The organism is Sphingomonas sp. AC449, assembly GCF_979253475.1.
In genome coordinates this window covers 1-57371 of sequence record NZ_CEEDCZ010000012.1, presented here as the reverse complement: position 1 = coordinate 57371, position 57371 = coordinate 1, and the positions used below count along the sequence as shown (strand labels likewise).

53 protein-coding genes and 1 tRNA gene (1 of these 54 running past the window's edge) are annotated in these 57371 nt (G+C 68.9%); 27 read left to right on the top strand and 27 right to left on the bottom strand.

Annotation, left to right across the window (positions count from 1 at the left end):
* Positions 1-1941 carry the 5' portion of an efflux RND transporter permease subunit gene (locus AC0CH3_RS15995; RefSeq protein ID WP_354303617.1) on the bottom strand. Its footprint begins 1284 nt before the window's first position, so the window shows 1941 of its 3225 coding nt (coding positions 1-1941); it begins with the start codon at positions 1939-1941; its stop codon lies beyond the left edge, outside the window.
* Between the two features lie 5 nt (positions 1942-1946).
* Positions 1947-3122, bottom strand: coding sequence for an efflux RND transporter periplasmic adaptor subunit (locus tag AC0CH3_RS15990; RefSeq protein WP_354303615.1), 1176 nt, complete (start codon positions 3120-3122; stop codon positions 1947-1949).
* A 216-nt stretch (positions 3123-3338) separates the two neighbouring features.
* Between AC0CH3_RS15990 and AC0CH3_RS15985 the strand changes: the two genes are divergently transcribed.
* A complete protein-coding gene (locus AC0CH3_RS15985) occupies positions 3339-4073 on the top strand; it encodes an SIMPL domain-containing protein (protein WP_333995178.1) in 735 nt (244 codons plus the stop codon).
* Positions 4074-4169: 96 nt separating this feature from the next.
* On the opposite strand, the gene AC0CH3_RS15980 is transcribed toward AC0CH3_RS15985, so the two are convergent.
* The 3 genes from AC0CH3_RS15980 to AC0CH3_RS15970 all read right to left on the bottom strand — a co-directional run bounded on the left by AC0CH3_RS15980 (position 4170) and on the right by AC0CH3_RS15970 (position 5143).
* Positions 4170-4427, bottom strand: coding sequence for a GlsB/YeaQ/YmgE family stress response membrane protein (locus tag AC0CH3_RS15980; protein WP_056017316.1), 258 nt, complete (start codon positions 4425-4427; stop codon positions 4170-4172).
* 91 nt (positions 4428-4518) lie between these two features.
* Entirely contained in the window at positions 4519-4818 is a 300-nt protein-coding gene (gene sciP, locus AC0CH3_RS15975; protein WP_056017319.1) for a CtrA inhibitor SciP, read from the bottom strand.
* A 103-nt stretch (positions 4819-4921) separates the two neighbouring features.
* Positions 4922-5143, bottom strand: coding sequence for a hypothetical protein (locus tag AC0CH3_RS15970; protein ID WP_465238056.1), 222 nt, complete (start codon positions 5141-5143; stop codon positions 4922-4924).
* Positions 5144-5284: 141 nt separating this feature from the next.
* Here AC0CH3_RS15970 and mnmA point away from each other — a divergent pair, with 141 nt between their 5' ends.
* Positions 5285-6403 carry a tRNA 2-thiouridine(34) synthase MnmA gene (mnmA, locus tag AC0CH3_RS15965; protein WP_056017325.1) on the top strand — a complete coding sequence of 373 codons (1119 nt, stop codon included), beginning with the start codon at positions 5285-5287 and terminating at the stop codon, positions 6401-6403.
* Positions 6404-6418: 15 nt separating this feature from the next.
* Positions 6419-6667 carry a UvrB/UvrC motif-containing protein gene (locus AC0CH3_RS15960; RefSeq protein ID WP_354303610.1) on the top strand — a complete coding sequence of 83 codons (249 nt, stop codon included), beginning with the start codon at positions 6419-6421 and terminating at the stop codon, positions 6665-6667.
* Between the two features lie 69 nt (positions 6668-6736).
* Here AC0CH3_RS15960 and AC0CH3_RS15955 read toward each other — a convergent pair whose 3' ends face one another.
* Genes AC0CH3_RS15955 through pdxH form a run of 3 tightly spaced genes read right to left on the bottom strand, consistent with a single transcriptional unit; the run spans position 6737 to position 9076 of the window.
* Positions 6737-7528, bottom strand: coding sequence for a PhzF family phenazine biosynthesis protein (locus tag AC0CH3_RS15955; protein WP_056017331.1), 792 nt, complete (start codon positions 7526-7528; stop codon positions 6737-6739).
* Between the two features lie 25 nt (positions 7529-7553).
* Complete coding sequence (locus tag AC0CH3_RS15950) at positions 7554-8501, bottom strand: cation diffusion facilitator family transporter (RefSeq protein ID WP_333995190.1); 948 nt, start codon at positions 8499-8501, stop codon at positions 7554-7556.
* Complete coding sequence (gene pdxH, locus AC0CH3_RS15945) at positions 8498-9076, bottom strand: pyridoxamine 5'-phosphate oxidase (protein WP_354303608.1); 579 nt, start codon at positions 9074-9076, stop codon at positions 8498-8500. The genes AC0CH3_RS15950 and pdxH overlap by 4 nt, the downstream gene beginning before the upstream one ends.
* 96 nt (positions 9077-9172) lie before the next feature.
* On the opposite strand from pdxH, the gene ku reads away from it, so the two are divergent.
* The 10 genes from ku (at position 9173) to AC0CH3_RS15895 (ending at position 21092) form a co-directional block, all read left to right on the top strand.
* Positions 9173-10039, top strand: a complete 867-nt coding sequence (ku, locus tag AC0CH3_RS15940) for a non-homologous end joining protein Ku (RefSeq protein ID WP_465238055.1) — start codon at positions 9173-9175, stop codon at positions 10037-10039.
* A 107-nt stretch (positions 10040-10146) separates the two neighbouring features.
* A complete protein-coding gene (ligD, locus tag AC0CH3_RS15935) occupies positions 10147-12690 on the top strand; it encodes a DNA ligase D (protein WP_354303606.1) in 2544 nt (847 codons plus the stop codon).
* Positions 12691-12873: 183 nt separating this feature from the next.
* On the top strand, positions 12874-15357 hold the full coding sequence (locus AC0CH3_RS15930; protein ID WP_354304091.1) for a circularly permuted type 2 ATP-grasp protein: 2484 nt from the start codon (positions 12874-12876) through the stop codon (positions 15355-15357).
* Between the two features lie 43 nt (positions 15358-15400).
* Positions 15401-16294 carry a transglutaminase family protein gene (locus AC0CH3_RS15925; RefSeq protein WP_354303604.1) on the top strand — a complete coding sequence of 298 codons (894 nt, stop codon included), beginning with the start codon at positions 15401-15403 and terminating at the stop codon, positions 16292-16294.
* A gap of 89 nt (positions 16295-16383) precedes the next feature.
* Entirely contained in the window at positions 16384-17313 is a 930-nt protein-coding gene (locus AC0CH3_RS15920) for a DnaJ C-terminal domain-containing protein (protein ID WP_354303603.1), read from the top strand.
* 7 nt (positions 17314-17320) lie between these two features.
* Positions 17321-18286: a YihY/virulence factor BrkB family protein gene (locus AC0CH3_RS15915; RefSeq protein ID WP_235532235.1), complete on the top strand. Its 966-nt coding sequence runs from the start codon at positions 17321-17323 to the stop codon at positions 18284-18286.
* Positions 18283-19086, top strand: coding sequence for an enoyl-ACP reductase FabI (fabI, locus tag AC0CH3_RS15910; RefSeq protein WP_107930438.1), 804 nt, complete (start codon positions 18283-18285; stop codon positions 19084-19086). Before AC0CH3_RS15915 ends, fabI begins: the two co-directional genes overlap by 4 nt.
* A gap of 78 nt (positions 19087-19164) precedes the next feature.
* On the top strand, positions 19165-19581 hold the full coding sequence (locus AC0CH3_RS15905; protein WP_354303601.1) for an endonuclease domain-containing protein: 417 nt from the start codon (positions 19165-19167) through the stop codon (positions 19579-19581).
* Positions 19578-20645, top strand: coding sequence for a chorismate synthase (aroC, locus tag AC0CH3_RS15900; RefSeq protein WP_354303600.1), 1068 nt, complete (start codon positions 19578-19580; stop codon positions 20643-20645). The genes AC0CH3_RS15905 and aroC overlap by 4 nt, the downstream gene beginning before the upstream one ends.
* A 60-nt stretch (positions 20646-20705) precedes the next feature.
* Positions 20706-21092: a hypothetical protein gene (locus tag AC0CH3_RS15895; protein ID WP_354303598.1), complete on the top strand. Its 387-nt coding sequence runs from the start codon at positions 20706-20708 to the stop codon at positions 21090-21092.
* Positions 21093-21183: 91 nt separating this feature from the next.
* Here the strand turns inward: AC0CH3_RS15895 and AC0CH3_RS15890 are convergent, their stop codons facing one another.
* The 5 genes from AC0CH3_RS15890 to AC0CH3_RS15870 all read right to left on the bottom strand — a co-directional run bounded on the left by AC0CH3_RS15890 (position 21184) and on the right by AC0CH3_RS15870 (position 27063).
* Positions 21184-22473 (bottom strand): adenylosuccinate synthase, encoded by a 1290-nt coding sequence (locus AC0CH3_RS15890; RefSeq protein ID WP_056017358.1) that lies wholly within the window; start codon positions 22471-22473, stop codon positions 21184-21186.
* A gap of 30 nt (positions 22474-22503) precedes the next feature.
* Positions 22504-23604, bottom strand: coding sequence for an ATP phosphoribosyltransferase regulatory subunit (locus AC0CH3_RS15885; RefSeq protein ID WP_354303596.1), 1101 nt, complete (start codon positions 23602-23604; stop codon positions 22504-22506).
* The gene (locus AC0CH3_RS15880; protein ID WP_354303594.1) at positions 23601-23957 is read right to left on the bottom strand and encodes an endonuclease domain-containing protein; all 357 of its coding nucleotides are present in this window, start codon (positions 23955-23957) and stop codon (positions 23601-23603) included. The genes AC0CH3_RS15885 and AC0CH3_RS15880 overlap by 4 nt, the downstream gene beginning before the upstream one ends.
* A 247-nt stretch (positions 23958-24204) precedes the next feature.
* Positions 24205-25782, bottom strand: coding sequence for a phosphoglycerate dehydrogenase (gene serA / locus AC0CH3_RS15875; protein ID WP_354303592.1), 1578 nt, complete (start codon positions 25780-25782; stop codon positions 24205-24207).
* A gap of 126 nt (positions 25783-25908) precedes the next feature.
* Positions 25909-27063 (bottom strand): phosphoserine transaminase, encoded by a 1155-nt coding sequence (locus AC0CH3_RS15870; RefSeq protein WP_465238054.1) that lies wholly within the window; start codon positions 27061-27063, stop codon positions 25909-25911.
* A gap of 233 nt (positions 27064-27296) precedes the next feature.
* Here AC0CH3_RS15870 and AC0CH3_RS15865 point away from each other — a divergent pair, with 233 nt between their 5' ends.
* Positions 27297-27950: an extensin family protein gene (locus AC0CH3_RS15865; protein ID WP_354301268.1), complete on the top strand. Its 654-nt coding sequence runs from the start codon at positions 27297-27299 to the stop codon at positions 27948-27950.
* Between the two features lie 46 nt (positions 27951-27996).
* Positions 27997-28881, top strand: a complete 885-nt coding sequence (locus AC0CH3_RS15860) for an LOG family protein (RefSeq protein WP_056017374.1) — start codon at positions 27997-27999, stop codon at positions 28879-28881.
* 121 nt (positions 28882-29002) lie between these two features.
* On the opposite strand, the gene AC0CH3_RS15855 is transcribed toward AC0CH3_RS15860, so the two are convergent.
* Positions 29003-29707: a c-type cytochrome gene (locus AC0CH3_RS15855; RefSeq protein ID WP_056017376.1), complete on the bottom strand. Its 705-nt coding sequence runs from the start codon at positions 29705-29707 to the stop codon at positions 29003-29005.
* A 128-nt stretch (positions 29708-29835) separates the two neighbouring features.
* Between AC0CH3_RS15855 and AC0CH3_RS15850 the strand changes: the two genes are divergently transcribed.
* Entirely contained in the window at positions 29836-30738 is a 903-nt protein-coding gene (locus AC0CH3_RS15850; RefSeq protein ID WP_354301266.1) for a prephenate dehydratase, read from the top strand.
* A 44-nt stretch (positions 30739-30782) separates the two neighbouring features.
* On the opposite strand, the gene nudC is transcribed toward AC0CH3_RS15850, so the two are convergent.
* Genes nudC through AC0CH3_RS15835 form a run of 3 tightly spaced genes read right to left on the bottom strand, consistent with a single transcriptional unit; the run spans position 30783 to position 34146 of the window.
* A complete protein-coding gene (gene nudC / locus AC0CH3_RS15845; protein WP_354301264.1) occupies positions 30783-31676 on the bottom strand; it encodes an NAD(+) diphosphatase in 894 nt (297 codons plus the stop codon).
* Positions 31673-33103 carry a serine hydrolase domain-containing protein gene (locus AC0CH3_RS15840; RefSeq protein WP_465238053.1) on the bottom strand — a complete coding sequence of 477 codons (1431 nt, stop codon included), beginning with the start codon at positions 33101-33103 and terminating at the stop codon, positions 31673-31675. The genes nudC and AC0CH3_RS15840 overlap by 4 nt, the downstream gene beginning before the upstream one ends.
* A gap of 11 nt (positions 33104-33114) precedes the next feature.
* Positions 33115-34146, bottom strand: a complete 1032-nt coding sequence (locus AC0CH3_RS15835) for an A/G-specific adenine glycosylase (RefSeq protein ID WP_457325096.1) — start codon at positions 34144-34146, stop codon at positions 33115-33117.
* 26 nt (positions 34147-34172) lie between these two features.
* On the opposite strand from AC0CH3_RS15835, the gene AC0CH3_RS15830 reads away from it, so the two are divergent.
* The 7 genes from AC0CH3_RS15830 to AC0CH3_RS15800 all read left to right on the top strand — a co-directional run bounded on the left by AC0CH3_RS15830 (position 34173) and on the right by AC0CH3_RS15800 (position 42245).
* Positions 34173-34763, top strand: coding sequence for a DUF721 domain-containing protein (locus AC0CH3_RS15830; RefSeq protein WP_056018983.1), 591 nt, complete (start codon positions 34173-34175; stop codon positions 34761-34763).
* Positions 34764-35426, top strand: coding sequence for a DsbA family protein (locus AC0CH3_RS15825; RefSeq protein WP_465238052.1), 663 nt, complete (start codon positions 34764-34766; stop codon positions 35424-35426). It begins immediately after the preceding gene.
* Positions 35427-35446: 20 nt separating this feature from the next.
* Positions 35447-36181 carry a thioredoxin domain-containing protein gene (locus tag AC0CH3_RS15820; RefSeq protein ID WP_056017388.1) on the top strand — a complete coding sequence of 245 codons (735 nt, stop codon included), beginning with the start codon at positions 35447-35449 and terminating at the stop codon, positions 36179-36181.
* A 223-nt stretch (positions 36182-36404) separates the two neighbouring features.
* Positions 36405-39803: a chromosome segregation SMC family protein gene (locus AC0CH3_RS15815; protein WP_465238051.1), complete on the top strand. Its 3399-nt coding sequence runs from the start codon at positions 36405-36407 to the stop codon at positions 39801-39803.
* A gap of 55 nt (positions 39804-39858) precedes the next feature.
* Positions 39859-40044: a hypothetical protein gene (locus tag AC0CH3_RS15810; protein ID WP_056017394.1), complete on the top strand. Its 186-nt coding sequence runs from the start codon at positions 39859-39861 to the stop codon at positions 40042-40044.
* A gap of 59 nt (positions 40045-40103) precedes the next feature.
* Positions 40104-41348, top strand: a complete 1245-nt coding sequence (locus AC0CH3_RS15805) for a putative DNA modification/repair radical SAM protein (RefSeq protein WP_056017397.1) — start codon at positions 40104-40106, stop codon at positions 41346-41348.
* Positions 41349-41384: 36 nt separating this feature from the next.
* Positions 41385-42245 (top strand): type 1 glutamine amidotransferase, encoded by an 861-nt coding sequence (locus AC0CH3_RS15800; RefSeq protein ID WP_465238050.1) that lies wholly within the window; start codon positions 41385-41387, stop codon positions 42243-42245.
* On the opposite strand, the gene AC0CH3_RS15795 is transcribed toward AC0CH3_RS15800, so the two are convergent.
* The 3 genes from AC0CH3_RS15795 to AC0CH3_RS15785 all read right to left on the bottom strand — a co-directional run bounded on the left by AC0CH3_RS15795 (position 42242) and on the right by AC0CH3_RS15785 (position 44538).
* The gene (locus tag AC0CH3_RS15795; protein WP_465238049.1) at positions 42242-42592 is read right to left on the bottom strand and encodes a response regulator; all 351 of its coding nucleotides are present in this window, start codon (positions 42590-42592) and stop codon (positions 42242-42244) included. The genes AC0CH3_RS15800 and AC0CH3_RS15795 overlap by 4 nt on opposite strands.
* A 110-nt stretch (positions 42593-42702) precedes the next feature.
* Positions 42703-43050: a hypothetical protein gene (locus AC0CH3_RS15790; protein ID WP_354301255.1), complete on the bottom strand. Its 348-nt coding sequence runs from the start codon at positions 43048-43050 to the stop codon at positions 42703-42705.
* Positions 43051-44538: a PAS domain S-box protein gene (locus tag AC0CH3_RS15785; protein ID WP_354301253.1), complete on the bottom strand. Its 1488-nt coding sequence runs from the start codon at positions 44536-44538 to the stop codon at positions 43051-43053. It abuts the gene before it with no gap.
* A gap of 179 nt (positions 44539-44717) precedes the next feature.
* Between AC0CH3_RS15785 and AC0CH3_RS15780 the strand changes: the two genes are divergently transcribed.
* Positions 44718-46370: a L,D-transpeptidase family protein gene (locus AC0CH3_RS15780; RefSeq protein ID WP_354301251.1), complete on the top strand. Its 1653-nt coding sequence runs from the start codon at positions 44718-44720 to the stop codon at positions 46368-46370.
* A gap of 27 nt (positions 46371-46397) precedes the next feature.
* On the opposite strand, the gene uxuA is transcribed toward AC0CH3_RS15780, so the two are convergent.
* Both uxuA and AC0CH3_RS15770 read right to left on the bottom strand, forming a co-directional pair.
* Entirely contained in the window at positions 46398-47552 is a 1155-nt protein-coding gene (uxuA, locus tag AC0CH3_RS15775) for a mannonate dehydratase (RefSeq protein WP_354301249.1), read from the bottom strand.
* Between the two features lie 222 nt (positions 47553-47774).
* The gene (locus AC0CH3_RS15770) at positions 47775-50939 is read right to left on the bottom strand and encodes a TonB-dependent receptor (protein WP_354301247.1); all 3165 of its coding nucleotides are present in this window, start codon (positions 50937-50939) and stop codon (positions 47775-47777) included.
* 526 nt (positions 50940-51465) lie between these two features.
* On the opposite strand from AC0CH3_RS15770, the gene AC0CH3_RS15765 reads away from it, so the two are divergent.
* Entirely contained in the window at positions 51466-53445 is a 1980-nt protein-coding gene (locus AC0CH3_RS15765) for a beta-L-arabinofuranosidase domain-containing protein (protein ID WP_354301245.1), read from the top strand.
* Positions 53446-53484: 39 nt separating this feature from the next.
* Entirely contained in the window at positions 53485-54177 is a 693-nt protein-coding gene (gene bluB / locus AC0CH3_RS15760) for a 5,6-dimethylbenzimidazole synthase (protein WP_354301243.1), read from the top strand.
* 44 nt (positions 54178-54221) lie between these two features.
* On the opposite strand, the gene AC0CH3_RS15755 is transcribed toward bluB, so the two are convergent.
* The 5 genes from AC0CH3_RS15755 to AC0CH3_RS15735 form a co-directional block, all read right to left on the bottom strand.
* Positions 54222-54872, bottom strand: coding sequence for an SOS response-associated peptidase family protein (locus AC0CH3_RS15755; protein ID WP_354301241.1), 651 nt, complete (start codon positions 54870-54872; stop codon positions 54222-54224).
* A gap of 3 nt (positions 54873-54875) precedes the next feature.
* On the bottom strand, positions 54876-55223 hold the full coding sequence (locus AC0CH3_RS15750) for a hypothetical protein (RefSeq protein WP_354301239.1): 348 nt from the start codon (positions 55221-55223) through the stop codon (positions 54876-54878).
* Between the two features lie 36 nt (positions 55224-55259).
* Positions 55260-55754, bottom strand: a complete 495-nt coding sequence (locus AC0CH3_RS15745) for a GAF domain-containing protein (protein WP_333995238.1) — start codon at positions 55752-55754, stop codon at positions 55260-55262.
* A gap of 110 nt (positions 55755-55864) precedes the next feature.
* On the bottom strand, positions 55865-56035 hold the full coding sequence (locus tag AC0CH3_RS15740; RefSeq protein WP_200916162.1) for a hypothetical protein: 171 nt from the start codon (positions 56033-56035) through the stop codon (positions 55865-55867).
* Between the two features lie 202 nt (positions 56036-56237).
* Positions 56238-56330: transfer RNA gene (locus tag AC0CH3_RS15735), tRNA-Ser, on the bottom strand.
* Positions 56331-56488: 158 nt separating this feature from the next.
* Here AC0CH3_RS15735 and AC0CH3_RS15730 point away from each other — a divergent pair.
* Complete coding sequence (locus tag AC0CH3_RS15730; protein WP_354301217.1) at positions 56489-57238, top strand: DUF1134 domain-containing protein; 750 nt, start codon at positions 56489-56491, stop codon at positions 57236-57238.
* Positions 57239-57371 lie beyond the last annotated feature (133 nt).

Here is a 57371-nt window from a genome sequence, read left to right as displayed (position 1 = left end):
GATCGCGGTCAGCTGCGGCGCGAGGCGACGCTCGAAATCGACCGACTTCTCCTTGCGATCCTTGCTCAGGTTCGCGGTCACGTTGCCGCTGCCGACGCGCGTCCGCGCATAGACGGTCGTCACTTCGGGCTGCTGGCGCAGGATCTCGCTGACGCGCGCGACGACCGCATCGGTCTGCGCGAGCGTGGTGCCGGGCACCATCTCGATCTGCGCGTTCGCATCATCCTCGTCGCGCGTTGGCTGGAACTGCGACGGCAGCACGGTAAACATGAACAGCGTCAGCGCGAACGACACCGCCCCCGCCCCGATCGCCCACATCCGGTGGTCGAGCACGCGGTTGAAGACCTTGCGCAGCCCGCCGCGGGCCCGCCATGCGGCGGCCTTGCGGCTGTCGAGCGTCCAGTGGAGCGTGCGGACATACCAGTCCATCACGCGGCCCTCGCCATGCGTCGCATGACCGAAGGACTTGAGGAAATACGCCGCGATCATCGGCGTCACGAGCCGCGCGACCGCAAGGCTCATCAGCACCGCGGCGACGACGGTCAGCCCGAAATTCTTGAAGAACTGCCCCGCGATACCCGGCATCAGCGCGACCGGCAGGAACACCGCGACGATCGCCATCGTCGTCGCCAGCACGGCAAGGCCGATCTCGTCGGCGGCATCGATCGACGCCTGATAGGCGGATTTGCCCATTCGCATGTGCCGGACGATGTTCTCGATCTCGACGATCGCGTCATCGACGAGCACACCCGCCACCAGGCTGAGCGCGAGCAGCGTCATTCCGTTGAGGTCGAACCCGAGCAGGTCCATGAACCAGAAGGCGGGGATCGCCGACAGCGGGATCGCGAGCGCGGAGATCGCGGTCGCACGCCAGTCGCGCAGGAACAGGAACACGACGATGACCGCGAGCACCGCGCCCTCGATCATCGCATGGATCGCGCTCTCATATTGCGATTCGGTATACTCGGTGCTGGTATAGCGCTGGACGAACTTGACCGACGGATTGCGCTTTTCGAGCTCGCGCAGCTTTTCGACAGCCGCATGATAGATGGTGACGTCCGACGCCCCCTTGGCGCGCTGGAAGTCGAAGGTGATCGCTTGGCGACCGTCGACCGTCGCCCGGCTGCGCTGCTCGGCATACAGGTCGCGGACCTGCGCGATGTCAGCGAGCCGCACGGTGCGGCCATTGCCGACGCTGATCTGCGTCTGTGCGAGATCGGCCGCGTTGCGTGCGTTGCCCAGCACGCGGATCGATTGCTCGGACCCCGCGATTTCCGCGCGGCCGCCCGCGGCGTTCAGGTTCACCAGCCGCAACTGCGCGTTGACCTGGCTCGCGGTCAGCCCCTGGCTCTGCAGCTTGAGCGGGTCGAGGATCACGCGGATCTCGCGGCTGACGCCGCCGTTGCGGCTGATCGTCGCCATCCCGGGAATCGACAGCAGCTCCTTGGTCACCGTGTCGTCGATGTACCAGGACAGCTGCTCGACCGTCATGCTCGTGGTGATCGCGGCAAAGCTCGCAATGTCGTTGCCGCTGGTGTTCGCGCGGTAGACCTGCGGCTCGAGGATGCCGTCGGGCAAATCGCTGCGGATCTGCGCGATCGCGTCGCGGACGTCGTTCACCGCGCGATCGATCGGCGTACCGATCGTCAGCTGGATGATCGTCTCCGAATTGCCCTCGGTGACGGTCGAATTGATCTCGTCGATACCCTGGAGCGATCGCACCGCCGCCTCGACGCGCTGCGTGACCTGCGTCTCCATCTCGGTCGGTGCCGCACCCGGCTGGTTGACGACGACGATCGCGATCGGGAAGTCGATGTCGGGATCGCGGTTGACGTCCATCCGCATGAAGCTGACGACGCCTGCAAGCATCAGGGCCAAGAAGAGCACGATCGGCGGAACCGGATTGCGGATCGACCAGGCCGAGATGTTGCGGAAGTTCATGGCTGTCAGCTCGCCTTCTTCGTGATCGGCTTCACCGTCTGTCCGGGCGTCAGGAACCCGCCCGCAGACTGTACCACGCGCTCGGTGCCGTCGAGTCCGCCGATGATCGTCACGCCCGCATCGGACACCTGCCCGATCTTGACGTCGCGCCGGACCACCTTGTTCTGCGCATCGGCGATATAGACGTAATTGCCCTTCTCGTCGCTCTGCAGCGCGGAGTCGGGAAGCAGCGGCGCCTGCGTCGCGCCGCCCACGATCGTCGCCGCGGCGAACCCGCCGGGGCGCAGGCCCGGGTCATATTTGACCGCGATCCGCGCGATCCCCTGACGCGTCTGCGAATCGATCACCGGCGCGACCTGCCACACCTCGCCGGGATAGCGCTGCGTCGTGCCGACCGGGACCACCGTGGCGCGTGCGCCGACGTGGAGCCCGGCGAGATCCGCTTCGCTCAGCTGCGCGCGCATCTCCATCTGCCCCCCCATCGCCATCCGGAACAGCACGCCCGCCGACGGCCCGACGATCTGCCCGGGCTCGACGCCGCGGGTCAGCACCAGCCCCGCCGCGGGCGCGCGGATGTCGAGCCGCCCGTTGCGCGCACGCGCCTCGCCGAGCGAGGCCTGCGCCACCTTGACGCGCGCCGCCGCGGCATCGCGCGTCGCCGCCTTGCGCTGCAGGTCGGCCTTCGAGATGAAGCCGCGATCGACGAGCTGCCGCGCCCGATCGAGTTCCGCCTGCGCGATCGTCTCGTCGGAGCGCGCGACCGATACCGACGCAGCGAGCGAGGCCGCGGCCTCGGTCTGGACCGAGCGATCGACCGTCGCGAGTACCTGCCCCGCGGCGACCCACTGGCCGGGCTCGACCAGCACGCGCGTGATCATCCCGCCCTCGCCCGCGACGCCGACCGGCATCTCGCGCCGCGCCGCGAGCGTTCCCGTTGCCGAGATCACGCGGTCGACGGTCTTGCGGCCCGGCACGACGACCGTCACCGAGGGCAGCTGCGGCGCCGCTGCAGCGGTCGCGGCGCCCTTCTTGCCCGGTCCGAACGCGAACCAAGCGCCGGCGATCGCCGCGAGGATGACGATCAGCGCGATGATGACGTTGCGACGCGTGTGCGACGGTGTCGTATAGTCCGGCAACATCGGTTGCGGGTCGTCACCGATCACCTTGGTCTCGTAATTCATGCGCGCACAATCCCCGTCCCGACCCGATCCGTTAGGACCGAACATCCGCTGTATTATCTGAATAGGTCACCACGCTCAACCCCCGCCAAGCATGCCGCGATTCGGACGCAGGCATGCCCAGAAACCAACCTGTCCGCAAGCTGCACGCGGCGTTCAGCCTGCGTTGACCGATCCGGCCCCATGCGGGCAATGCGTGTTGCTTCAGGGAGATACCGAATGATCAAGATTGCCATGCTCGCCGCGGCTTCGCTCGCTGCGACCGCTGCCGGCGCGACGGCGGCCAACGCGCAGACGCCGGTGACCGTCGAGCCGATGATCCCGGCGGCGGGTACGGTGCTCGATGTCAGTGCCGAGGGGCGAACGACTCGCGTTCCCGACGTCGCGACGATTCGCGCCGGCGTCGTGTCGCAGGCGGCCACCGCCGCCGCCGCGCTGTCGGACAATGCGCAGCGCATGAACCGCGTGCTCGCGGCGCTCAAGAAGGCCGGCGTCGCCCCGCGCGACATCGCCACCGCGAGCGTCGGCCTGTCGCCGCAATATCGCTATGCCGAGAACCAGCCGCCCGTGATCACCGGCTATCAGGCGACCAACAGCGTATCGGTCCGCTTCCGCGACGTGGCGAAGTCGGGCGTCATCCTCGATGCGCTGGTCGGCGAGGGAGCAAACCAGATCGACGGCCCCAATCTCTCGATCGATCAGCCCGATGCCGCGCTCGACGAGGCGCGTGCCGACGCGGTCAAGCGCGCGCGTGCGCGTGCCGAGCTCTATGCGCGCGCCGCTGGCATGCGCGTCACGCGGATCGTCTCGATCACCGAGAATGGCGAGAATGCCGGGTCGCCCAACCCGCCGATGCTGATGGCACGCGCGTCGATGGCCAAGGACAGCACGCAGATCGTCGCGGGCGAGAAGGACGTCACCGTCAACGTCTCGGTCCGCTTCCTGCTCAACTGAGCCGTCAGGCGGACCCCGCGATCGACGTCCCATGCAAAAGGGCCGCCCGGTTTCCCGGACGGCCCTTTCTTTTCGCGTGACGAATGCGAAGGTGTTTTAGCGAACGCTGCCGCGGCGAACGAGGTTCACGATCGCGAGCAGGACGATGGCACCCAGCAGCGACACGATGAACGAGGTCAGCGTGAGCGGTGCGTTGTTGATCGAACCACCCGAGAGGATCAGCCCGCCGATAAAGGCACCCACGATGCCAACGACGATGTTCAGGAAAATACCCTGCTGCGCGTCAGTGCGCATGATCATGCTGGCGATCCAGCCGATGACGCCGCCGATGATCAGCCAAAGAATAAGACCCATTTTAACTTCCTCCGTTGATCCCGTAGCCGGGCGATGGCGGAAAGACGTGCGAAGACCGATATTTGTTCCGCTCGCGTTTTGAGTTTAGGTCTCAGTATTTCTGCTGGCGCTCGTACAGCGTTTTATAGTGCTGAATCCGCGTGACGCGCAGCCCCGGCATCCCCGACCGGTCGATCGCGCGCTGCCAGCCGGCGAATTCCTCGACCGTCAGGCCATAGCGGTCGCAGACCTCGTCGACCGACAACAGGCCGCCGTTCACCGCGGCGACGACCTCGGCCTTGCGCCGCACGACCCACCGCGTCGTGCTCGGCGGCGGCAGCGAGTCGATCGTCAACTGCTCGCCGAGCGGCCCGATGACCTTGGCAGGACGGATCTTCTGGTTCTCGATCATTTGCAACCTCTGATCGGGGCGTCGGGCCCCTTCTCAACATTCGTAGACGGCGTGTAAGCGCAGGGCTTGAAGAACGATTGAAGCGCCACGGTAAACGACCCCTTCATTCACGTTTCCAGTTGGCGAGCGCGTTTGCCATCGGCCCGTTGAACGCGCCGTGGACGGGCGCGAACAGCTTGGGATCGACCGCGACGCGGGCAAAGCCGGCCTGCGCCACCGCCGTCGGGCTCGCCGCCTGCCGCGCGGCAACCCCCACGATCAGGAGCGCGAGATCGCCCGGTAATACGGTGACCTCTGTCTCTCGATCAAAACGGGGGAAGCTCAAATCCAACGCAAAACTCGCATAACCATCCGGTAGAGACTGGGGTTTAGCGCAGAGGGGTGAAATCTAAGTAAAGCTCGCGCGGCCGTTCGGTCGTCCGTCGTATTTTTTGCAACGGCTCGCCGCAAAGCCTATGATCGGCCGATGGAACAGTCGGATTTTCAATTGGGTGGCACCGCGCCCGGGTCGCTGCGCGGGCGTCGGATCGTCGTCGCGATGTCGGGCGGTGTCGACAGCTCGGTGGTCGCGGCACTCGCGCACGAGACGGGCGCCGAGACCATCGGCGTCACGCTCCAGCTCTATGATCACGGCGAGGCGATCGGCCGCGCGGGCTCATGCTGCGCGGGCCGCGACATTCGCGACGCGCGCGCGGTCTGCGACCGGCTGGGCATCGCGCATTATGTCTTCGACCATGAAACCAGCTTCCGCGAACAGGTCGTCGACCGGTTCGCGGACGAATATCTCGCGGGCCGCACGCCGATTCCCTGCGTCCAGTGCAACATGGGGCCGAAATTCACCGACCTGCTGAAGCTCGCGCGCGATCTCGGCGCGGATTGCCTCGCCACCGGGCATTATGTCCGCCGGGTCGAGGGTGCGGATGGCGCCGAACTTCACCGCGGCGCGGATCCCGCGCGCGACCAGAGCTATTTCCTGTTCGCGACGACGCAGGCGCAGCTCGACTATCTGCGCTTCCCGCTTGGCGGCCTGCCCAAGGCCCGCGTCCGCGAGATCGCCGCGGAGCTCGGTCTCGGCGTCGCGGCCAAGCCCGACAGCCAGGATATCTGCTTCGTCCCCGATGGCGATTACGCGAGTCTGGTGAAGAAGCTGCGCCCCGAGGCGGATACCGCGGGCGACATCGTCGACCTGCGCGGCGCCAAGCTTGGCGAGCATCGCGGGCTGATCCACTTCACCGTCGGCCAGCGTCGCGGGCTCGAGATCGGCGGCAGCCCCGAACCGCTCTACGTCGTGCGCGTCGAACCGGAGACCCGGCGCGTGATCGTCGGTCCGCGCCGCGCGCTCGCGGTCGAGGCGGCACGGCTGACCGACATCAACTGGCTCGGCGGCGATTTCACCGGGCCGCTGACCGCCAAGGTCCGATCGATGGCCAAGCCGGTGCCCGCGCGGCTCGTCGACGACCGGATCGTGTTCGACGCCCCCGAATACGGCGTCGCGCCGGGCCAGGCGGCGGTGCTCTATGCGGGCGAGCGCGTGCTCGGCGGCGGCTGGATCGCGCAGACCGAGGCGGCACTCGCAGCCGCCTGACGCGTTGGGGGCGGCATGGATATCGAAGCCCTCCGCCGCCAGATGGAAGCCGCCGCCGCCGCGATGGACTTCGAGACCGCCGGGCGTCTGCGCGACCAGATCAGCGTGTTGCGCGGCGGCGGCGAGGTAGCCGACACGACGGGCCTGACGCGCCAGCAGCCCGGCGCGATGGGACTCGGCACCAGCCAGCAGCGCATGACCCCGCCCCCCGGCTGGGTGAAGCCGAAAAAGCCCGATCCGATGACCAAGGGGCGCAAGCGCTAGTCTTAATCCCGCCCTGTTTCTTCCGTCACCCTGACGAAAGTCAGGATGACGGGGTGTTTTGGTGGGCAATCACGGCAGCAGAAACGTGCCCTCGATCACCGTCACGCATGCGCCGCCAAGCACCACCCGCTCGTCGACGAGCCGGCACGACAGCTTCCCGCCGCGCGCGCTCGCCTGGAAGGCCGAGAACCGGTCGCCGAGCGTCTCCGCCCAATAGGGCACCATGACCGCATGCGCGGATCCCGTCACCGGATCCTCGTCGATCGCATAATAGGGCGTGAAGACGCGGCTGACGATATCGGTCGCACGACCGCGTGCCGCGACGATCGCGACGATCGGGAATGCCGACAGCGCGACGAAGTCGGGGGTGAGGTCGCGGACGATGTCCTCGTCGCCAACGACGACCAGCGCATAGCCCTTTTCATGCCAGAGCGTCTCGACCGGATCGGTGATGCGCAGCGCGGCGACGATCTCGGGCATGTCCTTCGGGGTCGGCTTCCACGCGGGCAGTTCGAGCGTATAGCCGCGATCGGCGCACGCAACCTCGAGCACCCCGGCCTGCCGCGTCCGGAACCGGACGCGGTCGCGCGCGGTATCCGACGACAACACGAAATGCCCGCTCGCCAGCGTCGCATGGCCGCACAGCGCGACCTCGGCCGCCGGCGTGAACCAGCGCAGGTCGAAATCGACCTCGCCATCGTCCGACGCGACGATGAACGCGGTCTCGCTCAGATTGTTCTCCTGCGCGATCTTGAGCAGCACGTCGTCGGGCAGCCACGCCGACAACGGCATCACCCCCGCCGGGTTGCCGCCGAACGGCGTGTCGGTGAACGCATCGATCTGCGCAAAGGGTATTCTCATGACGGGATCCTCGTGCGGGTGGCGTTCAGACGCGCTTGCCGAACCAGTGCGGCGTGACATCCGCCTCGACCAGCGGATTGTCGGTATCGACATGCCCCTCGGGATCGAGATGGATCAGCACCTCGACCTTCGGGAAGGCGGTGCGCAGGTTGCGCTCGACCGCCTCGACGATGTCGTGCGCATGCGCCACCGTCAGGTCGCGCGCGACCTCCATGTGGAACTGCGCGAAGTCATGGCTGCCCGACCGCCGCGTGCGGAAATCGTGGATCCCGCGGATGCCGGGCTGGCGTGCGGCGACGTCGAGGAACTGCGCGCGCAGATCCTCGGGCCATTCCTTGTCCATCAGCTGGTCGATCGCGTTCGACGATGCCTGGAACGCACCCCAGGCGAGCCACAACGCGATGACGATCCCGAAGATCGGATCCGCGCCGCTCCACCCGACATATTGGTCGAGCACCAGCGCGACGATCACCGATCCGTTGAGCAGCACGTCCGACTGGTAATGGACGTTGTCCGCCAGGATCGCCACCGAGCCCGTCTGGCGGATGATCTTGCGCTGATAGGCGAGCAGGAACACCGTCGCGACGATCGCGATGACCGAGACGCCGATCCCGAAATCGGCGCCCGTGGTCGGCTGCGGATCGCTGAACGCCAGGATCGCGCGCCACGCGATGCCCGCCGCCGACGCGGTGATCAGCATGACCTGGAACAGCGCCGCGAGCGCCTCCGCCTTGCCGTGACCGAAGCGGTGGTCATGATCCGCCGGCGTCGCCGCGAGCCGCACGCCGTACAGCGTCACCAGCGACGCGAGCAGGTCGAGCGCGGTATCGGCAAGCGAGCCGAGCATCGCCACCGACCCCGTCGTCCAGGCGGCAAACGCTTTGAGCAGCAGCAGGAAACACGCCATCGCCACGCTGGCGAGCGCAGCGCGTGTCGCGAGCGGTATCACCCGGCGACGTTCGTCCTGAGTCATGGGAACAGCAGTCCTTCGTTCCAGCTATCCTTGTCGCGCACGAAAAGCCGGCGCTCGTGCAGGCGGTGCGCGCGATCCTGCCAGAATTCGATCCGGCTTGGCACGACGCGGTATCCGCCCCAATGCGGCGGGCGCGGCACGTCGCCGCCCTCGAACCGCGCCGCCACGTCGGCAAAGCGCGCCTCGAACGTCTCGCGGCTGTCGAGCGGGCGCGACTGGTCCGAGGCCCAGGCGCCCAGCTGCGAATCGCGCCCGCGCGACGCGAAATAGGCGTCCGACTCGGCATCGCTCGCCAGCATCACCGCCCCCTCGATCCGCACCTGACGGCGCAGCGACTTCCAGTGGAACAGCAGCGCGGCCTGCGGATTGGCGGCAAGATCGCCCGCCTTGCGGCTTTCGCGGTTCGAATAGATCACGAATCCGTCGGGTCCGTGCCCTTTCAGAAGCACCATCCGCACCGACGGTCGCCCGTCGGAATCCGCGGTCGCGAGCGCGACGGCATTGGGGTCGTTCGGTTCCGACTCCCTGGCCTGTGCATACCAGGTGTCGAACAGCATGAAGGGATCGTCAGACATGCCCGCGCCATAGCGGGGTTTGACGGCCAGCGAAACTTTGGAACGACTCGCGCGCGTCGATGTTTGAATCGGTTCCGGAACGAAGGAACAGACACCGTGGCAGCGCGCGCATACTGGCAGGGACAGATCCGGCTCGCGCTGGTCTCGATCCCCGTCGAGATCTACTCCGCCACCAAGTCGGGCGCGGCGGTATCGTTCAAGCAGATCCATGAGCCGTCGGGGCAGCCGATCCACTATGACAAGGTCGTCACCGGCGTCGGCCCGGTCGATGCCGACGAGATCATGAAGGGCTATGAGGTCTCGAAGGGCGAATATGTCCTGCTCGAGCAGGACGAGATCGACGCGGTGAAGCTCGAGTCGAAGAAGACGCTCGAACTCACGCAGTTCGTCGACGCGAGCGAGATCGACGTGCTCTATTACGAGAAGCCCTATTTCGTCGTCCCCGCCGACGACCTCGCCGAGGAGGCCTTCATCGTCCTGCGCGAAGCGCTGCGCCGGACGAAGAAGGTCGGGCTCGGCCAGCTCGCGATGCGCGGCCGCGAATATGTCGTCAGCCTCAAGCCGTGCGGGCGCGGCCTGGTGCTCGAGACGCTGCGCTACGCCGACGAGGTGCACAAGGCGCAGGGCTATTTCCGCGACATCTCCGACGACAAGCCCTCCGAGGAGCTGCTCGAACTCGCCGAGGCGCTGATCGTCAAGCGCAGCGGCGACTTCCACCCGCAGGAATTCCACGACCGCTATGTCGACGCGCTGAAGGACCTGATCGAACGCAAGCGCAAGGCGAACGGCAAGACGATCATCGAGGACAAGGACACCGGCGAGCGCAAGGGCTCGAACGTCGTCAACCTGATGGCCGCGCTGAAGAAATCGATGGCGGCGAAGGAACCGGCGAAGGCTGAAGAGAAGAAGGCCCCGGCCAAGAAGACGCCCGCCAAGCGCGCCCCGGCGAAAAAACGTGCCTGAACACCGCATCGTCATCCCAGCGAACGCTGGGATCTCCCCGTTACCGCCCACCCCCCTGCCGCACGCGATCCCAGCGTTCGCTGGGATGACGGTATCGGCGGCACGTTGTGACTGACACCCCCGACCCACTCGCCCGCTACAACGCCAAGCGGGACTTCGCGAAGACCGCCGAACCCGCGGGCACGCTGGCGCCGGGCAACGGCAACAGCTTCATGGTGCAGAAGCACGACGCCACCCGGCTGCACTGGGACCTCCGCCTCGAGATCGACGGCGTGCTCAAGAGCTGGGCGGTCACGCGCGGCCCCAGCCTCGACCCGAACGAAAAGCGCCTCGCGGTGCGCACCGAGGATCATCCGCTGAGCTACGCGACGTTCGAGGGGACGATTCCGGCGGGCGAATATGGCGGCGGCACGGTGATGCTGTGGGACCTCGGCAGCTGGTCGCCGATCAAGGGCAAGTCCGCCAGCGATCTCGACAAGGGCCATCTCCACTTCGTCCTCGACGGCGAACGGATGAAGGGCGAATGGCTGCTCATCCGCCTCAAGCCCCGCGCGAAGGAAAAGCGCGAGAACTGGCTGTTGCGCAAGATCGACGACGCTGCCGCAGGCGGCACCGACACGCTGGTCGACGAGGCGCTCACCAGCGTCTCCACCGGCCGCACGATGGCGGAGATCGCGGAAGGGAAGCGCGTCACCAAATCAAAACGCCCCCCTCCCCCGTCATCCCAGCGAAAGCTGGGATCTCTCGCGGCCAGCACGCGACACGAGCCGCGAAAGACCCCAGCTTCCGCTGGGGTGACGAAGGCGGCAAAATCGGCGGCGACGAAATCCAGGACCGCCGCGCTCCCCGATTTCCGCGACCCCCAGCTCTGCACGCTCGTCGACGCCGTCCCGACCGGCTCGGCCTGGCTGCACGAGGTCAAATATGACGGCTACCGCGCGCTCGTCGCGGTCGCGAACGGCACGGCCAGGGTGTTCACGCGCACCGGGCTCGACTGGACCGACAAGTTCGCCGGAATCGCCGCCGCCGCCGCGACGCTGCCCGTCCGGTCCGCGCTGATCGACGGCGAGATCGTCGCGTACAAGAACGGCCATCCCGACTTCTCGACGCTGAAGGACGCGATCTCGAGCGGCGGCGACATGACATTGTTCGCGTTCGACCTGCTCGAGCTCGACGGCGAGGACCTGACCGACCTGTCCAATCTCGACCGCAAGGCTCGGCTCGAACCGCTGATCCCGGGCGACGACGACCGGCTGCGCTATTCGGACCATGTCGTCGGCGCGGGCGAGCAGTTGTTCGAAACCATGTGCCGCGAGAGGCTTGAGGGCATCGTCTCGAAACGCGCCGACGCGCCCTATGCGGGCAAGCGGACCAAGGCGTGGCTCAAGGTCAAGTGCACGCACCAGCAGGAATTCGTGATCGTCGGCTGGCTGCCCTCCGACAAGAAACGCGGGTTCAAGTCGCTGCTGCTCGGCGTGCGCGACGGCAAGGGCTATCGCTATGCGGGCAAGGTCGGCACGGGCTTCGACCAGGCGCTGATGACCGAGCTGCGCGACCGGCTGGACGCGCTCGACCGCAAGACGCCGACGGTCGACGCTCCGAAGGCCGCGGTCCGCGGCGCGCACTGGGTTACGCCCAGACTCGTCGCGGAGATCGCGTTCGCCGAGACCACCCCCGACGGCGTGCTGCGCCATTCGAGCTTCATCGGCTTGCGCGAGGACAAGGCGGCGAGGGACGTCGTCGCCGAGACGCCGGCGCCGGTCCCGGATGCCCCCGACACGGTCCCCGCGACGCGGATCACCGTCACCAGCCGCGACCGCATCCTGTTCGACGAGTCGGACGTCACCAAGGGCGATCTCGCCGATTATTATGCCGCGGTATCGGGCATCATGCTGCCCTTCGCGGGCCGCCGCCCGATCAGCCTCGTCCGCTGCCCGCAAGGCCGGTCGCGCGCCTGCTTCTTCCAGAAGCACGACGCGGGCAGCTTCGGCGATGCGGTCCACCAGGTGCCGATCCGCGAGAAGGACGGATCGACCGAAGACTATCTGTATGTCGACGACGCCGACGGTCTTGTCGCGTGCGTCCAGATGGGAACGATCGAGTTTCATGGCTGGGGATCCTCGGTCGCGGCGCTGGAAAAGCCCGACCGGCTGGTCTTCGACCTCGACCCCGACGAGGGACTCGCGTTTTCGGATACGAAAGCGGCGGCGGAGCATCTCAAGACGCAGCTTGCCGAGCTCGGCCTCGTCAGCTTTCCGCTGCTGTCGGGTGGCAAGGGGGTCCATGTCGTCGTACCGCTCACGCCCGACGCCGAATGGCCCGCGGTCAAGGACTTCGCCGACCGGTTCGCGCGCGCGCTCGCCGGCGCCGAGCCCGACCGCTTCGTCGCGACGATGGCCAAGGCCAGGCGCAAGGGCCGGATCTTCATCGACTGGCTGCGCAACCAGCGCGGCGCCACCGCGGTGATGCCCTATTCCGCACGGGCGAGGGCCGGCGCACCCGTCGCGGCGCCCGTGTCGTGGACCGAACTGCGCGACATCGACACCGCCGCGCGCTGGGGCGTGCGCGACGTCGACGAGCTCATCGCGCGGGTCAATTCGCGCGCGCTCAAGGGATGGGGCGTCGCGGACCAGGTGCTGCCCGATCTTTGAAACCACCGCCCCTCCCTTGAGCGTGCGGCTATCTCCCCGGCCGGACCGCTGGCGGTGCAATGCGTGGCGCGCCGCCGCTCGCGGTTTCGGTACGACGCGGGGCGGACGGGACAATTTATGTTGCACCGCCGCGTCGAAAGGTGAAACACCGCCGCCACTGATCGGGGACTTGAGGCATTGGAAATAGCGACGCAATCCGCGCCCCTGTTCGACGCGATGGTCCATGCCGACCGCTGGATCACCGACTATTGCGCGCGCAGCACCAGCGCCGACGTGCTGTGTCCCGACGCCGATGGCAGCATCGACCCCGCCTGGCCGGCGATGTTCGCCGAACTCGCCGCGGTCGCGTCGGATGATCTCGGCCATGTCCGCGAACGCGTCCAGCGGCATGCCGCCGACATCGGCACGGGGTTTCGCATCGCCGACGAACCCGACGAGCGCCCCTGGCCGGTGTCGCCCGTCCCGCTGCTGATCGAGGCGGGGGAATGGGCGGGCATCGCGCGCGGCGTCGTCCAGCGCGCGACGCTGATGGAACACGTCATCGCCGACCTCTACGGCGAAGGCCGGATCGTCGCGGACGGCCATATTCCCGCCGCGCTCGTCACCGGCAGCCCGTTCTTCCTGCGTCCGATGGTCGGGCTGCCGCCGCCCGGCGGACGGCATCTCGATTTCATCGCGATCGATCTCGGTCGCGGCCCGACGGGCGAATGGCGCGTGCTCGCCGACCACCTGCGCGCACCCGCGGGGGCGGGCTATGCGCTGGAGAACCGCCTCGCGGTCAGCCGGACGCTCGGCGGGTTGCAGGCGCGTCTGAACGTGCAGCGTCATGCGCCGTTCTTCGCTGCGTTCCGTGCCGGCCTCGCGGCGATGTGCAAGCGCACCGACCCGCGGATCGGGCTGCTCACGCCGGGCCGCTTCAACCCGAGCTATCCCGAACAGGCGCATCTCGCGCGCTATCTCGGGCTGCTGCTCGTCGAGGGCGCCGATCTCGCCGCGCTCGAGGACAAGGTCTATGTCCGCACGATCGGTGGCCTCAAGCGGATCGACGCGCTGTGGCGACGGCTCGATCCGCGGCTGCTCGATCCGCTCGCGTTCGACACGCATTCGCAGATCGGCGTCCCCGGGCTGATCGACGCCTATGCCGCGGGCAATGTCGTGCTGTCGAACGCCCCCGGGTCCGCGGTGCTCGAGGCGCCGGCCTTCGCCGCGTTCCTGCCGCAGCTCGCGCGGTCGCTGCTCGGCGAAGACCTGCTGCTCCCCAACATCGCGACCTGGTGGTGCGGGCAGGACGGTGCACGCAACCGGGTCGAGGCGGATCTCGACGCGCTGCTGATCGGCCCCGCCTTCCACGCGCCCCCGCTCGGTCTGCCCGATGGCCCGACCGCGGGCGCCGACATCACCGGCGATGCGCGCACCGCGCTGCTCGCGGACATCGCGCGCCGGCCGCAGGATTATGTCGGGCAGGAGATCGTCCGGCTGTCGACGATGCCCGTCGTCGTCGGCGATGCGCTCGTCCCGCGCCCGTTCACGCTGCGCGTCTTTGCGGCCCGCGGCGGCGATGGCGAATGGACCGTCCTGCCCGGCGGCTTCGCGCGGATCGGCGAGCATCCCGACGCCCGCGCCGCCGTGATGGGCGAAGGCATCTGGTCCGCCGACGTCTGCGTCTATGGCGCCGATCCGGTCGCCCCCGACTCGCTGTTGACCGCACCCGACTCGCTCCACGTCCGCCGCAACCCGGGGACGTTGCCAAGCCGCGTCGCGGACAATTTCTACTGGCTGGGTCGCTATCTCGAGCGCGGCGAGGCGCTGCTCGGCGCGATCCGCGTGATGCTGGGCAACTCGATCGACGTCGATGGCGGCGCGGTGCTCTCGCCGCAGACCGTCGGCAAGCTCGTCGGGCTCGTCGTCGGCAGCGGTGCCGCGCCGCATCCCCCGTCGCTGCGCCGCGCCGACCTGACGCAGTTCGCGCGGACCGCGATGGAGGATGACGCATGGCAGTCGATCGCGACGATCAACCGCCATGCGCGCGACATCGGCGAGGGGTCGCGCGACCGGCTGTCCGCGGACATGGTCCGCCTGCTCGAGGCGCCCTTCCCGTCGCATCGCGGGATGCTCGACCGCGCCGGGTCGCTTCAGCGCCGCTACGCCGCGATCGCCGGGCTGTCGGCCGAGCATATGGGTCGCACCGCGGCGTGGCGGTTCCACGATCTCGGTCGCCGCATCGAGCGCGCGATGGCGATGGCGCGCGCGATCCGGCTGTTCGGGATGCCCGGCGCCTCGCCCGACGACCTGTCCGTGCTGCTCGACCTCGCCGACAGCCAGATCACCTATCGTCAGCGTTACCCGACCGGCATCGCCCGCGTCCCCGTCATCGACCTCGTCGCGCTCGATCCGGGCAATCCGCGCAGCCTCGCCTTCTCCGCCGAACGCATCGCCGCGCGCCTCGCCGAGCTGCCGGTGCTGAGCGACGACGAAATGGCCGAGCCGCAACAGGCGCAGGCGATCGCGCTCCAGGCGATCGTCGTCACCGCGGCCGCGGCCGATCTCGATGCCGACACGCTGGGCGACATCGAACGCCGTCTGGGCGGCGTGTCGGACGCGCTCGCCCGCCGCTATTTCCTGCAGGGCGCCGAGCCGTTGCGCACCAGCGGGCTGACGCTGGCATGAGCCGGCGCGGCGGGCTGACCCGCTCCCCCGGACCTGGCACCCGATGATCTACGATATCCGTCACGTCACGACGTTCGACTATGGCGCGAGCGTCAAGTTCGCGCGCTGCAACCTGCGTCTCAAGCCGATCGACTGGCCCGGCCAGACGCTCGAGACCTACACGCTGTCGGTGCATCCCGGCGGCCGCACGAGCGCGGCGCGCGCCGAGGCGGGGCTCGCCAACGTCACGCGGCTCGTCGTGGACAGCCCCGTCCGGCATCTCACGATCGAGAGCCGGTCGCGCATGACCGTCGACCGGCTCGTCCCCATGCCCGGCGCGGACGATCCGACGCTTGCCGACATCGCCGCGATGGCGCGCGCGAGCACCGATCTGTCCGCCGCCAGCCCGGCCAATTATATCTACCCCTCGCCGCTCATCCCGCTCGACCAGTCGATCGCCGACTATTGCGCCGCCGATCTCGACCCCGCGCGCGGCGCGCTGGACGCAGGGATCGCGCTCGCGCGGCGGATCCAGCGCGAATTTGTCTTCGATGCCGACGCAACGCTGGTCGACACACCCCCGCACGAGGCGTTCCGGCACCGCAAGGGCGTCTGCCAGGATTTCGCGCAGATCATGATCACCGGCCTGCGCGCCGCGGGCCTGCCCGCGGCCTATGCGTCGGGCTATATCCGCACGATTCCCCCCGCGGGCCAGCCGCGTCTGGTCGGCGCCGACGCGACGCATGCCTGGGTCCTGCTCTGGTGCGGACCGCGGCATGGCTGGATCGGCCTCGATCCGACCAACGGCATCTGGATGGCGAGCGATCACATCGTCATGGCGGTCGGCCGCGACTATGCCGAGATCGCGCCCGTCGACGGCGTCGTGCTCGGATCGGGCGCGCAGAACATGGACGTCAGCGTCGACGTCGCCCCGCTCGACGAGACGGCGCGGCGCTGACGCGGTCTTTGCTGCCAAACCGGCGGGCGGGAATTGCGCTGGAGGCCGCATCGCCCCACATAGATGCGCAAGTAAGACTGGGGACGTAAGTGGCCGATCCGTACAAGACCTTGGGCGTTGCCCGCGATGCAACCGAAGCCGACATCAAGAAGGCGTATCGCAAGCTTGCCAAGGAACTGCATCCCGACCGCAACAAGGACAATCCCAAGGCGTCCGAACGCTTCAGCCAGGTCACCAACGCCTATGACCTGCTGAACGACAAGGACAAGCGCGCGCGCTTCGATCGCGGCGAGATCGACGGCGACGGCAACCCGGCCGCGCCGTTCGGCTTTGGCGGCGGCGGCGGTGGCCGTGCGCAGCCCGGCGGCGGCTTCCGCAGCGAGGGGTATGAAACCGGCGGCCCCGACATGAGCGATATTTTCGAGGGGCTGTTCGGCGGCGCGCAGCGGGGCGGCGGCGGCTTTTCGAGCGGTTTTGGCCGGCGGGCACAGCCCAAGGGCGAGAACGTCGCCTATCGCCTGCAGGTCCCGTTCGTCGAGGCAGCGACGCTCGAGCCGCAGCGCGTGACGCTCGCCGACGGCAAGACGCTCGATCTCAAGCTTCCCGCCGGCGTCGAGACCGGCACGCAGATGAAGCTGGGCGGCAAGGGTGAACCCGGTCCGGGCGGCGCGGGCGACGCGATCCTGACGATCGACGTCCAGCCGCACCGGTTCTTCACGCGCGACGGCGACGATGTCCGCATCGACCTGCCGATCAGCCTCGCCGAGGCGGTACTGGGCGGATCGATCAAGGCGCCGACCGTCGACAAGCCCGTCATGCTGACGATCCCCAAGGGGACGACGTCGGGCAAGACGTTGCGCCTCAAGGGCAAGGGCTTTCACAAGAAGGGCGGCGGGCGCGGCGATCAGCTCGTCACGCTGATGATCGACATTCCGGCGAACGATGCGGCGCTCGCGACGTTCGTCGAAGGATGGAAGGATCACGGCGCGGGGAACCCACGGGGGGCCATGGGCGTCTGAACGCCTTGTGAATGATAGCAATCTTACGCCCGAAGCGCGCGCCCACGATCACCGGGGTGCGCGCACCAGGCTTACGCGCGGCATAGCGAAGGTCCGTCCGGGCAGCACGGCGTTCGAAGTCGTCAAGCGCGCCGCGGTGGGCGTCTTCAACGACGGCTTCATCCATGCCGGCAACCTCGCCTATCTCGCGCTGATGACGGTATTCCCGTTCTTCATCGTGGCCGCCGCGATCCTGTCGCTGTTCGGGCAGAGCGTCGAGACGATCCGCGCGGTCGAATCCTTCCTCAACGTCCTGCCGCCCAACGTGTCCGATCTGTTGCGCAAGCCGATCGCCGACGTGCTCGCGGCGCGCACCGGATCGCTGCTCTGGCTCGGCGCGCTGGTCGGGCTGTGGACCGTCGGCAGCTTCGTCGAGACGATCCGAGACATCTTCCACCGCGCCTACGGAATCAAGGCGACCGCGCCGTTCTGGAAATCGCGGCTCGGCTCGTCCGCGGTGATCGTCGGATCGGTGATCATGGCGCTGCTTTCGTTCCTCGTGCAGGGCATCCTCACCGCCGCCGAGCAGTTCATCTACCGCCTCGTCCCCTTTGCGCAGGACGCCGCGGGCTGGGTCGGGCTGTCGCGGCTGATCCCCGCGCTGCTGATGTTCGGCGCGCTGTATCTGCTGTTCTATTCGGTCACGCCGTCGCGCTACCGTTACTCCAAATGCCGCAAATGGCCCGGCGCGGCGTTTACTGCGGCATGGTGGATCAGCGCGACCGCGTTGCTGCCGATCGTGCTGTCGAGTCTGGGCGGCTACGACCTGACCTATGGCAGCCTTGCGGGTGTCGTCATCATGCTGCTGTTCTTCTACGTGATCGGGCTAGGGCTGGTGTTCGGCGCACATTTGAACGCAGCACTGGCGGAACCACCCGAAACCACGCTAGAGCAGCCGGCTAAGACGGTGCAGGTGGAGGCGACGACGGCGTGAACGGTTTGATGGCGGGCAAGCGTGGATTGATCATGGGCTTGGCGAACGACAAGTCGCTGGCCTGGGGGATCGCCAAGAAGCTGTCCGAAGCGGGCGCCGAACTCGCGTTCAGCTATCAGGGCGAGACGATGGAGAAGCGCGTCCGCCCGCTTGCCGAGCAACTCGGCGTCGCGCGGTTGTTCGACTGCGACGTGTCCGACATGGGCGCGCTCGACGCCACCTTCGCCAAGCTGGCCGAGGAATGGCCGACGATCGATTTCGTCGTCCACGCGATCGGCTTTTCGGACAAGAACGAGCTGCGCGGGCGGTTCGTCGACACCAGCCTCGACAATTTCCTGATGACGATGAACATCAGCGTCTATTCGTTCGTCGCGGTCGCGCAGCGTGCGGCCAAGATGATGAACCCCGGCGGGTCGATGCTGACGCTCAGCTATTACGGCGCCGAGAAGGTCATCCCGCATTACAACGTCATGGGCGTGGCCAAGGCCGCGCTCGAGACGAGCGTGCAGTATCTCGCGGTCGACCTCGGCCGCGACAATATCCGCGTCAACGCGATCTCGGCCGGCCCGATCAAGACGCTCGCCGCGAGCGGGATCGGCGACTTCCGCCTGATCCTGAAATGGAACGAGCTGAACTCGCCGCTGAAGCGCAACGTGACGATCGACGATGTCGGCGGCGCGGGGCTGTACCTGCTCAGCGACCTGGCATCGGGCGTCACGGGCGAAACGCACCATGTCGACGCCGGCTACAACGTGATCGGCATGAAAGCCGAAGACGCCCCCGACATCGCCTTGGTCTAAATCGAAGGCAGCATCGACCACCCCCTCTCCCTTCAGGGGAGAGGGAGGGGCCCGTGCGAAGCATGGGAGGGTGAGGGGATGAAACGGCCACCCGGCATCGCCGCGCGAGACCGTCTACGCGATGCCCGCAAAGCGCCCACCGAACCCGAGCATCGCCTCTGGCAGATTCTCCGCAACCGCCAGCTGGCCGGTCTGAAATTCCGTCGCCAGGTCTGGCTCGGCCCCTATATCGTCGATTTCCTCTGCGCCCAGACCGCGCTCGTCGTCGAAATCGACGGCGACACACACGCCGCGCCAGATGCGCAGGCCTATGACAAACGCCGAACCACGTTATTAGAAGCCGAAGGCTATCGGATATGCCGGTTCGGGAATGACGACGTAATGACGAATATCGATGGTGTGGCAGCGGCGATCGTCGCTTGCGCCAACGCCCCCTCACCCTCCCACCGCGTTGCGGCGGGCCCCTCCCTCTCCCCCAGGGGGAGAGGGCTTTGAGCGTCAACACCTTCGGGCGGATGTTCCGCTTCACCACCTGGGGCGAATCGCACGGCCCGGCACTCGGCGCGGTCGTCGACGGCTGCCCCCCCGGCATCCCCCTCACCGAAGCCGACATCCAGCCCTGGCTCGACAAGCGCCGCCCCGGCACCTCGCGCTTCACCACGCAGCGGCGCGAGCCCGATACCGTCCGGATCCTCTCGGGCGTGTTCGACGGCCGCACCACGGGCACGCCGATCAGCCTGATGATCGAGAATGTCGACCAGCGCTCGAAGGACTATTCGGACGTCGCCAAGGCCTATCGCCCCGGCCATGCCGACTATGCCTATGACGCCAAATACGGGTTTCGCGATTATCGTGGCGGCGGCCGGTCGTCGGCGCGCGAGACCGCGGCGCGCGTCGCCGCCGGCGCGATCGCGCGGCTCGTCGTGCCGCAGGTCCGCATCCGCGCCTGGGTCGAGGCGATCGGCGGCGACGCGATCGACACCGCCAATTTCGACGACGCGCAGATCGACCAGAACCCGTTCTTCTGCCCCGATGCCGAGGCCGCGCTGCGTTGGGAAGCGCTGGTCGACGCCGCGCGCAAATCCGGCTCGTCGCTCGGCGCGGTGATCGCGTGCGAGGCGACCGGCGTTCCCGCGGGCTGGGGCGCGCCGCTCTATGCCAAGCTCGATTCCGAACTCGCCGCGGCCTGCATGAGCATCAACGCGGTCAAGGGGATCGAGATCGGCGACGGGTTCGCCGCCGCCGCGCTGTCGGGCGAGGCGAATGCCGATCCGATGCGCCCCGGCGTCGACGGCCCCGAATTCCTCGCCAACCACGCCGGCGGGATCGCGGGCGGGATCGCCACCGGCCAGCCGATCCGGTTGCGCGTCGCGTTCAAGCCGACCAGCTCGATCCTCACCCCCGTCGAGACAATCAGCCCGACCGGCGAGGCCGCCACGATCGCCACCAAGGGCCGCCACGACCCCTGCGTCGGTATCCGCGGGGTGCCGGTCGTCGAGGCGATGGTCGCGCTTGTAATAGCGGACCAGGCGTTGCTCCACCGGGGTCAGTGCGGCTAGACGACGGAACGTGTTGCTCTCGTCACCCGTTATAAAGGTACAAGATCTAGGAGAGACACGATGCGTATTCTGATGACGGCAACCGCCGCTGCCCTGCTGATCACCGGCGCGGCGACCGCACAGACGACCGCGCCCGGCCAGTCGGGCACCATGGGTGGCCAGTCGGGCACGATGGGCGGCCAAGCGATGCCCGGTCAGCCGATGCCAGGCCAGCCCATGCCGGGTCAGTCGATGCCGGGCGACTCGACGGTCCAGACCGACTCGATGGATCCGTCGACGACCGCACCGGCCAACCCGAACGATCGCCAGAAGAAGGCCCGTCGCGGCGGCGCACAGTCGACGATGCCCGGTTCGAGCACGACCGGCCCGACGATGCCGAACGCGCCCTCGTCGCCCGCAGCAGGCGGCATGGCGCCAGCACCCGGAATGACGCCGACCCCGAACTGATCGGTTCGTCGTCAGCTAAATAAGAAACGGGCGGGGATTTCCCCGCCCGTTTTTTTGTGCCCGCCGTCGTCGGCAGGCCGTCAGCGACGGATCAGTCCGAGAACGGATCGCGGACGAGGATCGTGTCCGCCCGCTCCGGGCTGGTCGAGACCAGCGCGACCGGGCAGCGGATCAGCTCTTCGATCCGCCGGATATACTTGATCGCCTGCGCCGGCAGATCGGCCCAGCTGCGCGCACCCGCCGTCGTTTCCTGCCAGCCTTCCATCGTCTCGTAGACCGGCTCGACCAGCGCCTGGTCGGCCGCATGCGCCGGGAAGTAATCGAGAGTCTCGCCGCGCAGACGATAGCCGGTGCAGATCGACACCGTCTCGAACCCGTCGAGCACGTCGATCTTGGTCAGCGCGATCCCGGTGATGCCGCCGACCGCCGCCGACTGGCGCACCAGCACCGCATCGAACCAGCCGCACCGACGCTTGCGCCCCGTGACCGTCCCGAACTCATGCCCGCGCACGCCGAGCCGCTCGCCCGTCTCGTTCTCGAGCTCGGTCGGGAACGGCCCCGATCCGACGCGCGTCGTATACGCCTTGGCGATCCCCAGCACGAAACCGACTGCGCTTGGCCCCAGGCCCGAACCGCCCGCCGCAGCGCCCGCGATCGTGTTCGACGAGGTCACGAACGGATAGGTGCCGTGATCGACGTCGAGCAGCACGCCCTGCGCGCCCTCGAACAGGATCCGCTTGCCCGCCGACCGTGCGGCGTTGAGATCGCGCCACACGGGCTTTGCGAACGGCAGCACGAAGCCGGCGATCTCGCGCAGCTCGGCGATCAGCGCCGCGCGGTCGATCGGCGGCTCGCCGAAGCCTGCACGCAGCGCGTCGTGATGCGCGGTCAGACGGTCGAGCTGCGGCCCCAGATCGTCGAGATGCGCCAGATCGCACACGCGGATCGCACGGCGACCGACCTTGTCCTCGTATGCCGGGCCGATGCCGCGACGCGTCGTGCCGATCTTGCCCGCGCCGCTCGCATCCTCGCGCAGACCGTCGAGATCGCGGTGGAACGGCAGGATCAGCGCGCAGGTATCGGCGATGCGCAGCGTCTCGGGCGTCGCGACGACGCCCTGCGCGCCGAGCCGCGCGATCTCGTCCTTGAGCGCCCAGGGATCGAGCACCACGCCATTGCCGATGAACGACGGCGTGCCGCGCACGATGCCCGACGGCAGCAGCGACAGCTTGTACACGTTCTCGCCGACGACCAAGGTGTGGCCGGCGTTATGGCCGCCCTGGAACCGCACGACCATGTCGGCGCGCTCGGCGAGCCAGTCGACGATCTTGCCCTTGCCTTCGTCGCCCCATTGCGCGCCGATGACTGCTACGTTGGCCAAACTCTATCTCCTGAGGATTACCCGCAGCGCCTACAGCGCGCGGGGGCCGCCCGCTACCCATAGATGCGTGCAGACCTGTGCTTCGGGGGTATCGCCCGCCTCGAGCGCGGCGACGGTGACCCAGCCCTGCGCGCGCATCGCCGCGCCTTCGCTGGCGGGCGTGCCGAACGGCAGGAACAGCCGGCGGCGATCGACGCTCGCGGTGCGCCCGACCAGCGCATCGGCATAGAGCGAGAAGCCGGTCGCGGCCTCCTCCGCGCCCGTCTCGTGGACGATCGTGTACGTCCCGCCCCGCCCGACTTCGCGCGTGCTGCCATCGGCGAACAGCGAGAAGCCGAGCCAGCTCTGATATTCGAACCCGTGCCGCTCGGTCGGATCGAGCGTCAGCGCGACGCGCCCGTCGATCGCCTCGGCGATTCGCGACAAGGCGTCGAGCCGCGAGGCGAGCGCGCCGCTCGTGTCGAACGCACGCAACCGCTCCATCGCCTGCGCGAACGGCCCGGCGGCCTCGATCAGCGGGAGATAGGCGGGCGCGAGCGCGGCAACCGCACCGGCATCCTTCGCATCGAGCCGGTCGCGCAGCGTCGCGACCTGCTCGGGCGTGACCGGCAGCGGCCCGGCGGCGAGCGTCGGCACCAGATCGGGCAGCGTGAAGTCGATCGACGCGCCGCTGACATCCGCCGCCGCGATCATGTCGACCGCGACCGCGACGAGTTCCTGCGCCGCGGCGACCGAATCGAGCCCGATCAGCTCGCAGCCGATCTGCCGCGTCTCGCGCGCCGGCGCGAGCTGCGACGCGCGCAGTTTGAGCACCGATCCGGCATAGCTGAGCCGCACCGGCCGCGGGTGATGCCCCATGCGGGTGGCAGCGATCCGCGCGACCTGCGCGGTGATGTCGGGGCGGATCGCGAGCGTGCGCTGCGACACCGGATCGACGAACCGCACCGCGTCGTGCAGCCCGCCGGCCTTCAGCCGCATCTCGAGCCCGTCGGCGAATTCGGCAAGCGGCGGATCGACGCGCTCGTATCCGTGGAGGCGCGCAGCCTCGAGTACACGGGCTTCCAGTGCCGCCGCCGAATCGGCAAACGGGGGGAGGCGATCTCGGAAACCTTCGGGGAGGAGTGCGGTCACTGCGCGGACTCCCTGCCAAGCGCTGCCGAAATGACCCGCCACACCCCGTCCATCCCGGACATGATGTCGGCATTGCTGAACCGTATCACGCGATATCCCTGTCGTTCGAGCCAATCCGTTCGGCTGTCGTCGCGCGCTTGGTCACTATGCGTATCGCCGTCAACCTCGATGACGAGTTTCGCCTCGCGCGCGGCGAAGTCGGCGATGTAGGGGCCGATGACGAACTGACGGGTGAATTTAACGCCGCCGATCTGCCGCCCGCGAAGATGCCGCCACAACATTGCCTCGGCCGGCGTAGGCTCACACCGCATCCGCTTCGCACGATCCAGCAGAACGTCGTCGATCCTGGCCACCGCTCCCTCTCCCCCTCGGGGAGAGGGCCGGGGTGAGGGGCGCCGCGAGCGCTACCCTCCCCAACGACCCCTCACCCAACCCTCTCCCCGGAGGGGAGAGGGCTAGAAGGTACCACGACTAACCGCCCCGGTCAGCCACTGCTCCCTCTCCCCCTCGGGGAGAGGGCCGGGGTGAGGGGCGCCGCAAGCGCTGCCCTTCCCGACGGCCCCTCACCCAACCCTCTCCCCAAGGGGAGAGGGAGTCTGGTTAGAAGTTCAGACCCATCGCGGTCTTCACCCCCGGCAGCGCGCGGACCTTGGTCAGCAGTTCCGGCGTCACCGCCTCGTCGACCGACAGCAGCAGCACCGCCTCGCCGCCCGCCTGGCGGCGGCCGAGATGGAACGTGCCGATATTGACCCCCGCCTCGCCGAGCGCCGTCCCGAGACGCCCGATGAACCCCGGCGCATCCTCGTTGACGACATAGAGCATCGGCCCCGCCAGATCCGCCTCGATCTTGATCCCGAGCAGCTCGACCAGACGCGGCGCCGAATCGCCGAACAGCGTGCCCGCGACCGAGCGCTCGCCATCCTCGGTCTTGACCGACACGCGCAGCAGCGTGTGGTAATCCGCCTCGCGCTCGGTCCGCACCTCGCGCACCTCGAGCCCGCGCTCGCGCGCCAGCACGGGGGCGTTGACCATGTTGACGGTCGCGGTCTGCGTCTGGAGATACCCCGCCAGCACCGCGCTGACGATCGGCTTGGCGTTCAGATCCGCCGCCGCGCCCTCGGTGTGCACCGAGATCCGCGACACCGCGCCGTGCGTCAGCTGGCCGACGAGCGAGCCGAGCTTCTCCGCCAGCGCCATGTACGGCTTGAGCTTCGGCGCCTCCTCGGCCGACAGCGACGGCATGTTGAGCGCGTTGGTGACGCCGCCCGACATCAGGAAATCGGCCATCTGCTCGGCGACCTGGATCGCGACATTGACCTGCGCCTCGGTCGTCGACGCGCCGAGATGCGGCGTGCTGATGAAGTTGGGCGTGTTGAACAGCGGCGAGGCCTTGGCGGGCTCCTCGACGAACACGTCGAGCGCGGCGCCGCCGACCTGGCCCGAATCGAGCGCCGCCTTCAGCGCAACCTCGTCGATCAGCCCGCCGCGTGCGCAGTTGATGATCCGCACGCCCTTCTTGGTCTTGGCGAGCGCCTCGGCCGAGAGGATGTTGCGCGTCTGGTCGGTCAGCGGCGTGTGCAGCGTGATGAAGTCGGCGCGCGCGAGCAGCTCGTCGAGCGTGACCTTCTCGACACCGATCTCGATCGCGCGCTCGGGCGTCAGGAACGGATCGAACGCGACGACCTTCATCTTGAGCCCGCGCGCACGGTCGGCGACGATCGAGCCGATATTGCCCGCACCGATCAGGCCCAGGGTCTTCGACGTCAGCTCGACACCCATGAAGCGGTTCTTCTCCCACTTGCCCGCCTGCGTCGAGGCGTCGGCCTCGGGCAGCTGGCGCGCGAGTGCGAACATCAGCGCGATCGCGTGCTCGGCGGTGGTGATCGAGTTGCCGAACGGCGTGTTCATCACGACCACGCCCTTCGCCGATGCGGCGGGGATGTCGACATTGTCGACGCCGATGCCCGCGCGGCCGACGACCTTCAAATTGGTCGCGTGCTCGAGGATCTCCTTGGTGACCTTGGTCGAGCTGCGGATCGCGAGACCGTCATAGTCGCCGATCATCGCCATCAGTTCGGCGGGAGTCTTGCCGGTGATCTCGTCGACCTCGACGCCGCGCTCGCGGAAGATCTGCGCGGCGCGGGGATCCATTTTGTCGGAAATGAGGACTTTTGGCATGGGATTTCCTTCTTCTCCCTCTCCCCTCCGGGGAGAGGGTCGGGGTGAGGGGTGGTACGGGGAGGTGGCGTGCGTGGCAGCCCCTCACCCCAGCCCTCTCCCCGGAGGGGAGAGGGAGCGAGACTATCAGGCGGACTTGGCGGTCGCGTAGGCCCAGTCGAGCCACGGCCCGAGCGCCACGATATCGGCGGTGTCGACGGTCGCGCCGCACCAGATCCGCAGGCCCGGCGGCGCGTCGCGGTAGCCCGCGACATCATACGCAGCGCCCGCCTTCTCGAGCGCGGCGGCCATCGCCTTGATCATCGCCTCGTCGGCACCCTCGACCGTGAGGCACACGCTGGTGCGCGAGCGCGTCGCCGGATCGGCGGCGAGATGGCCGAGCCACTCCCGCTCCGCCACGATCGTGTCCAGTGCCGCGGCATTCGCGTCGGAGCGCGCGATCAGCCCGTCCTCGCCAAGCGACTTCGCCCATTCGAGGCTGAAGATCGCATCCTCGACCGCCAGCATCGACGGGGTGTTGATCGTCTCGCCCTTGAACACGCCCTCGGCGAGCTTGCCCTTCGAGACCAAGCGGAACACCTTCGGCAACGGCCAGGCGGGGGTGTAGCTCTCGAGCCGCTCGACCGCGCGCGGGCCGAGGATCAGCACGCCGTGCGCGCCCTCGCCGCCGAGGACCTTCTGCCACGAGAAGGTCGCCACATCGATCTTGGTCCAGTCGATGTCGTAGGCGAACACGCCCGACGTCGCATCGGCGAACGACAGGCCTTCGCGGTCGTCGGGGATCCAGTCCGCGTTCGGCACGCGCACGCCGCTGGTGGTGCCGTTCCAGGTGAACAGCACGTCGTTCGACCAGTCGACCGAGTCCAGATCGGGCAGCTGGCCGTAATCGGCGCGGATCACGGTCGGGTCGATCTTGAGCTGCTTGACCGCATCGGTCACCCAGCCCTCGCCGAAGCTTTCCCAGGCGAGCGCGGTGACGGGCTTCGCGCCCAGCATCGTCCACATCGCCATCTCGTACGCGCCGGTGTCGGAACCGGGGACGATGCCGATGCGGTGCGTGCTCGGAAGCTTCAACAGCTCGCGCATCAGGTCGATGCTGTACTGGAGGCGGGTCTTGCCGATCTTCGAGCGATGCGAGCGACCGAGCGAATCGGTGGCGAGCTTGTCCGCGGACCAGCCCGGAGGCTTCGCGCAGGGACCACTGGAGAAAAAGGGGCGTGCCGGCTTGGTCGCAGGCAGCGCAGGCGCACCTGTGGCGGTGGCGTAGGTCGTATCAGTCATGTATCTCTCCTCACAGAGAGCACGCGCGGCGTTGGGACCGCGTGGCCCGTTGCCGGCCCTAACGACGTGGCGGTGCGAGTCAACCGTTTCGCATACGCGTGCCCACCCCCCCCCCCGATCCGTCCGCGCCCTGCCGAGCAAGCGCGCATCGCCCCCCACGCGCACGCCTCGACTCGCCGCAACGCCGCCCCGCGCCGCGTGACAAGCAGGTGCCACGCGGGGATGATGGCGCCATGTACCGCGTCCATTACCCTCTCCTGCTCACGATCATGCTCGCCGCCTGCGGGCGCGCCGATCGCCCCGCCGCGCCGCAACAGACCCGCCCCAACCTCTCGGTCCCGAGCAACCGCGAGACCGCGCAGTGCCTCGCCGACCTGCGCCAGCTCCGTGTCTCGTTCCAGCTTCTGCCCGACCGCGAGACCGGCCCCGGCTGCGGCCTGGCGGGCACCGTCAAGCTCGTCGATATCGGCGTCCCCGTCGCCAACCTCACCGCGGTCCGCTGCGGCGCGGCGCGCGCGCTGATCGGCTGGACGCGCAACGCGGTCGCGCCCGCCGCCTATCAGATGCTCGGCAGCGAACTCGCGCGGATCGACAGCATGGGCAGCTATGCCTGCCGCAACGTCGTCGGCTCGGCGCGGAACGTCAGCCGCCGTTCGGGCCACGCGATCGCCAACGCGGTCGATATCGGCGGGTTCGTGCTCAAGGACGGGCGGCGGATCAGCGTCCTCAACGACTGGAGCTCGCCCGATCCGCAGGTGCGGCAGTTCCTCCAGACGATCCGCGCCTCGGCGTGCAAGCGGTTCGGCACCGTGCTCAGCCCCGACTATAACGCCGCGCATCGCAATCACCTTCATCTCGAGGACGATCGCGCGAATTTCTGCCGCTAGTACACCGGTCTAGCCCTGCACGCGGCTTTCGACTAAATCCGCCGAAATGACAGATACCCGCATTCCCTCACGCGTTTTCGCGAACGCCAGCCAAGATGCTGAAACCGCCCGCGACATCACGTCCACGCCGCAGACGCAGCATCCGCACTACCGCCTCGCCTTCCAGGACATGGACTTCCTGCTCCGCGAGGACCTCCGCCCGGTGCGGTTCCAGCTCGAGCTGCTGAAGACCGAACTGGTGCTCGAGGAAGCGAAGATCGCCTCGACCTTCGTCTTCTACGGCTCGGCGCGCATCCCCGAGCCCGCCAAGGCGCAGGCGCTGCTCGAACTCGCCACCGACGAGAAGTCGAAGAAGATCGCCGAGCGGCTGGTCGAGAAGTCGAAATATTACGACGTCGCGCGCGAGCTCGCGGCCAAGGTCAGCGTCCTGCCCCGCGATGAGCGCGGCTGGCGGCAGTTCGTCGTGTGCTCGGGCGGCGGTCCGTCGATCATGGAGGCGGCGAACCGCGGCGCGACCGATGTCGGCGCCGAATCGATCGGGCTCAACATCGTCCTGCCGCACGAGCAGGCGCCCAACCCCTATGTCACCCCGTCGCTGTCGGTGCAGTTCCACTATTTCGCGCTGCGCAAGATGCACTTCCTGCTCCACGCGCGCGCGCTCGCGGCATTCCCGGGCGGGTTCGGCACGTTCGACGAGCTGTTCGAGCTGCTGACGCTGATCCAGACGGGCAAGATCCAGCCGATCCCCGTGCTGCTGTTCGGGCGCCAGTTCTGGGAGCGCGTGGTGAACTTCGACGCATTGGTCGAGGAAGGCGTGGTCAGCGAGAAGGACCTGTCGATCTTCCGCTATGTCGAGACCGCCGACGAGGCGTGGGACGCCGTCCAGTCCTTCTACCGCGAACGTGCCGCTAACGAGGCAGCAGAAGCCTGATTTTCTACCCCCTCTCCCCTCGGGGGAGAGGGCCGGGGTGAGGGGCCGCCAAACAGCGCAGCGCCTCGGAAAAGCCCCTCACCCCAACCCTCTCCCCACAGGGGAGAGGAAGCAGAGAGGATTACTGTTCCGTCCGCGCACCCTTGCGCGCGGCTTCCGGATCGACCGAGGGCGCACCCGACGCCGCCGTCCCCGTGTTCGCGATATCCGCGGTATCCGCGCCGTTCTCGGCCGCAGCCTCCGCGGCATTCGCGGTGGCGGGCTGATCCGCGCCCTCGGCCGCGGGCGCCCCGGCGGCAGGCGCCGCGGGCAGAGGCAGGTTCGATCCCTGCTGGTTGAGATACAGGATCACGTTCGCGCGGTCCTGCGCGTTGCCGAGACCCGCAAAGGTCATCTTGGTGCCCGCCGCGAACTTGCGCGGGCTGGTCAGCCACGCGTTCATCTTGTCGAAGTCCCAGGTGCCGCCGACGCCCTTCAGCGCGTCGGTAAAGGCAAAGCCGCCCTTGCCCTGGCCGATCCCCTCGCCCATCGTCCCGTACAGGTTCGGGCCGATCCCGTTCGCGCCACCCTGGTTGATCGTGTGGCATGCGGCGCACTTCTTGAAGACCTCGGCGCCCTTGGCGGCATCGGCGGTCGGCAGCAGCGACGCGATCGCCACGTCGGGGGCACCGCCACCCGCGCCCTCCTCGACGACGCCCTCGATCGCATAGCCCATCTTCTCGGGCCGCTCGCCGTGGAACAGCATGCCCCCTACGATCGACAGCCCGAGCGCCGCACCACAACCTGCGAGCACCCAACCGGCGATCGTATTGGTCCTGTCGTCCATAATGCGCATCCGCCCCTGTTAGGTTTGGCACTGCCATAGAAAAGCCTGGCCCTGATCGCAAGCAAACGCTGCCCCAGGGCTTTCGACGCGCTTGCCCGCGCGCGCCGCGCTGGCTACGCGGCGCACCCATGGAAAACTTCGCCGTCCCCGCCCGTCCGATCGTCGCGCGGATGACCGCCGCCGCCGCCGCAGAGCCCGCGCGCGCGGTCGCGTTCCAGGGCGCGCCCGGCGCCAACAGCCATGTCGCCGCGGTCGAGGCGTTCCCCGACGGCCTGCCGCTGCCGTGTTTCGACTTTGCCGATGCGATCGACGCGGTGAAGGACGGCCGCGCCGACTGCGCGATCATCCCGATCGAGAATTCGCTCCACGGCCGCGTCGCCGACATCCATTTCCTGCTCCCCGAATCGGGGCTGGTGATCACCGGCGAGCATTTCCTGCCGATCCGCCACGCGTTGATGGGGATCGGCCCGCGCGACGGCATCCGCCAGGCGATGAGCCATCCGCAGGCACTCGGCCAGTGCCGCCACTGGCTCAAGGCGCACGCGATCGAGCCGGTCAGCTATCCCGACACCGCGGGCGCCGCGGCGAAGGTCGCCGAGCTCGCCGCTCCCGCGATCGCCGCGCTCGCGCCGCCCGCCGCCGCCGCGCTCTACGGGCTCGACCTGCTCGCGACCGACATTGCCGACGCCGACCATAACACGACGCGCTTCGTCACGCTCGCGCGCGGCGGCAAGCCCCCGGCGGCGCAGGACGTCGGCGACGGCGACTGGATGACCACGCTGATCTTCGAGGTCCGCAACGTCCCCGCCGCGCTCTACAAGGCGATGGGCGGCTTCGCGACCAACGGCGTCAACATGACCAAGCTCGAAAGCTATCAGCGCAACGGCAGCTTCGCCGCGACCGAATTCTACGCCGATGTCGTCGGCAAGCCCGGCGACGCCAATCTCGACCATGCGCTCGAGGAGCTCGGCTTCCATTCGAAATGGCTCCGCGTCCTCGGCACCTACCGACAGGCCCGCCCGAGAGGTTAGGCTTTCATCCTCCCCCGCCAGGGGGAGGAAAAGAGCAGCGTCGCCTACCCCTGCGCCCAGACGGTGAGCAGCGTGTGCGCGATCGCATAGGGCGGCGGCGGCAGGAACGGCCCTTCCTCGCCGCGCAGCACCGCGCGCACCATCTCGCGCGGGACCCACATCGCATCCTCGAGCTCGTTCACGTCGAGCGTGATCGCATCGTCCTCGGCCTCCGCGACGCATGCGATCATCAGCGACGACGGGAACGGCCAGGGCTGGCTCGCGACATAGCGGACGCGCCCGACGCGCACGCCCGCTTCCTCGGCGATCTCGCGCGCGACCGCCTCCTCGATCGATTCGCCGGGTTCGAGAAACCCTGCCAGCGCCGAATAGCGTCCCGGCGGCCAGCCCTTGCCACGCCCGAGCAGCGCACGCCCGTCATGCTCGGCGATCATGATCACGACCGGATCGACGCGCGGGAAATGCTCGGCGCCGCATGCCGGGCATTTGCGCGCCCAGCCGCCGCGAAAGACCGCGGTCGCGCTGCCGCATTTCGCGCAAAAGCCATGCCGGACATGCCAGTCGATCACGCTGCGCGCCGCGGCATAGGTCGCGGCCTCGCCCGGCGCGAGGCTGCCCAGTACCGCCATCAGCGCGGGCGACCGCATCGCCGGCGCGGTATCGACGCGCATCCCGGCAAGCAGCGCGGTGAAATGGGGCCGCCCGCTTTCGTCGAGCCCGAGCAGGATCGGCTCGGCATCGTCGGGCAGATGCGCGAGCGACGTCCATTCGAGCCGGCCCTCGTCGGTCACCGCAGGCATCAATCCGTCGAGCACCAGCAGCCGCGCCCGCCAGTCGCCGCGCGCCGCCGCGAGCGCTTCGGCATCGTGACGCAGCGCATCCGCGCGATCGAGGGTCCCGCCGGTGAAACCCGGTATCACGTCACTCACCAGACTCATCGTTGCGTTCCTGCCCTTATTCCAGCGCCCGATCCCGCCGCCCGGTCAGCGGCCGCGGCGCGCACCGCGACATCGCTGAACAATGCTGCGACGACCTCGTTGCGCAGCGGCCATCGCTCGCCGGGAAAATAATTGACCATCACGGTGCCGCGGACGTGCCGCACCGGATCGACCCAGCCGATCGTCCCCGCCGCGCCGCCCCAGCCATAGGTGCCCTTCGACGCGCCGCCCGGCACGTCGGCGATATAGACCGAGCCGCCCGCGCCGAAGCCCATCGCATTGCCCGCCGCGCTTGCGCCGGTGCCGGTGCCGATCCCCCCGAAGCGCACGCCCTTGGGCAACAGGTTCGACATGCCGAGCGCGACCGTCTCGGGCTTCATCACGCGGACGCCGTCGAGCGTGCCGCGGGCGTCGAGCATGTGCAGGAACCGGTCGTAATCGCGCGCCGACATCACCAGCCCCGCACCGCCATAGGGAAAGCTCGGCGCCTGGAGAAATACCGACGTTGCGGCAGGATCGAGCGGCGTGCGCGTGTCGCCGACGAACGCATAGTTGGTGACCAGCCGCTTCACCTGCCCCTGCGGGACCCTGAAGAACGTCGAGGTCATCCTCAGCGGCGTGAACATCCGCGTCTGCAGGAACCGCTCGAACGGCATCCCGCTTGCGACCTCGATCACCCGCCCCATCACGTCGAGCCCGATCGAATAGCTCCACCGGGTCCCCGGCTCGGCGACCAGCGGCAGCGTCGCCGCGCGGTTGGCGAACTCCTCGAGCGAGGTCGGCCGGACCTGCGCCATCTGCGTCTCCATCGCCGCATTGACCGACATCGGCAGGACCCCGCGCCGCTCATATTCCTTGAGCAGCGGCCCCTTCACATTGATGCTGTAGCCAAGCCCCGCGGTATGCGTCAGCAGCATCCGGATCGTGATCGGCGTCGTCGCCGGCCGCGTCGCCAGCGACGTATCGGGGCTCGTCGCGACGGTCATCGTCCTGAACGCGGGGATATATTTGCTCAACGGGTCGTCGAGCCCGAGCTTGCCGTCCTCGACGAGCATCATCGCGGCCATGCCCGTGATCGGCTTGGTCATCGAATAGACGCGCCACAGCGAATCGGCGTCGGCGACGGGCTGGCCCGCCCCGTCCGCGATCGTGCCGCTCGCGGGGAACAAGGTCGGCCGGTCGCCGATCCCGAACGCGCCGACGATCCCGGGCATCTTGCCGTCGCGGACATAGCCGTCGAACAGCCGCTCGACTCTGGGCAGCACCGCGCGCGCAGGGTCGCCGGCGCGTCCGGTCACGGCGACGTCGCTGCGGCTGGCGGTGCGCACGGCCTGCGTCTGGCCCGCCATCCGGGCCTGCCCCGCATACAGCGCGGTCGTTGCCAGCACGGCGAGTCCGCCCGCCGGGATCCAGTGCGAAAGCTTCATTGCCGCCCTCCCTATCGTGTCCGTACCGCCTTGGCGGCCTTCAAGAAAACGGTCGGCAACCCCGCTGTGTCCAGCGCGTCGATGCTCCACCATTCGCCGGGTTGATGCGCCTCGACCTGCGCCACCGCAAGCGCGAGTTCGAGGTCGAAATGCGTGAAGCCGTGCACGACGCGCTGCTCGAGCATCTGCCAGTCCGCCTGCGCCGGCGCCTCGTCAAACCCCGGCGGCGCATCCGCCCAGGGCCCCGTCGGCAGCGCGCGCATCCCGCCGAGCAACCCCGTATCGGGCCGCCGCACCAGCAGCACCTGCCCCGCGCGCTCGAGCCAGAAGATCGTCCCGTAACGCTGCGGCTTGGCCGCCTTCTTCGCCTTGACCGGCAGCCGCTCGGGCGCGCCCTGCGCATAGCCGCCGCAATCGGCGCGCAGCGGGCACAACAGGCATTTCGGGCTGCGCGTCGTGCAGATCGACGAGCCGAGGTCCATCATCGCCTGCGCGAAGTCGCCCGCGCGCGCATCGGGCGTGATCGTGTCCGCGGCCGCGCGGATCGCGGGCCGTGCCGCGGGCAGCGGCGTCTCGATCGCGAACAGCCGTGCGACGACGCGCTCGACATTGGCATCGACCACCACCGCGCGCGCGCCGAACGCGATCGCCGCCACCGCCGCCGCGGTATAGGCGCCGAGCCCGGGCAGCGTGCGCAATTCGGCCTCGGTCTGCGGAAACACGCCGCCATGCTCGGCGACCACCACCTTGGCCGCGGCGACCAGGTTGCGCGCGCGTGCATAATAGCCAAGCCCCGCCCACGCGGCCATCACGTCGGCGTCCTCCGCCGCGGCGAGGCTCGCGAAATCGGGCCAGCGCGCGGTCCAGGCGAGGAACCGCGGCGTGACCGCGGCGACCGTGGTCTGCTGGAGCATCACCTCGGACAGCCACACGCGGTACGGATCGACCGGGTCGCCCGGCTTCGCGCGCCACGGCAGCTCGCGACGATGCCGGTCGTACCAGTCGAGCAGGGCGTCGGCGACGGAAGAGCGCTTGGCGTTCACGCGCCGCCTATGGCATGGGGATTGCGATGAGCAACCCGTCCGGCACCAGCATCGACGAAAACGGCCCGGCGGCGACCGGCGCGCGCGCCGCGCCCAAGCGCAAGGCCGCGCCGCGCAAGCCCAAGATCGACGCCGATGCCCCCCGCGCAAACCGCTCGCGCGCGGTCGCCGAGCTGCTGCCCGCGATCGGCGGCGCCGCGTTCCGCCGCTTCGGCTTCGTCCAGTCCTCGGTCGTCAGCCGCTGGCCCGAGATCGTCGGCGAACGATTCGCCGGCGTCAGCACGCCCGAATCGATCCGCTTCCCGATGGGGCAGAAACAGGACGGCGTCCTCACGCTGACCGTCCGCGGCGCGCATGCACCGATGATGCAGCACGTCATCCCCGAGATCACCGAGCGCGTGAACCGCTTCTTCGGCTATGCCGCGGTCGCGCGCATCACGATCCGCCAGGGGGAGGTCGCCCGCCCCCGCGTCAAGGCCGCGCCCCCCGCGATCAGGACCGTGCCCGCCGACCTCGGCCAGAGCCTGAAGGGGATCGCCGATCCCGAGCTGCGCGCGGTCCTCGAATCACTAGCCGCCGGCGTCGCCTCGACGAACGGCCTTCCCAGGATCAGCTGAATGCGCCTTCTCTTCGCGTTTCTCGGTTTCGTTCTCCTCACCGCCGCCACGCCAGCGCAGAAGGCGCCCCCCGTCGCCAGGACCGCGAGCGGCACCTATGTGCTCGGCAGCCCGACCGCGCGCGTGAAGCTCGTCGAATATGCGAGCTACACCTGTTCGCACTGCGCCGATTTCTCGACGCAGTCGCAGGCGGTGCTCAAGGGCCGGATGATCGCCTCGGGTTCGACGAGCCTCGAATTCCGCCACATGATCCGCGACCGGCTCGATCTCGCCGCGGCGGTGCTCGCGCGCTGCACCGGCCCGCGCGGCTTCTTCCCGACCTCCGCCGCGATCTTCGCCGCGCAGCCCGTCTGGCTCAAGCGCGGGATCGAGTTCCAGGAGGTGAACGCCGCGCGCGTCGGCCTCTACCCGCGTCCCGCGCAGCTCAGGGCCTATGCCGATGGCGCGGGGCTGACCGATCTGGTCAAGGCGCGCGGGCTGTCGTCCGCCGCGATCGACGCATGCTTCGCGGACGGTGCGGAGGTCGACCGGATCCTCGCGATCACCGCCGCCGCGCCCGCCGAAGTCGATTCGACGCCGTCCTTCTTCATCAATGGCAAGATCGTGCCGCATGGCGGCTGGGTCCAGCTCGAACCCGCGCTGCGCACCGCCGGCGCCCGTTAATTTCGTTGGAGTATCACCGCATGAAGCTCGTATCCGCCCTCGCCGTCCTGCCGCTCGCGCTCGCCGCATGTTCGGGTGGCGACACGTCGAACACCACGCAGGCCGCAGCCCCCGTCGCCGCCGCGACCGCACCCGCCGGCCAGAACTGGGCCGAGACCGTCGTCAAGACGCCCGAAGGCTATCTGATGGGCAACCCCAATGCCCCGATCAAGCTCGTCGAATATGGCGCGCGCTCGTGCCCGACCTGCGGCGCGTTCGGCCGCGAGGCGTACAAGCCGCTGACCGAGACCTATGTCTCGACCGGCAAGGTCAGCTTCGAATTCCGCGACTTCCTCGTCCACGGCGCGCCCGACGTCGCGCTGACATTGCTTGGCCAGTGCGGCGGCACCGCGCCGTTCTTCCCGATCCTCGAGCAGATGTACCAGAACCAGAACGCCTTCCTCGACAAGCTCCAGACGATGCCTGCCGCGCTGCAGCAGAGCCTCGCCAACCTGCCCCCGACCGCGGTCGCCACCAAGCTCGCCGAGCACATGGGCGCGATCGACTTCGTCAAGCAGCGCGGCATCCCCGAGGCCAAGGCGCGCGCCTGCCTCGCCGACCAGAAGCAGCTCGAGGTCATGGCCAAGCCGACCGAGGACGCGATGCAGTCGGGCACGGTCACCGGCACGCCGACCTTCCTGCTCAACGGCAAGAAGCTCGAGAACGTGCTGTCGTGGAGCGAGATGGAAAAGGCGCTGAAGGCCGCCGGCGCTTAAGCCAGATACTGCGCTGACGCTCCTCCCCCGCCAGGGGGAGGTGGCAGGCGCAGCCTGACGGAGGGGGAGGACGCGGAACAAGGGTTTTCCTTCCCTCCCCTTCGTCACTCTCGGCCTCCCGGCGGGGAACGATCGCCAGAACGCGAAACCCCCGACGCAGATATCCCCTCGGCACAACCCGCCGGCTGAGCTACCGTCGCCATCCCAGGGGAGCGCGCGCGCTGTGCAGATCAAACGCCTCCGCATTACCGGGTTCAAGAGCTTCGTCGAACCCGCCGACCTCCGGATCGAACCCGGGCTGACCGGCGTCGTCGGGCCGAACGGCTGCGGCAAGTCGAACCTGCTCGAGGCGCTCCGCTGGACGATGGGCGAGGCCAGCGCCAAGTCGCTGCGCGGATCGGGGATGGAGGACGTCATCTTCGCGGGCACCGCGACGCGCCCGCCGCGCGATTTCGCCGAGGTCTCGATCCTCGCGGAGATCGCCGGGCCGACGGGGGTCGACGAATGCGAGGTGGTCCGCCGGATCGAACGCGGCGCGGGTTCCGCCTACCGGATCGACGGCCGCGACGTCCGCGCGAAGGATGTCGGCCTGCTCTTCGCCGATGCCGCGACGGGCGCGCACAGCCCCGCGCTGGTCAGCCAGGGCCGGATCGGCGCGGTGATCGCCGCCAAACCCGCCGATCGCCGTGCGATGCTCGAGGATGCGGCGGGGATCGCCGGGCTGCACGTCCGCCGCAAGGACGCCGAGGCCAGGCTGCGCGCGACCGAGGCCAATCTCGCCAGGCTCGACGCGGTGATCGCCGACCAGGACGCGCGCGTCGCCGCGCTCAGGCGCCAGGCGCGCGCCGCCGAACGCTATCGACAGCTTTCCACGCAGATCCGCGTCGCCGAAGCCAGGCTGGTCTTCGCGCGCTGGCACGAGGCCGCGACCGCCGCGGATGCCGCGCGGCTGGCCGCGGCGGTCGCCGATGCGCGTGTGTCCGACGCCGCGGCGGTCGAGCGGACCACCGCCGCGAACCGGCTCGACGCGGGCCCGGCGGTCGCCACCGCGCGCAGCGCAGCGCTCGCCGCGCGCGACGCCGCCACCGAGACGGGGCACGCGCTCGCAAGCCTGCGCACCGAACGCGCCGCGATCGACCGGCAGCTGACCGGGCTTGCCGACGCACGCCGCCGGATCGCGGAGGATCGCGCGCGCGAGGGCAGTCTCGCGCGCGATGCCGCCGATGCGCTCGCGCGGCTCGCCGACGAGACCACCGCGCTCGACGCCGCGATCACGCAGGCAACCGCTGCGGTCCCCGCGCTCGACGCCGCGCAGGTCGAGGCCGAACGGCGCGCGCGCGATGCCGAGGTCGCGCTCGCGCAGGCGATGACGCGTCATGCGGGCGACGTCGCCGAGACGCGCGTCGCCGCCGCCGCGCGCGCCGCCGCCGGTGCGCGCGCCGATCGTGCGGCACGCGACGCGGCACAACTCGGCGCAGCGCGCGCCGCGCTTGGCGATGCCGTCCCGATCGAGACCGAGCGCGACGCCGCCGCCGCCACGCGTCTGGCGGTAATCGAGGAGGCCGCCGCGGCGCGTCATGCGCTCGGGCAGGCGGAAACCGACGAACGCGACGCGATCGCCGCGCGCGATGCCGCCGAGTCCGCGCGCGCGACCGCCCGCGCCGACCTCACCGCGATCGACAGCGAGGCGGCCGCGCTGACCCGTGCGACGCAGCGCAGCGGTCGCGACCGCCTGCTCGACCACGTCACCGCCACCCCAGGCCATGAACGCGCGCTCGCCGCCGCGCTTGGCGACGATCTCGACACGCCGCACGCCGCGTGGACGGGCGCCACGCCGCGCGCCGACGACCCGACCGCACCCCCGGGTGCGACGCCGCTCGCCGCGCAGGTCGACGCGCCCGCGGTGCTCGCGCGACGGCTCGCGCAGGTCTTCGTCGCCGAGATCGACGAGGGCAGCCCGCTCGCGGTCGGCCAGCGGCTCGTCACGCGCGACGGCACGCTGCGGCGCTGGGACGGGTTCGTCGCGACCGGGAGCGGCGCCGCCGCGGCGGAGCGGCTCGAACGGCTCAACCGGCTGCACGCCCTGCAGGCCGCGCGCCCCGCCGCGGCCGACGCGGTCGCGACGCGCGACGCCGAACGCAGCGCGATCGACCAGGATATCGCCGCCGCCCGCCGCACCGCGCAGGACGCGCGGACGCGTCTTGGCGCAGCGGAGACGCGCGTCCGCGATTCGCAACGCACCGAGGACCGCGCCGCCGCCGCGCTCGAACGGCTCGTCGGCCAGCGCGCCGATCTCGACCTGCGCGCGCACCGCATCGACACCGAACAGGACGCCGCGCGCGCCGAACAGCGCGCGGCCGACGCCGCCGTCGCCGCGCTGCCCGACGCCCGCGCCAGCGCCGCCGCGGTCGCCGGGCTCCACCGCACCGCCGAGGCGTGCCGCACCGCGGTCGCGCAGGCACGCGGCGCACGCGGCGCCCTCGACCGCAGCCGCGCGACCGACCGCGAACGCCTCGCCGCGGCGCAGGCCGACATCCGCAGCTGGCGCGCACGCGCCGGCGAGGCGGCCAAGCGGATCGGCGCGATGGACGGGCGCGAGATCGACCTCGCGCGCGATGCCGACCGGATCGCGGATCGCCCCGCCGCGCTCGATCGCCAGCTCGCCGCGCTCGATGCGGACAATGCCGCCGCGCGCGCGACCGCCGATACGCTTCACGCCGCCGAACAGGCCGCAGACGCCGCGCTGCGCGCCGCCGAGGACGGCCAGCGTCTCGCCGCCGAAACGCTCGCCACCGCGCGCGAAAACCGCGCCGCCGCGGCCACGCGCGCGGACAATCACGAGCAGCGCCGGATCGAGGCGGGACGCGTCTCGGGTCGACGGTTCGAATGCCCCGCCCCGCTGCTCCCCGAGCGTCTCGGCTTCGCCGCCGCCGATGTCCGATCGCCCGAGGACGAGACGCGCGGGTTCGAGCGGCTCACGACCGATCGCGAGCGGATCGGCGCGGTCAACCTGATGGCCGATCGCGAACTGGCAGCGCTCGAATCCGCATCGGGCGGCAACGCCGCCGAACGCGCCGAGCTGGGCGAGGCGGTCCAGCGGTTGCGCGGCTCGATCGGCACGCTCAACCGTGAAGGCCGCCAGCGGCTGCTGACCGCCTTCGCCGCGGTCAACGATCATTTCCAGCGGCTGTTCGGGACGCTGTTCGACGGCGGCGCGGCGCATCTCGACCTCGTCGATTCGGACGATCCGCTCGAGGCGGGGCTTGAGATCCTTGCGCAGCCGCCCGGCAAGCGCCTGCAATCGCTGACATTGCTGTCGGGGGGCGAACAGGCGCTCACCGCCGTCGCGCTGATCTTCGCGCTGTTCCTCACCAACCCCGCACCGATCTGCGTGCTCGACGAGGTCGACGCACCGCTCGACGACGCCAATATCGACCGGTTCTGCGCGCTGCTCGACCGGATGGCGCGCGACACCGCGACTCGGTACCTCGTCGTCACGCACAACGCCGTCACGATAAGCCGCATGCACCGGCTGTTCGGCGTCACGATGATCGAGCCCGGCGTCAGCCGCCTCGTCTCGGTCGACCTCCAGGCCGCGACCGACCTCGTCGCGCTGGCGTGATCGCCACCACACCGGATTCTTCCCAAACCCCGCCGACCTGCGATATGCTCGCGAGATGTTCCTCGACGACTCGACGATCTGGCCGCGCAAGGACGACCTGCCGCCGCGCAAGCCGGTCTTTCGCCATGAACGCGCGCTCAGCCGCCTGCTGCTCGGCTATGCGCTCGCGTTGCTGCTTCTGCCGATCAGCCTTGGCAGTTTCGTCGATGCGATCCGCTATGTGATCGGGTTATTCGACTAATCACAATAGGTTGATCCCGATCAATCGACAGCGTGCCTTCCGGAACGTAATGCGAACGGATGGCGCAGCTCGACACCCGCGAGAAACTCGAGATCCTCGCCGATGCGGCGAAATACGACGCGTCCTGCGCATCGTCGGGCACCGCCAAGCGCAATTCGAAGGACGGCAAGGGGCTCGGCTCGACCGAGGGCATGGGGATCTGCCACGCCTATGCGCCCGATGGCCGCTGTATCTCGCTGCTCAAGATCCTGCTGACCAACAGCTGCATCTTCGACTGCCATTACTGCATCAACCGCAAGAGCTCGAACGTCCGCCGCGCGCGCTTTACCGCCAAGGAGGTCGTCGACCTGACGATCGCCTTCTACAAGCGCAATTACATCGAGGGGCTGTTCCTCTCCTCGGGGATCATCGCCTCGTCCAACTACACGATGGAGCAGATGGTCGAGGTCGCGCGCAGCTTGCGCGAGGATCATCATTTCCGCGGCTATATCCACCTCAAGACGATCCCCGACGCCGATCCCGAACTCGTCCACCAGGCGGGGCTCTACGCCGATCGCCTGTCGATCAATGTCGAGCTGCCGACCGCCGGCGGCCTCAAGCGACTCGCCCCCGAAAAGGACGGCGTGCGGATCGAGACCGCGATGCGCGAGGTCAAGGCGTCGATCGTTGACGGCAAGGACGCCAAGGCCAAGTACAAGTCCGCGCCACGCTATGCCCCCGCGGGCCAATCGACGCAGATGATCGTCGGCGCCGACGCCGCCACCGATGGCGACATCGTCCGCAAGGCCTCGACGCTCTACGACCGGTTCGGCCTGCGCCGCGTCTATTATTCGGCGTTCAGCCCGATCCCCGACGCGAGCGCGGTGCTCCCGCTGCAACGCCCGCCGCTGATGCGCGAGCATAGGCTCTACCAGTCCGACTGGCTGATGCGCTTCTACGAGTTCCAGCCGCACGAGGTGGTCGCCGCCGCCGACGATGCGACGGGCATGCTCCCGCTCGACATCGACCCCAAGCTCGCCTGGGCGCTCAAGTTTCGCGGCGCGTTCCCCGTCGACGTCAACCGCGCGCCGCGTGAGATGCTGCTCCGCGTCCCCGGGCTCGGCGTGAAGGCGGTCAACGGCATCCTCACCAGCCGCCGCTGGCGCCGGCTCCATCTCGCCGACGTCGCGCGGCTGACGGTGTCGGTCGCCAAGCTGCGCCCGTTCATCATCGCCGAGGACTGGCGCCCCGTCGCGCTGTCGGACCGCGCCGAGCTTCGCCCGATCGTCGCGCCGAAGCCGCGCCAGATGGAAATGTTCGGCTGACGCCGCCGTCGACCGCGCTCGCGAAAAGGATTCCGATTGCCCCATTTTCTCGTCGCCGAAAGCGAGACCGCGGATCAGCGCGACGCGCGTCGCCGTCACGCGGGCAAGAGTTCGGGCGAAACCTACGCCGCGACGCTCGAACAGCTGCGCCCCGACGCGCGGATCACGATCGTCGCGCCCGCCGACGATGAGGCCGGCCAGTTCGACGCGGCGGCGTTGCGCGCGTTCGATGCGGTGTTCGTCACCGGATCGCCGCTCCACGTCTATGACGACACCCCCCCGGTCCGCCGCCAGCTCGCGTTCATGCGCGCGGTGTTCGCTTCGGGCACGCCGTCGTTCGGATCCTGCGCCGGGCTGCAGCTCGCGGTCGCCGCGGCGGGCGGCCGCGTGCGCAAGATGCCCGAGCGGATCGAGGCGGGCGTCGCACGCCGGATCACCGCCACCGCCGACGGCCGCATGCATCCGCTGCTCGCGGGTCGGGCACCGAGCTGGGAGGCGCCGGCGATTCACGGCGACGAGATCGAGCAGCTTCCCGACGACGCGACCTTGCTCGCGAGCAACGCGGTGACCCGGATCCAGGCGGCGGAGATCCGCCATGACGGCGGCGTCTTCTGGGGTGTCCAATATCACCCCGAGCTCGCCCCGCGCGAGATCGCGATCGCGTTGCGGCGACAGGCCGACGATCTCATCGAAGCGGGGCTGGCCGAAACGCAGGACGATGTCGAACGCCGTGCGGCCGAACTCGACGCGCTGCATGACTCGCCCGACCGCCGGACGCTGCTATGGGCGCTCGGAGTTGACCGCGAGTTCGCGCACGAGGCCAGCCGCCGCCTCGAACTGACCAATTTCCTCGATCATTTCACGCCGAGCCGCGCGCGTGACGCGGCAACGGATTAACGCGGCGCGAGTCGCCGGAACGTGTCGACCACCACCGCGTCGTTCGCCGGCTTGTTGAGGATGACCATCGGCGGCGCAAATGGAATGCAGTCCTCGGGCGTCCCCGTCACGAAGATCACGGGCAGGTCGCCATAGTGCGACAGGATGCGCTGGACGGCGGCAGGACCGGTGCCCTCGAGCAGCTTGACGTCGGACACGATGATGTCCGGACGGCGGTGCCGCGCCTGCTCGATTGCCGCATCCTGCGTATCCGCCTGCGCGATCGAGGTCGCACCAGCCTGCTCGATCAGGCAGATGATATGATCGGCGATCAGCCAGTCATCTTCGATTACGAGCGCATGGCACATTGGTGTTTCCCGGCATTACAGAGGCTTCCAACGAAGCGCCGCTCGCAACGGGCCCGATAAAAGCAGACCGGTCCTGTAAATAAGTTCATTCGGGCGTCACGCCCCTCCGTTCAGCGCGCCGCGCCCTCCGCATCGGGGGCGATCGAGGCGAACCAGTCGGCATAGGGCGTCGTGCGCGCGAGATGCCGGTTCAGGTCGGGCGCGCCGTCGTGCCACCAGACGGGCCCGCGCTCGCCGAGCTGGCGCTTGGCCGCATCGACCGCGGAATGCGCGGCGCGCTCGCCCTCCGCATCGCCGGCCTTGCGCGTGCGCGCCACGTCGCGGCGCGCGTCCATCAGCGCCGCGACGAATTTGCTGCGCGCCGCCTCGGACAGATCCGGGTTCGCCGTGCGCCACAGCCGGCCACGAACGACGATATAGCGGCCGTCGGGTGTCGAGAGCGGCGCGGGCTTTGGCATTCAGAGCGGCGCGTCGATCGTGAAGACGACACCCGACGGCGCATAGTCGATCTTCGCCGCGCCGCGCAGGTGCTGCGCCAGCACGCGTTCGATCATCCGCGATCCGAACCCCGTCCGCGTCGGCGGCGTCACCACGGGGCCGTTCTCCTCCTCCCACCGGAAGGCCAGCCGCCGGCCCTGATCGCCGACCACGATCCGCCATGCGATCGTCACATGCCCGCTCGCGACCGACAGCGCGCCATATTTGCTCGCATTGGTCGCGAGCTCGTGAAGCGCCATCGACAGCGCGAGCGTCACGCGCGGCTCGAGCGACACCACCGGCCCCGCGATCGTGAACAGCCGCCCCCGGCCATCGTCGAACGGCGCCATCACCCCCGCGACGATGTCGCCCATCGTCGCGCCCGCCACCTCGTCGCGCAGCAACAGGTCGTGCGCGACCGCGAGCGACCCGATCCGCGCGCCGATCGTGTCGCGTGCCTCGTCCATCGACCCGGCATCGCGCAGCGTCTGGTTGACGATCGCGCTGACCGTCGCGAGCGTGTTCTTGACGCGGTGTGTCAGCTCCCCCGCGAGCAGCGCGCGGTGTTCCTCGACGCGCTTGCGCTCGGTGATGTCGGTCGAAAAGCCCGTCATCGACAACGGCGTCCCGTCCGCACGCTGCAGCAGCTCGCCGCGGATCGCGACCCAGCGCACCTCGCCGCCGGGCGTCACGATCCGGTATTCGATGTCATAGTCGCTGCCGTCGCGCAGCGTCGCCGCGATCGCCTCCAGCACGCGCGTCAGATCCTCGGGATGGATCGCCGCCTGGAACTCGTCATAGCCGAACACCGCATCGGCATCGCGGCCGAACACCGCCTTGCACCCCGCCGACGCGTTGAGCAGCTGCGCGCGCGGCTCGAACGTCCATGCGCCCAGCCGCCCCGCGCGGAGCGCGAACGCGAGTTGCGCCGCGCTGTCCGCCAGCCGAGCCTGTGCGTCCGCGGCATCCGCCTCGAGCGCCTTGTGCTCGGCGATCAACTGGACGAGCCGGTCGCGTTCGAGCGTCACGTCGTGCTGCGACGCGATGAAATACCGCGCCGTGCCCGCTGCATCGAACACCGGCGCGACCAGCAGCCGGTTCCAGAACGCGCTGCCGTCCTTGCGATGGTTGAGCAGGTCGATCTCGATCCGCGTCTCGCGCGCCACCGCGTCGCGCAACGCGCCGACATCGCGCGGATCGGTGAGCGGACCCTGCAGGAACCGGCAATTGCGCCCGACCACCTCGTCGCGGCGATAGCCGGTCAGCCGCTCGAACGCCGCATTGACGTAGATGATCGGATTGTCGTCGAGCGCAGGATCGCTGATCGCCATCGCCAGGTTCGAATCCTCGAACCCCGCGACGAACGGATCGGTCCGGTCGAGCGACTGCTCGAACGCGGCAACGGCGCACGCATGCACCATCGCGCCATCGGCCTGCCGCAGCGGCGAACGGTTCTCACTCTGTTCCAAATCGATCCGATTGCTACCGATAGTGTCCGCGCGTCGCAAGTCCCTGATACCGTACATAGCTTTGCTCGGACGCCCGCGCGTACCATGCGCACGCCGCAACGCGGCGCGCGACACGGAGCACAGCAGCGAAATCTGGGCGTGGATCTGACCCGATGCGCGATGTCGCACGTTCAATAGGCATGACATCACGACCCTTACGCGCCCGGCCCTCGCTTGCCCGGCATGCGCTTGGTGCCGCCGCGGTGCTGCTGCTCGTCCCGACGGCGCCCGCGCCGGCAGCCATCGCCGCGCCAATTCCCCAGAAAAAGGCGCCCGCGCGCGCCAAACCGGCCGCCGCCAAGAGCAGCGCGCCAAGCCTCCCCGCGATCGAGGGCGGAACCGCGGTGATCGACAAGCAGGCGGTCACCGACGCATCCGCGCGCGCGCTCTATGCGAAGACGGGCTGGCACGCGCTTTGGTCGGCGGGCAACGCCGCGGCGCTCGACCGGATCCTCGCCGACCGCGCGCGTCACGGGCTCGACCGCGTAGCGTTCCTGCCCGAGCAGGACTCGGGCGTTTCCGGCGGCAGCGCGGCGGCGGACGAGGATATCGCGCGGACGCGCGCCGCACTCGACTATGCCGCGGCGCTCGCACAGGGGCGCGTCGATCCGGCGACGCTGCACGATGTCTACACGCTGCCGCGTCCCAAGGTCGATCTCGTCGCGGGCCTCGCGCGCGCACTGGCGGCGAACGCGCTGCCCGCCTGGTTCGACGGCCTCGCGCCGCAGGATGCCGACTATGCCGCACTGTCCGCCGCCTATCTCGCGTTCAGCGCGAAGGCTGCGGTCGCCTCCCCCACCATCGCGATCCCGTCGGGCGTAATCCGCGTCGGCATGCGCGATCCGCGCGTCGCGACGATCGTCGAGCAGCTGGTCGAGAGCGGCTACACGATCGCCGCGCCCGATATCGCCGCGCCCCCGCCTCCCGGCCAGACCGCCGCCCCGACGCTCTACACGCAGGCGCTCGCCGACGCGGTGAAGGGGCTGCAGACTGACTACGGCATCGCCGCGGACGGCGTCGTCGGTCCCGACACGCTCAAGGTCCTCAACCTCGGCGCGGGCGACCGGGCACGCTCGCTCGCGGTCGGGCTCGAGCGGCGGCGCTGGCTCGCACGCACCGCGCCCGCGACACGGATCGACGTCAACACCGCCTCGGCGCAGCTGCGCTATTACCGCGACGGCGTGCTCGTCGATCAGCGCAAGGTCATCGTCGGCGAACCCGGCCGCGAGACCCCCGGCCTCTCGTCCCCGATCTATCGCCTCGTCGCCAACCCGACCTGGACGGTGCCCAAGTCGATCCAGAACGGCGAGATGGCCAATGTCGGTCCCGACTATCTGGCCGAGCACAACATGGTGATCCGCGACGGCTGGATCGTCCAGCAGCCGGGGCCGAGCAACGCGCTGGGGCTCGTCAAGTTCGACATGGCGAACGACCAGGCGATCTATCTCCACGACACGTCGGCGCCCGGGCTGTTCGATCGCAGCCAGCGACATCTCAGCCACGGCTGCGTCCGCGTCGAGGATGCGTCGGGATTCGCACAGATGCTCGCGGACGACGCGGGCGTCGCCGACGCATGGCAGACCGCGCAGATGTCGGGCGAGATGACGTTCGTCCCGCTGCCGACGCGCATCCCCGTGCGGTTGCTCTATCACAACGTCTATGTCGGCGATGACGGCCGCGTCGCGTTCCGCACCGATCCTTACGGGTGGAACGACCCGGTCGCCGAACGTCTGGGGTTCGCGCGCGCCGCCGCCAATCGGGCCGAGGCCAAGGCGATCGATATCGGCCCGTGAGCGTGCGCCGCTGAGGCTCCGGCGACCCTAGCGATAGGTCATCCCGCGTTCGAGCCCGCGCAGCTCGGCCAGCCCGCGCAACCGGCCGATCAGCGAATAGCCCGGGTTGGTCGTCTTGGTCAGGTCGTCGACCATCTGGTGGCCGTGATCGGGGCGCATCGGCAGCGACCGCCCGGTCCGCGCCTGCAACGCGACGATCTCGGCCATGATCGCGGGCATGTCGGCATCGCCCTCGAGATGCGGCGCCTCGTGGAACGCGCCATCGGGCTCGCGCTGGACCGAGCGGAGGTGGAGGAAGCCGATCCGGTCGCCGAGCCGTCGGACCATCCCGGGCAGGTCGTTGTCCGCGCGCACGCCGAACGATCCGCTGCAGAAGCACAGCCCGTTCGCGGGCGACGGCACCGCGTCGAACAGCGCGGCGACGTCCGCCTCGGTGCTGACGACGCGCGGCAATCCGAACAGCGGAAAGGGCGGATCGTCGGGATGGACGACCAGCCGGATCCCCTCCGCCTCCGCGACCGGGCACACCGCCTCGAGAAACGCGACATGGCTCGCGCGCAGCCGCTCGCTGTCGATATCCGCATAGGTCGCGATACAGTCGAGCAGTTCGGGCGAGCTGAAACTCTCCTCGCTGCCCGGCAGCCCGGCGATGATCGTCCGCTCGAGCGTGACGCGCGCGGCCTCGTCCATCGCCACGAAGCGCTGCTCCGCCCTCGCGACGACGGCCGCGTCATAGTCGTTCGCCGCACCGGGACGCCGCAGCATGTGGATGTCGTACGCCGCCAGCGCCTCGAACTCGAACCGCAACGCACGCGCGCCGTCGGGAAGCGGCCACGCCAGGTCGGTCCGCGTCCAGTCGAGCAGCGGCATGAAATTATACGTGACGACGTCGATCCCGTGCGCCGCCAGGTTGCGCAGGCTCGCCACATAGGCCTCGATCAGCCGATCCCAGTCGCGACCGCGCGTCTTGAGCCCTTCGTCGACCGGCAGGCTTTCGACGACCTTCCAGTCGAGCCCCGCCGCTTCGATGATCCGGCGCCGCTCGGCGATCGCCGCCTCGGTCCAGACCGCGCCGTTCGGCACCTCGTGCAGCGCGGTGACGACGCCGGTCGCACCCGCCTGCCGTATCGCGCCGAGCCCGACCGGGTCGTTCGGGCCGAACCACCGCATGGTCTGGGTCATTCTCATTGATCGTCTTCCTGCTGTCGATGCGCGCCTGTCGCCATGCGCGTCTTATAGTATAGCAGGCTGATTTGGCATGACACTTGTCAATTTTCTGACTGGCCAATTTGTTATCTTGATTGAATCCGCGCCGGCGGGCCCCTTCCCCGGGCCGATCCCCGCCGCACACTTGCCGATACGGTCGTCGGGCCGCCACCGGCCGCCCGACGACATCGCGCGCGCCTAGAAGGTCCCGCGCAGGCCGACCAGGAACTGGCGTCCCGGCTTGTACTGCGTGAACGTCGCGTTCTCGAACTGGAAATAGGAGCGCAACGTCGCATCGGTGAAGTTCGCCACGTTGATCGTCAGCTGCGGCGCGCCCGCAATCCCGAAGATCTTGTCGAGGTCGAACGACGACGAGAAGTCGTAGGTCGTATAGTCCGTCCCGAACAACGCCGCGGACGGGATGCCGTTCTGCGCCGCGCCGCTGTTCTGCGCACCCTGCCGCGAGGTCGTTGCGACGCGCAGCATCACGCCGTTCTTTTCGTAGAAACCGGTGATGTTGTACGTGAACGGCGACACGCCGAACGCGGTGGCGGGGCCGTCGCTGCGCTGGTCGACGATCGTCGCGTTGGCGTTGAAGCCGAAGCCCGTGACGCCGATCATCCGCGTCAGGAAATCGAGCGGCTGGACCCACTGGAATTCCAGTCCGTTGATCGTCAGCTTGTTGGGCACGTTGACCTGCGACGTCACCTGCACCTGCGCGACGGTCGGGCCGCCACGCGAGTTCAGCGCGATCTGCTGCGTCGGGTTCAGCGTGTCGTAGGTGATGCCGTATTGCGCGAGTTCGGCGAACGCGACCGTGTTGATCGCGGTGTTGGTGAAGCCCTCGATCGACTTGCGGAACGCGTTGAAGCTGATCACGCCCTCGCGGCCGGTATAATATTCGAAACCGAGGTCGAGGTTGGTCGACAGATAGGGTTCGAGCGCGGGGTTGCCGATGCTCGCCTGATCCGCCGAGGGCGCGCCGAAATTGACGCCGGGCAGCTGTGCCGACGGATCGGGGCGCGTCAGCGTCCGCGACCCGGCGACGCGAACGACCGCCTGCTCGCTCAGGTCATAGGCGAAGGTCGCCGCGGGCAGCCATTCGGAATAGGCGTTGCGCGTCGACACCATGCTGACGATGTTCGGATAGCGGCTGCCATCGGGCAGGCTGCCGCCGGCCGCGGGCGTGTTGCGCGGATCGGGAAGCGAGACGCGCCCGGTGATCTGCTGGATCGTGTTGACGTAGCGCAGCCCGAGATTGAAGCGCAGCATGTTGCCGCCCAGCTCCTGCGCGCCGTTGACCGTGGCGAACGCCGACTTGACGATCTCGCGGATCAGGCCGCCGCTCGCACCGGTGTTGGCGCCGCCGCTGTCAGGCGCGCTGTCGTGGAAGGACTGATAGTTGGTCGCCGCGGCGAACGCCGGCCAGTCGACCGTGACGAACCCTGCAGGCCCCGGCGTCAGATAGCCCGGCGCCGCGGCATTGGGCACGAGCGACCCGCCATAGGACAGCGGACCCGCGACGCCCGTGGTCGCCCCCGTCCCCAGACCCGGATAGGTCGGATAGCCCGCGGGCACGACGCCCGGCGCGTTCAGCCCTTCGCAGGGTGGCTGCGTATTGGGCGACGGGACGAACACGCTCGGATTGTTGCCACAGACCGCATTCTGCCACGCCTGGCTGTTGTCGAACCCGCGGATCCGCCGCGACACGTCGTCGAACGCGCCGCCGACCTTGATGTTAAGCGCCTTGTCGCCCCAGGTCAGGTCGCCGCGCGCGCCCTTGCTCTTGTTGAGCCGACGCTCGTCGGAGATGTTGACGCGGCTCCCGGGATTCCACCCGAAATTCGCCGGATCGTTGAGGTCGAGACCGCTCGTGATCGTCGGCATCCCGCCCGTGTTCGAATAGGTCACCGTATTGCCCACGCCCAGCGGCGTCGTCATGCCGACCGTCGGGCTTTCGCGGTGGAAGGTCGATCGCGCATAATTGCCCTGCAGCGTGGCCTTGAGCGTCGGCGAGATTTCCCATTCGCCGCCCGGATTGACGCTGAACAGCTTGGTCGTCTCGGTATAGGGGCGGAATTCGTTGAAGAACTGCGCGTTGGCGAACGTGCCGCCGGTCACCACGCAGCCGACGGTGCAATCGGCCTTGTCGAACGTCAGGTTGGTCGGGATCACCGCGCCGTTGCGCACGATCCACGCCATGTTCTCGCGGATCAGCTCGTTCTTCTTGTAGCCGTACAGACCGTCGATGTAGAAATGCAGCGTGTCGGTCGGCTGCCATTCGGTGCTGACGATCGCGTTGATGCGGTCGCGCGGGCCGCGGATGCTGGTGGTGCGCCCGAGGCGCGGCAGCAGCGCGTTGTCGATCTGCTGGATCGTCGCGCCGGGATTGTTCGCGAGCAGGAACGCGCGGTCGATCGGCGTGCCCGCGACCAGCCCGCCGCCGGCGCCCGCCGGCACCACCGCCGGGATCGTCCAGTTGCCGCCGCCCGTCGTGTTGCACCCGCTTGCGGCGCCGCACTGCGCCGCGGTCAGCGCGGGGTTGGTATAGCCGATCGTCTCGAACCCGCGCGTATCGGTGAACAGCCGCTGCGCCGACACGCCCGCCAGGATGCCGAAGCGCTCGGTGCGCCAGCTGCCGATCAGCGCGCCGCGCGCGCCGATCCGGTCCTCGGGCGACTGGCGCGTGCCCTGGACGTTATAGTTCAGGAACCCCGTCGCGCGGTCGAACGGCCGCGCCGACCGCAGGTCGATGTTACCCGCCGCGCCGCCTTCGAGAAGATCCGCGGTATAGCTCTTGTTGACCGTCAGCTTGGTGAACAATTCGGTCGGGAAGAAGCTGAGGTCGACCGAGCGGTCGGTGCCTTGCGCATCCGTCGCGCCCGACGATGCGACCGCGATCGTCGCGCCGTTCAGCGTCACGTTGGTGAAGTTCGACCCCAATCCGCGGATCGCGACGTTGGTGCCCTCGCCCGTCACGTCGCGCGTGATCGTGATGCCGGGGATGCGGTTGAACGATTCGGCGATGTTCGTGTCGGGGAACTTGCCGATATCCTCAGCGAAGATCGAATCGGTGAACCCGGTCGACGCGCGCTTCGCGTCGGTCGACTTGGCTAGGCTCGAGCGATAGCCCGTGACCACGATGTCCTCGGCAGGCGTCCCCTGCGTCGTGTCGGTCTGCGGCGCGGGCGGCGTCGCGGGGCCGTTGTCCTGACCATTTTCGGGCACCTGCTCCTGCGGCGGCGGGACCGTCTGCGCGCTCGCGGCCGACACGCACAGCGCGGCCAGCGTCGTCGCGCACAACAGCGCGCCGCGGGACAGATGCGGCAATGTCTTGCGGGCGGGCTTCGACTTGGACGTCATGATCGGGATCCTCTCTGGAACCTCGCTGCCGTGCGTTGGACAGGAGGCAAAATCGTCGGCGGCTGGACGTAAAGTTCAGGGTAAGCGGGGTGGACGGCCGGGGGGCTGCACGAACCGATCAGGCCGCGCGCCGACGATCATGACGCGGCCGCCCGGGGACCCAGGGGGCATCGTCACGACACGCGGGCAACCGGCAGGAGCGATGCGCTCCCGCGTTGCGACTAGAAGAATTGCGTAGCACCCAAGTCATCCATCCCTCGTCATGCCTGCTTCACACAGATCGTTGATAGCGCTACCTCGGCGATAGTTGTCAGCAAGTCAATATGCTTTGGCTAGGCCAATTCGCCCCGACCTGTGAGGGCGGTTGCCGATGTGCGCGCTACCGTTTTGAGCGTCGCTACCATCGGCCGATCGCGTCCGGACCGGACCCGGCCGCGTCGACGCGCCGATCAACCGCGGTGGATCGGCGCCCTTCCCTCTCGCCCGCATCCTGCTATCACTCCGACAAAAGCGTTGGAGGATGCAGATGATCGACACCCGAATTGCAGGGCGAAATGCAGGGCGACCCGCAGGCCGATCGCGTCGCGCCTTCCTCGTCAGCGCAGGCGCGCACGCGCTGATGGCGGGGACGATGCTGTCGACCGCGCGCACTGCAGCGGCATTTGCCGCGGGCGGTACGGCGGCCATCCCGGCGGCCAGGCTGCGCGCCTTCGACCTCGCCGACGTTACCTTGTCAGACAGCCCGTTCCTGCATGCGCAGCACAAGACCGAGGCGTATCTGCTTGCGCTGCAACCCGACCGGCTGCTGCACAATTTCCGCGTCAACGCGGGGCTGACGCCGAAGGCGCCCGTCTATGGCGGGTGGGAATCCGATCCGCTCTGGGCGGACATCAACTGCCACGGCCACACGCTGGGGCATTATCTGTCGGGGTGCGCGCTCGCCTATCGCTCGACCGGCAAGCGCGAATACAAGCGCCGGATCGATCATATCGCGCGCGAACTCGCCGAATGCCAGCAGGCCGCGGGGTCGGGGCTCGTCTGCGCGTTCCCCGACGGCGCCGCCTTGCTCGCGACGCATCTGCGCGGCGATCCGATCACGGGCGTGCCCTGGTACACGCTGCACAAGGTCTTTGCGGGACTGCGCGACGGTGCCTTGCTCGCGGACAGCGCACCGTCGCGCGCGGTGCTGTTGCGGTTCGCCGACTGGGCGGTGGTCGCGACGCGATCGCTCGACGACGCGCAGTTCGAGACCATGCTCGAGACCGAACATGGCGGGATGAGCGAGATCTTCGCCGACCTCTACGTCATGACCGGCAATGCCGACTATCGCCGGACCGCGGAACGCTTTGCGCAGAAGGCGGTGCTGGCGCCGCTCGCCAAGGGTCGCGACACGCTCGACGGGCTGCACGCCAACACGCAACTGCCCAAGATCATCGGCTATCAGCGGCTGTGGGAGGTCACCGGAAAATCCGACTACCACGACGCGTCGCGATTCTTCTGGCGGACGGTCGCGCTCACCCGGTCGTTCGCGACGGGCGGGCACGGCGACAACGAGCATTTCTTCCCGGTCGCCGACTTCGCGTCGCATGTCTTCTCCGCCAAGGGATCGGAGACCTGCTGCCAGCACAACATGCTCAAGCTCACGCGCGCGCTGTTCCTGCACGATCCGCAGGTCGCCTATGCCGATTATTACGAACGCACGCTCTACAACGGGATCCTCGCGTCGCAGGACCCCGACAGCGGCATGACCACCTATTTTCAGGGCGCGCGGCCGGGCTATATGAAGCTCTATCACAGCCCCGAAGATTCGTTCTGGTGCTGCACCGGCACGGGGATGGAAAACCACGTCAAATACCGCGACTCGATCTATTTCCACGACGACGACGCGCTCTACGTCAACCTGTTCATCCCCTCCGCGGTGACGTGGAAGGACAAGGCGGCGCGCGTCACGCAGACGACGCTGTTTCCCGACGTTCCGACGACGAGCTTGCGCTGGACATCCGCCCGCCCGACCGTCGCCACGATCAAGCTGCGCCACCCGCAATGGAGCCGCACCGCGATCGTCCTCGTCAACGGCACCGAGGCGGCGCGTTCGACCCGGCCCGGCAGCTATGTCGACGTCGCGCGCACCTGGCGCAGCGGCGACACGGTCGAGCTCCGGCTGGCGATGGACGTCGCGGTCCAGCGCAACCCGGTCGCCCCCGACATCGTCGCGTTCACCTATGGCCCGCTGGTCCTTGCGGGCGCACTCGGTCGCGAGGGGCTGGCCCCCGGTGCGGACATCATCGTCAACGAACGCAAATACGGCGCGTACAACGACACGCCGTTCACCGCGCCGACGCTTCCCGCCATGCCGAACGACACCCCCGGCACGCTCACGCCCGGCACGCGCCCGCTCGAATTCGCGACGCGTTCCGCCGACAACCAGCCGGTCCGCCTGATCCCCTATCACCGCATCGCGCACGAACGCTACGCGACCTACTGGCAGCTCACCCCGCCGGTCTGACCGGGACCGGTCCGCGCGGCCGGCGCTGCGGCGGATTGGATGCGTCGCGCCATCCCGCTAGACCGGCACGCCATGCCCCCCGCCCCGCCAACCGCCCCTCTCTCCGCCCCCGAGTTCGATGCCGGCTTCCGCCATCAGCTCGACACATTGTTCGCGTGGCGGCGGGATGTGCGCCGCTTCCGTCGCGTGCCCCTGCCGCCCGGCGCGCTCGATCGCGTGCTGGGCGCAGCCGCAACCGCGCCGTCGGTCGGGCTCAGCCAGCCCTGGCGCTTCGTCACGGTGGAGTCCCCCGACCGCCGCGCGGCGGTGCGCGCGGATTTCGTCGCATGCAACGCCGCCGCCTTGTCCGCGCAGGACGACGCACGCAGCGCACGCTATGCCCGCCTCAAGCTCGCAGGACTCGATCAGGCGCCCTGCCATGTCGCGGTGTTCGTCGAACCCGATCCGGAACAGGGCCACGGGCTCGGGCGCGCGACGATGCCCGAAAGCGTCGCGTTCTCGGCGGTCATCGCGATCCACACGATCTGGCTGGCGGCACGCGCCGAGGGCATCGGGCTCGGCTGGGTATCGATCCTCGACCCCGCACGCATGACGCACATCCTCGACGTGCCCGCCGCGTGGCAGCTCGTCGGCTATCTCTGCATCGGCTATCCCGAAACCGACGGCGTGACACCCGAACTCGAAACGGCGGGATGGGAAACGCGACGCGCGCTCAGGGTCATCGCGCGCTAGGTCGCGTAGCGGGTCACCGCACCGACCGACCGCGACACGGCGCGTTACGCCGCCAGCGTCCGCGTCGGAAACACCGGGCCGCGCACCTGCATCCGATCCGCACGATAGGGCCGCTGCAGCGCCAGCACGTCGTCATAGCTGCCCGTCAGCCAGCGGTCGTGATCGTCGGGTCGCAGGATCGTGATCATCGCCTTGGGATGGATCGGCGCGACCAGTTCGTTCGCGTCGCACGTCACCATCGCGAAATAGCGCTGCTCACCGACCTGCCGCCAGAACCCGGCGATCGCGAACACCGGCTGATCGGTGACCGAGAACCACATCTCGCCCTTGATCGGCTTCTTGCCGTCGCCAAGGTCGGTCGGCTCGCGCGCCCATTCGCAGAATTCGGTCAGCGGGATCAGGCACCGGTTGGCAGGATCGCTCACCAGCGAACGCCATTGCGGCAGATGGAGCGTGCGAACGTTGGTCTGCGCGACCTTGCGCCCCGCCTGCTTGGCCTGCCCCGCAAGGACGTCCCACTCCATCACGTCGACACCGCGCCGCGCGCCCTCGTCGCGCACGACATAGGCGCGGCTGAACGGGCGAAGCTCTTTCGGATCGAACCGGTTGTCCATCGGCTTGTCGGTCAGCCATTCGCCGCCGAACCGTTCGAAGATCGTATCCGGCTCGCCGCTGAACCGCGCGCGGTTGCACATCGATCAGTTGCCGGGGCTGCGGCGCTTGATCTCGCCGAGCAGCGCCTCGGCAACGGGATGCCCGATGTCGCCGCCGGTCTGCTGATACGCACTCGCCAGCTCGGTGTCCGACGCGGCGCTCAGCAGCGCCTCGACGCGCGCGCTGTACGCGTCGGCTTCGCCCGCCGCCGCGTCGGCCGCGTCCTCGCTGGTCACGCCGGCCGCGTCACCGGGCGCATCACCGGGGGCGGGCGCATGCGCCATCACCGCATTCTCCTTGAAGATGTCGAACGCGTCGGCCGCCTCGCTGCGCTGCTCCAGCGCGATTTCGAGAAGCGTGAACAGGTCGAGCGGGGATGTGGTGTTTTCCATGCGCCGACCTAAGCCGGTTTTGCGACGTCAGGCAAATTACGCGTCGGTCGACGGCGCGGCGGCAGGGCGCCGCTGCGACACGATCTGCGCGACGCGGTCGGCAAATTGCTTGAGCGTCGGCACGATGTCCGCGCGCGCCAGCTTGCGCGGATGCGGATCGATCGCGCACAGCGTCCCGTAGAACGAGTTGTCCGACAGGACGATCGGCAGCGAGACATAGCTCTTGAAGCCATAGAGCGCGGGCGCCGGGTGGCTGTTCCACCGCGGATCGGCGGAGACGTCGTCGATCACGACCGCATTGCCGGACTCGCGGATGTCGTTGCAGATCGTCGTCGAGATGCGCAGCTCGTCCCCCGGCGACATGCCGAAGTCGATCTGGTCGAGCACCTGGCACGCGATCCAGCGCGCCTCGGTCACGCGCGCGACCGCGACGAATCCCATCCCCGTGAGCGCCGCCACCTCCTCGAGGATGCGGCGTATCTCGTCATCGTCGCCAAAGCGCGCGGCATCCGCGGCCAGTTCGTCGAACATATGCTGGTCCCCCGCGCCGACCATAGCCCAGCCCGCGGGTTCTGACGACTCCTGCGCACCCGGGTGCCGCCGCGCCCTCGTGCGTCAACGCGCCCGACGCGCGCCGCACGTCACCGACGGCGATACCGGGGATCGGGCGTGATCGCCTCGATCTTGTCGAGTTCCGCGATCAGATCCGCAAACCCGTCATCCGCGTCTTCGTCCGCAGCGACCGAGAACAGGCGATGAAACCCCGACCCCAGGACGTCGAGATCGCGTTGGGTCAGGAGACCAACAGCCACGATACGGTCTTTCGTCAAAATCCATCTCCCGGCGTAGATGAAGGCAACGGGCGACCGACGATTAAGTGCCTTCCCCAAGCGGCGACTGCCGACAATGCACGCGTACAGGCCGGCGCAAGCCGAACCGCGCCACCTGGCGATCCCGGCACCCGAAGCAGACGCCGCGGAGGGGCTTCAAAAGGCTGAAGATTTCAGTGCAAAATGGCGGAGACGGAGGGATTCGAACCCTCGGTACCAGTAAACCCGGTACGGCGGTTTAGCAAACCGCTGGTTTCAGCCACTCACCCACGTCTCCGGCTGCAGCAGGTGCGGGGCTATAGCGGGGGTCTGCGCGGGGGGCAACTGGTGTTGCACGGTGTTCGAGCGTGAAATCGACTCTTTCCGCCGTTTCATTCATTGCGGGGTCAGGCCCGGATTGGTTAGCTGGGCATTCACGTATCGGGGAAGATCATCATGCGCAGTTTTTGGCTCGGGCTCGGCGCCCTCGCCGCGTCGATCGCGAGCAGCGCGCCCGCGCAGGTTCGCACGATCGACCCCAATCAGGCGATCGACGGCGATCTCGCCCCGCAGCAACGCACGCAGGCGGATACGCGCACGCAGCCGTCGCCGCGCTATCCCGAGCAGCCCGCCCCGGTCGAGCCCGTCGAATCGCCCGCCCCGTCGCAGGTCGCACCCGCGACCGGTGCCCAGACGCGCGCGGAGGCGACGATGAGCGCCGCCGACACCTATGAACGCGACGATCTGCTCGCGGCGGGCGAAGGCGTGTTCGGCAAGGGCGCGGCGGGGCTCGGCGGCATCCTCGAGAAGATCCTCAAGGACCAGGGCCAGCCCAACGCCTATATCGCGGGGCGCGAGGCGTCGGGCGCGTTCATCCTTGGCGTCCGCTATGGCTCGGGGCTGATGAACCACAAGGTCGAGGGCGAGAAGCCCGTCTACTGGACCGGGCCGTCGGTCGGGTTCGACGTCGGCGGCGACGCGAACAAGGTCTTCGTGCTCGTCTACAATCTCTACGACACCGAGGAGCTCTACAAGCGCTTCCCCGCGGTCGAGGGCCGGCTCTATCTCGTCGGCGGATTCGCCGCGACCTATCTCCGCCGCGGCAACGTCGTGCTGATCCCGATCCGGCTCGGCGTCGGCTGGCGCGCGGGGGTGAACGTCGGATACATGAACATCACCCACAAAAGCAGGTGGTTACCGTTTTAAGGCGAAGCGCGGCAGCGGGCCACGCCCCGCTGACTCGCGCAAGCCCGGCCGGCGGCGCGTAGCGCCGTCCGACGACGCGGGCTTTGCCCGCGACGCGGCGCCGCCCCCACGGGACACCAGCCCCCGGTAGCGC

Excerpts from the sequence above, each read along its gene's own strand:
- AC0CH3_RS15990 (WP_354303615.1), bottom strand. The coding sequence starts at position 3,122 with ATGAATTACGAGACCAAGGTGATCGGTGACGACCCGCAACCGATGTTG.
- AC0CH3_RS15985 (WP_333995178.1), top strand. The coding sequence starts at position 3,339 with ATGATCAAGATTGCCATGCTCGCCGCGGCTTCGCTCGCTGCGACCGCT.
- AC0CH3_RS15980 (WP_056017316.1), bottom strand. The coding sequence starts at position 4,427 with ATGGGTCTTATTCTTTGGCTGATCATCGGCGGCGTCATCGGCTGGATC.
- sciP (WP_056017319.1), bottom strand. The coding sequence starts at position 4,818 with ATGATCGAGAACCAGAAGATCCGTCCTGCCAAGGTCATCGGGCCGCTC.
- mnmA (WP_056017325.1), top strand. The coding sequence starts at position 5,285 with ATGGAACAGTCGGATTTTCAATTGGGTGGCACCGCGCCCGGGTCGCTG.
- AC0CH3_RS15960 (WP_354303610.1), top strand. The coding sequence starts at position 6,419 with ATGGATATCGAAGCCCTCCGCCGCCAGATGGAAGCCGCCGCCGCCGCG.
- AC0CH3_RS15955 (WP_056017331.1), bottom strand. The coding sequence starts at position 7,528 with ATGAGAATACCCTTTGCGCAGATCGATGCGTTCACCGACACGCCGTTC.
- AC0CH3_RS15950 (WP_333995190.1), bottom strand. The coding sequence starts at position 8,501 with ATGACTCAGGACGAACGTCGCCGGGTGATACCGCTCGCGACACGCGCT.
- pdxH (WP_354303608.1), bottom strand. The coding sequence starts at position 9,076 with ATGTCTGACGATCCCTTCATGCTGTTCGACACCTGGTATGCACAGGCC.
- AC0CH3_RS15925 (WP_354303604.1), top strand. The coding sequence starts at position 15,401 with ATGATCTACGATATCCGTCACGTCACGACGTTCGACTATGGCGCGAGC.
- AC0CH3_RS15905 (WP_354303601.1), top strand. The coding sequence starts at position 19,165 with ATGAAACGGCCACCCGGCATCGCCGCGCGAGACCGTCTACGCGATGCC.
- AC0CH3_RS15895 (WP_354303598.1), top strand. The coding sequence starts at position 20,706 with ATGCGTATTCTGATGACGGCAACCGCCGCTGCCCTGCTGATCACCGGC.
- serA (WP_354303592.1), bottom strand. The coding sequence starts at position 25,782 with ATGCCAAAAGTCCTCATTTCCGACAAAATGGATCCCCGCGCCGCGCAG.
- AC0CH3_RS15870 (WP_465238054.1), bottom strand. The coding sequence starts at position 27,063 with ATGACTGATACGACCTACGCCACCGCCACAGGTGCGCCTGCGCTGCCT.
- AC0CH3_RS15865 (WP_354301268.1), top strand. The coding sequence starts at position 27,297 with ATGTACCGCGTCCATTACCCTCTCCTGCTCACGATCATGCTCGCCGCC.
- AC0CH3_RS15860 (WP_056017374.1), top strand. The coding sequence starts at position 27,997 with ATGACAGATACCCGCATTCCCTCACGCGTTTTCGCGAACGCCAGCCAA.
- AC0CH3_RS15855 (WP_056017376.1), bottom strand. The coding sequence starts at position 29,707 with ATGGACGACAGGACCAATACGATCGCCGGTTGGGTGCTCGCAGGTTGT.
- AC0CH3_RS15850 (WP_354301266.1), top strand. The coding sequence starts at position 29,836 with ATGGAAAACTTCGCCGTCCCCGCCCGTCCGATCGTCGCGCGGATGACC.
- nudC (WP_354301264.1), bottom strand. The coding sequence starts at position 31,676 with ATGAGTCTGGTGAGTGACGTGATACCGGGTTTCACCGGCGGGACCCTC.
- AC0CH3_RS15840 (WP_465238053.1), bottom strand. The coding sequence starts at position 33,103 with ATGAAGCTTTCGCACTGGATCCCGGCGGGCGGACTCGCCGTGCTGGCA.
- AC0CH3_RS15830 (WP_056018983.1), top strand. The coding sequence starts at position 34,173 with ATGAGCAACCCGTCCGGCACCAGCATCGACGAAAACGGCCCGGCGGCG.
- AC0CH3_RS15825 (WP_465238052.1), top strand. The coding sequence starts at position 34,764 with ATGCGCCTTCTCTTCGCGTTTCTCGGTTTCGTTCTCCTCACCGCCGCC.
- AC0CH3_RS15820 (WP_056017388.1), top strand. The coding sequence starts at position 35,447 with ATGAAGCTCGTATCCGCCCTCGCCGTCCTGCCGCTCGCGCTCGCCGCA.
- AC0CH3_RS15810 (WP_056017394.1), top strand. The coding sequence starts at position 39,859 with ATGTTCCTCGACGACTCGACGATCTGGCCGCGCAAGGACGACCTGCCG.
- AC0CH3_RS15805 (WP_056017397.1), top strand. The coding sequence starts at position 40,104 with ATGGCGCAGCTCGACACCCGCGAGAAACTCGAGATCCTCGCCGATGCG.
- AC0CH3_RS15795 (WP_465238049.1), bottom strand. The coding sequence starts at position 42,592 with ATGTGCCATGCGCTCGTAATCGAAGATGACTGGCTGATCGCCGATCAT.
- AC0CH3_RS15790 (WP_354301255.1), bottom strand. The coding sequence starts at position 43,050 with ATGCCAAAGCCCGCGCCGCTCTCGACACCCGACGGCCGCTATATCGTC.
- AC0CH3_RS15780 (WP_354301251.1), top strand. The coding sequence starts at position 44,718 with ATGACATCACGACCCTTACGCGCCCGGCCCTCGCTTGCCCGGCATGCG.
- uxuA (WP_354301249.1), bottom strand. The coding sequence starts at position 47,552 with ATGACCCAGACCATGCGGTGGTTCGGCCCGAACGACCCGGTCGGGCTC.
- AC0CH3_RS15770 (WP_354301247.1), bottom strand. The coding sequence starts at position 50,939 with ATGACGTCCAAGTCGAAGCCCGCCCGCAAGACATTGCCGCATCTGTCC.
- AC0CH3_RS15765 (WP_354301245.1), top strand. The coding sequence starts at position 51,466 with ATGATCGACACCCGAATTGCAGGGCGAAATGCAGGGCGACCCGCAGGC.
- bluB (WP_354301243.1), top strand. The coding sequence starts at position 53,485 with ATGCGTCGCGCCATCCCGCTAGACCGGCACGCCATGCCCCCCGCCCCG.
- AC0CH3_RS15755 (WP_354301241.1), bottom strand. The coding sequence starts at position 54,872 with ATGTGCAACCGCGCGCGGTTCAGCGGCGAGCCGGATACGATCTTCGAA.
- AC0CH3_RS15750 (WP_354301239.1), bottom strand. The coding sequence starts at position 55,223 with ATGGAAAACACCACATCCCCGCTCGACCTGTTCACGCTTCTCGAAATC.
- AC0CH3_RS15745 (WP_333995238.1), bottom strand. The coding sequence starts at position 55,754 with ATGTTCGACGAACTGGCCGCGGATGCCGCGCGCTTTGGCGACGATGAC.
- AC0CH3_RS15730 (WP_354301217.1), top strand. The coding sequence starts at position 56,489 with ATGCGCAGTTTTTGGCTCGGGCTCGGCGCCCTCGCCGCGTCGATCGCG.